Below are 56,621 nucleotides of genomic sequence, written 5' to 3'. Positions count from 1 at the left end.
TCGAGCTGCGGCCAGATCACGGGCAGCAGGGCCACGGCCAGGGAGGCGCCCAGGACGAGCAGGAAGACGGTGCGGTTGCGTAGAGGTGGTCGGGTCATGGGCGGCGCTTGAGTCCCGGCCGATTGTACGTAGGGCCCGCAGGCCCGTGTGCGGCTCAGCGGTCGGCCAGTGCGATGCGTGCGAGCATGTCGACCACCCGTTCGTCCTCGCCGATGGCCGGGCGCAGTTCGAAGTGCACCTGCGGGTGCAGGCGCCGTAGTTCGGCCACCAGCAGCGGCAGGTCTTCGCGGGCATGGCGCCCCACACCGAGGAACATGGGCACGATGGTGATGGCCTGGAGGCCCTGGGCCACCATCTCGGCGGCGCAGGCGGGCAGGTCGGGCGCCATGAGCTCCAGGTAGGCGCAGCGCACGACGGCGGCAGATTCGAGCGCCGCGGCGCGCACCGCCACGGCTTCCATGGGGGCGCGCCACTGGGGGTCGCGTGAGCCGTGTGCGAACAGGATGAGGCCGCGCGACGGCGCCGGGTTTTGCATGGGGGTTACCTTCTGAGCACCAGCCAGCCGAAGGCGGTGAGGGAGATCAGCATGTAGATCATGCCGGGGGCGGCGGCCGTGAGCCAGGGAATCCAGTGCTGCAGCTCGCCGATGTAGCCGAACACGTTGTTGAGGAAGAAGAAGCTGATGCCGGCCATCACGCCGCCGAAGACATAGAGGGAGATGCCCTCGTTGCGGAAGTGCAGGTAGGCAAAGGGCAGGGCCAGCATGACCATCACCAGGCAGCTCAGCGGGTAGAACACCTTTTTCCAGAACTCGATCTCGTAGCGCTCGGCGGTCTGGGCGTTCTCCTTGAGGTGGCGGATGTACTGGAAGAGGTCGATGGTGCTCATGCGCTCGGGCCGCAGCACGGCGGCGGAGACCATCTCGGCCGAGATGCCGGTGGGCCAGCGAAACACCGGCACGCGGGTGCGTTCGACCCGGCTGAGGGCCAGTCCGGGCGCGTTGAACTCGGTGCGCTCGGCATTTTCAAGCTGCCAGGCGTCGTCGGGCATGAAACGCGCCAGCGGCGCGTGTGTCATCGAGACCAGGGCGCTCTGGTTGTCGAATTCGAAGATGCGCACGTCGCGCATGTCGCCGTCGGAGTTCAGTGCGCCGACATTGACGGCAAACTGGGCGTAGGGCTCGCGCTCGCGCAACCAGGCACCGGTCTGGCCCACGCTGAGCTTGCCTTCGTAGCGCGCCTTGAGCAGCTGGGCCGTGCGGTCGGCCCAGGGGGCAAGGTAGTCGCCGATGACGAAGGTCAGCAGGGCAAAGGTGAAACCGGCGACGAGCAGCATGCGCAGCGCGCGCCAGGGCCCCAGCCCGCTGGTGCGCAGGATGGTGAATTCAGAGCTCTGCGCCAGGCGCGTCATGACGTAGATGGTGCCGATCAGCACGGTGATGGGCAGCAGCTCGTAGAGGTGGTTGGGCACCAGCAGGGCCACGTAACTGGCGGCCTGCGGCACCTGGTAGCCGGCGGCCAGCCCGGGGCGGCCGATGGTGGGAAGCTGGTCGACGAAGTCGAAGAAGGCGAAGAGCGCCAGGAAGCCCAGCGTGACGAAGACCACGGCCGTGAACATCTCGGCGTGGATCAGGCGGCGGATGGTCTTCATGGGGTGGCCGCCTTGCGCAGCGGCAGGCGCAAGCGCCAGCCCCAGTTGTACTGACGCTTGGCCAGCCAGAGAAGGCCGGCGGCGAGCATGCCACCGTGCAGCAGCAGGTTGTAGGCCAGGAAGCCGATCTTGCCGGAGGCGATCCAGGTCTGGCCCAGGCTGAGCAGGTTCAGGTAGACCTGGAACAGCAGCAGCGAGAACATCAGGTTGCCCGAACGCCCCACGCGCGGATTGACGCGCGTGGCGGCCAGCGCGAGCACGGACAGGTTGAGCGCGGCCAGTACGAAACCCAGGCGCATGGAGATCTCGCCCAGGTAGGGCAGGGAGTTCGGGTGGCGGATCAGCTCCAGCGTGGAGATGTTGCCCAGCGGGACATCGATCTTGCCGCCCAGCGGGTCTTGCGCCACACGCAGTTTGTAGCGCTCGAACTCGCCGATCTTCACCTCGGCCTTGCCCTGGGTGCTCTCCAGGCGCTGGCCGTTTTCCAGCACCAGGAAGCGGTCGTTGCCGATCAGTTCGGTGTAGCCACTGCGCGCCGAGGTCACCGTCTCCTTGCCGTTTTCGGTGGTGGCGACAAAGACGTTCCTGGCGCTGTACTCGTTAAGCAGGCTTTTCTCGACGAAGAAGACACGGGTGCCTCCGGCCGATTCCTGGAACTGGCCGGGCTGCACACGTTCCAGGTCGCCGCGGCTTTCGTACTGGGCGCGCATCTTCTCGACCTGCTGGTTGGACCAGGGCAGCACGAACATGGCCAGGGTGGCGATGGCCAGCAGGATGGGCCAGGCAAAACGCAGCAATGGGCGCAGCAGGTTGAACAGGCCCATGCCGCTGGAGAACCAGATGACCATCTCGCTGTCGGTGTACAGGCGCGAGAGCGTCATGACGATGGCGACGAACAGGCCCATGGTCATGATGTTGGGCAGGAAGGACAGCAGCGTGTAGCCCATGACCAGCATCACGTCCGACGGATTGAAGCTGCCGCGCGAGGCCATGCCCAGTGTGCGGATCAGCGTCATGGTCATGACGACGGTGACCAGAACGATCAGCGTGGCGCCAAAGCTGCGTGCCAGCTCCTTGCGGATGGAGGAATCGAATAACATTGCTCGTCAGGAAAACGCCATTATGAACTTCGAACTCAAGTCCCTGGACCTCGCCGGTGCATCCGCGCAGGTCTGCGATGCCCTCATCCTTCTGGTTCCCGCCGGTTTCAAGCCGGGCCGGGACACCTTGGGTGCCCTCGTGGGCCAGGCCCTCAAGGCCGGCGACCTCGACACCAAGGCTGGCAAGCTGCTGGCCCTGTACCGTCCGGCCCAGGCCAAGGCCGGCCGCGTGCTGCTGGTGGGGGCCGGCGACGGGACGCCGCGCCAGGTCAGGCTGGCCGTCCATGCCGCGCTCGGGGCCCTGCGTTCCGGCTCCCCGGCTGTGAAGAAGCTGGTGCTGGGCTTTGCGGATGCACCGCAGCCCGGTGCCGTCCGGGCGGCCGTGCAGACCGTGGCCGAGAACAGCTACGTCTACACCACGACCAAGTCCAAGGCCGAAGGTCGCAGCCTGGCGCGCGTGACGCTGGGCGTGCCCAAGCTGGCCGAGGCCAAGACCGAATTCGCCCAGGCCGCTGCCGCCGTGGCCGGCATCGAGCTGGCCAAGGAGTGGGCCAACCGCCCGGCCAACCACGCCACGCCGACCGATCTGGCCCAGGCCGCGCGGGCGCTGGCCAAGTTCCCCAAGATCAGCTGCCAGGTGCTGGGGCCGAGCGAAGTGGCCAAGCTGAAGATGGGCGCCTTCATGGCCGTGGCCCAGGGCTCGGCGCAGCCGTTGCGTTTCATCGTGCTGCAGTACAAGGGCGCTCCGGCGGCGCAGGCCCCCACCGTGCTGGTGGGCAAGGGCATTTCCTTCGATACCGGCGGCATCTCCATCAAGCCGGCGGCCGAGATGGACGAGATGAAGTTCGACATGGGGGGCGCGGCGAGTGTGCTGGGGGTGTTCCGTGCCCTGGGTGAGCTCAAGCCTGCCATCAATGTGGTCGGGCTCATCCCGAGCTGCGAGAACATGCCCGACGGCCGCGCGATCAAGCCCGGTGACGTGGTGACCAGCATGAGCGGGCAGACCATCGAGATCCTCAACACCGACGCCGAAGGGCGGCTGATCCTGTGCGATGCGCTGACGTATGCCGAGCGTTACCAGCCCCAGGCCGTGGTGGACATCGCCACCCTGACCGGGGCCTGCGTGATCGCGCTGGGCGCGGTGCGCAGCGGTCTGTTCAGCCCCAGCGACGAGCTGGCGCAAAAGCTGCTGAAGGCCGGCGAGACCGCGCAGGACCTGTGCTGGCGCATGCCGCTGGACGACGATTACGCCGAGGGGCTGAAGAGCAACTTTGCCGACGTGGGCAATGTTGCCGGCCGCGCGGGCGGCGCCATCACGGCGGCCAAGTTCCTGCAGCGTTTTACGACCAGGTTCCCCTGGGCGCACCTGGACATCGCCGGCACCGCCTGGAAGAGCGGTGCGGCCAAGGGCTCGACCGGCCGCCCCGTGGGCCTGCTGCTGGAGTTCCTGCTGGCCCAGCAGGCGCCCGTGAAATCCGCGCGCCGCAAGGCCTGAAACGCCGGGTGGGCGCAGCAGCATGACCGAAGTGGCCTTTCATTTCAACGCGCCGGACAAGCTGGCCTACGCCTGCCGCCTGTTGCGCAAGGCGGTGGCGGCCGGTTCGCGCGTGGTGGTCACGGCGCCGGCCGACGCGCTGGCCCGGCTCGACACCTTGCTTTGGACTTTTTCCCAGACCGACTTCATCGCCCATGTGCGCCAGCCGGCCGAGCCTGGCCAGCTGGCCGCCTCGCCCATCGTGCTCACGGACAGCCTGGCCCAGGAGTTGCCGCACCGCCAGGTGCTGCTCAACTTGGGCACGCAGCTGCCCGCGGGCTTTGAGCACTACGAGCGCCTGATCGAGGTCGTCAGCCTGGACGACGAGGACCGGCAACTGGCGCGCGGGCGCTGGAAACAGTACACCGAGCTCGGCTACGAGATCGTGCGGCATGACCTGAACCTGAAAGGCGCCAGCTGATGGCCGCGCTCTCCAAGAAGCTGCTGCGCACCCTGCCGACCCTCACCGAGGTCGTGGATGTGCAGGCACAGCCGATGGCCGCCTCCGGCGCTCCTGATGAGGAAGCGCTGATCGAACGTGTGCTCATGCGCCTGGAGCTGACACTCGAGGCCCAGGTGCAGAAGGTGGTGGCCGATGCCTTGCAGGAACAGATGAAGGATCTGGCCCCGCGCATCCGCCAGCGCGTGGACAACGCGGTGCGCAAGGCCGTGACCCAGGCGCTGGCCGCAGAAACCAAGCCGCCGGCCAGCCGCGCCGCTTGAGTTGTCGCCAGCGGCATGGGGATATGCCGCGGCATCGCCGAATTTGAGGTAGTCTTGCGTGCGTCAGATTTTTTCACCAGCCCGTTTCTATATTGGAGATCGTCATGCCCGTGAATCAAGTGAATCGTGTACTGCTCGTTGTTGCCGCGGCGGCCCTGCTGGTCGCCTGCGGCAAGAAGGAGGAGGCGGCTTCCGGCGCCTCTGCACTGCCCGTGGTGAAGATCGGCCATGTCGGCCCGGTCAGCGGTGCCATTGCCCACCTGGGCAGGGACAATGAATACGGCGCCCGCATGGCGATCGACGAACTCAACGCTGCTGGCGTCACCATCGACGGCAAGCAGGTCAAGCTCGAGCTCATGGCCGAGGACGACGGTGCCGATCCCAAGCAGGGCACGGCCGTGGCGCAGAAACTGGCCGATGCCAAGGTGGCCGGCGTGATCGGCCACCTGAATTCGGGCACCACCATCCCGGCCTCCAAGATCTACAGCGACGCGGGCATCCCGCAGATTTCCCCCTCCGCCACCAACCCCAAGTACACCCGCCAGGGCTTCAAGACGACCTTCCGTGTGGTGGCCGACGACGTGCACCTGGGCAGCACCCTGGGCAAGTACGCCGTGGGTACCCTCAAGGCCAAGAACGTGGCCGTGATCGACGACCGCACGGCCTACGGCCAGGGCGTCGCCGAGGAGTTCACCAAGGCCGCCGAGGCCGCTGGCGCCAAGATCGTCGCCAAGGAGTTCACCACCGACAAGGCCACCGATTTCAACGCCATCCTGACCAGCATCAAGGGCAAGAAGCCCGACGTGGTCTTCTTCGGCGGCATGGACGCCGTGGGCGGCCCCATGCTCAAGCAGATGAAGTCGCTGGGCATCACGGCCAAGTTCATGGGCGGTGACGGCATCTGTACGGGCGAGCTGATCAAGCTGGCCGGCGACGCGATCGGCGAGGAGCAGGTGTTCTGTGCCGAAGCCGGCGGTGTCGAGGGCGAGGCCAAGGCCGGCATGGACAAGTTCCGCGCCGACTTCAAGTCCAAGTTCAATGTGGAGGTCAACCTCTATTCGCCCTATGTCTACGATGCCACCAAGGTGATGGTGGCCGCCATGGTCAAGGCCGGCTCGTCCGACCCCGCCAAGTACCTGCCGGTGCTTGCGGCCACGGCCGACTACAAGGGCGTGACCGGCCCGATCACCTTCGACGAGAAGGGCGACATCAAGAACGGCGCCCTGACGCTGTTCACCTACAAGATGGGCAAACGCGAGCAGCTGGCCGTGATCCGCTGATCACACCGCTGCCCCCGGAAAAAGCGCCCAAGGGCGCTCTTTCTTTGTCCGACCCGACCCGGGCAGTCCGTGGGAAGCGCCAAGCTCGGCTACAATAGCGGGCTCCGGAGAGGTGGATGAGCGGTTTAAGTCACACGCCTGGAAAGCGTGCGTGGGGTAAAACTCACCGCGGGTTCGAATCCCGCCCTCTCCGCCAAAATGCAAAGGCCCACGCAGTGCGTGGGCCTTTTGTTTGGGCGATGAGGGCAGGTCAGACGCCGCGCCCGGGCTCGCTCTGAAACAGTCCGGGGGACCGCTTCAGGACGCGCGTGGCGCGGGGGCGCGGCCCCGGGAAATTCGTGCCAGACGAATTTCGAGCGATCCCGCCGGAGTTATTCGGCCTGCAGGCCTGCGATCTGGATGGCCTTGCGGCTGAGTTCGATGTCGCGTTCCAGGTAGCTGCGGAACTCCTGGGGCGTCGTGGCCGAGGCAACGGCGCCGTTGGCGTCAAAAGCGGTACGCAACCGGGGTTGCTGCAGCGCGGCCGCCAGCGCACGGTTCAGTTTCTCCGTGACCTGTGGCGGCAGCCCTTTGGGCGCCATGAGGCCGATCCAGCCGGAGAATTCGAATCCCGGCACGGTGGCCGCCAGGGAGGGCGTATCGCCCACCGGTTTGCCCGTCTGGCCCATGCTGTGACCCAGCAGTCGCAAGCGGCCTGCGTTCACCAGACCCATCGCAGCGGGGGCGGGCGTCAATACCCAGTCCGTCTCGCCGGAGACGACGGAGGCCACGCCCTGGCTGCCACCCTTGTAGGGCACATGGAGGGATTTGAAGCCTGCTGATGCCTGCAGCGCAACGCCCGCCAGGTGGCTGGCCGAGCCGATGCCTGCGGAGGCCATGTTGCTCGACTCGCCCTTGGACCTGGCATAGGCGATCAGGTCGGCGGTGCTGCGCACGGGCAGGTTCATGTTGCAGACCAGGACGTTGGGCAACAGGGCGATCAGCGAGACGAAATCGAAGTCTTCCAGCGGCCGGTAGGTCACGGCTTTTTGCAGCAGGGGCGCGCCCGTGATGGCGCTGCTGGACGCAACAATCAAGGTATACCCATCAGGCGCCGCGTTGCGGCCCATCTGGACGCCGATGGCGCCCGCGGCGCCGGCCTTGTTGTCGACCACCAGAGACTGGCCCAGCAGGGGCCCCATCTCATTGGCGACGAGCCGGCCGACGGTATCGAGCGAGCTGCCGGGGGCATTGGGCAGGATCAGCGTGATGGGGCGGCGCGGATAGGCCTCTGCTTGCGAGGAGGCCGGCGCCGACCAGAGCAGGGCCGAGGCCGAGCCGGTGGCGAGCAGGTGGCGCCGTGAAATCCGAAGGATGTCTTGCATGTCGTCTCCAGTGTTCAGGGTCTCGATCCTGGCACTCTGCTCAGGCCGATCCGCTGTTGTCGTCCGATGGGCATGGCCGAGGCGATCGGCGCCTGGCCATTTTTCATGGTACACGGAATGACGCGGTATCGGGTATTGCCCCCCGCTGGCTGATCCATGCCCAGCGAGCTTTACTGACGCTCCTTATACTGGTCATGAAACGGTAGGTTTCGCTAGCCGGGGAGGGCGTGATGCGCGGGGTTTTCGTTGGCCTGATGGCTTGTTTGACGGGTTTGGCGGGCGCGGCGCATGCCTCGTGCCCGGCGCCCCAGTTCCGGCCAGCGAAAGAGGTACGCCTCGAAGGCGATTCCGTCATGATCGTGACGCACCCGTCGGCAACCTTCGACGCCAGGTTTTCGGCCAAGTACGGCGTCGACGAAGCGGTCCGCTTTGCCAAGAGCAAGAAGATCCCGGTGGTCTACCTCGCTGACGACTCTCCCATCCGCTACTACTATGTGGAAGATTGCGATCCCGATCACTGGGTGGCGTCCAGGGATGGCGAGGTGGAGTTCGAAGTCGCTCCTGCACATGTCTATGTGGCCGGGGGCCATATGGAGCTGTGCCTTTCGCGTTCCCTGCACGACATCCTGTACCAATGGTCGCGCAAGCCCGCGCGGAACCTGACGGTGACGTTCCTGCTGGATGCAATCTACTCCAATGGCAAATCCGTCGAGCCGTCGGACCCGTACTACAGCGATTTCAACTGGTTCATGGGCATCATCACCTATGGCCGGCCAGGCGGGGAGACCTGGCCCAAGCTCAATCTTCTCGAGATGACCGGCATCATCAAGAAGCCCGCCAATGACCTGCTGTTCCTTGAGAAGATCCTGCCGCGCTGGGACCGCACTTTCCCGAAGGACTACCGTGTCGAACTCCAGTTCAATGAGTTTGCGCCGCGTGTTCTGCGCCCCGGCGGCGGGTTTTTCGCGCCGCGCCTGCGGTTCAACTTCGTCGACTCGGCCGACGTCTTCCTGGCGCAGTGATGGGCCGGCCCAGGCCCGCGCGTGAAGAGACCGGTGCGCCAGCCCAAGGAGGCGCGCGAGCGCGCTATTTCTGCTGGCGCACCATGGCCATGGCCGAGGTGACCAGGGCCGAGACCTCGGTCATGTTGCTCGGCACGATCAGCGTGGTCGTCGCGTCTGATGCCACCTTGCCGTAGGCCTCGACGGCCTTCTCGGCCACCTTGAGCTGCACGGCCAGTTCGCCGCCGGGCTGGCGAATGGCCGCGGCCACGCGCTCGATGGCGCCAGCGGTGGCGTCGGCCACGGCGGTAATTGACGCTGCCTCACCCTGGGCCTTGTTGATGGCGGCCTGCTTCTCGCCCTCGGAGCGCGCGATGAAGGCCTCGCGCTCGCCGGTGGCGATGTTGATCTGCTCCTGGCGGCGGCCCTCCGACGCGGCAATCAGGGCACGCTTCTCGCGTTCGGCCGTGATCTGGGCCTGCATGGCGTGCAGGATCTCCTTCGGGGGCGTCAGGTCCTTGATCTCGTAGCGCAGCACCTTGACGCCCCAGTTCAGTGCGGCTTCGTCGATAGCCTGGACCACCTGGGCGTTGATGATGTCGCGCTCCTCGAAGGTCTTGTCCAGCTCCAGCTTGCCGATCACGCTGCGCAGCGAGGTCTGGGCCAGCTGGGTCACGGCCACGATGTAGTTGGACGAGCCGTAGCTCGCGCGCATGGGGTCGGTGACCTGGAAATAGAGGATGCCGTCGACCTGGAGCTGGGTGTTGTCGCGCGTGATGCAGACCTGGCTGGGCACGTCCAGCGGCACTTCCTTGAGGCTGTGCTTGTAGGCCACCTTGTCGATGAAGGGGAAGAGGAAGTTCAGGCCTGGCGTCAGCGCGCCGTGGTACTTGCCCAGGCGCTCGACCACCCAGGCATTCTGCTGCGGGACGATCTTGACCGAGCGGCTGATGAAGATGACGGCGATGACGAAGATGAGGATGGCGATTTCCATGAGGGACTCCCTGGTTCAGCTTGCGATTTTTTCGAGGATCAACTGGCTGCCACGCATCTCGACGATGCGGTGCGCACCGGTGGCGCGGGGGCTGCCGTCGCGCGGCACCGCCAGCCACTGGGCGCCGCGGTATCTGATATGGGTGCTGCCATCGGGCAGCCAGGACTCGACCTGCACGGTCTCGCCGATGTCCAGATTGACGTCCGGGTTGCTGCCGACGGCCTGGCTGGCCCCCGAACGCGGGCGCCAGAAATGCCAGGCCAGCACGGCACCGCCACCGACGAGGGCAGCAATCACCACCTGAGGCGTGGCCGCCAGCCCGGTGTGGGCCGCCACGGCGCCGGCCGCCAGGCCCCCGGCCAGCATGAGCAGGTAGAAGGTGCCGGTGGTCAGCTCCGCTGCGACCAGGATGCCGGCCGCCAGCCACCAGAGGGTCGAATCAGCCATGACTTGCTTTGCTCCTATCGGTGCTTGTGATTCAATTGCGACATTCTGCGGCAAATCCCGTGACAGATCCGGGACAGCCGCCAATTAATCCTTACACTTCGCGCTCGTTTTTCTTTTTTCCGTGCCCGGCTGGAGTCCGTCTCAATGAAATTCCGCTTTCCCATTGTCATAATCGACGAAGACTTCCGCTCCGAGAACACCTCGGGCCTGGGCATCCGGGCCATGGCGCAGGCCATCGAGGCCGAGGGCTTCGAGGTGCTGGGCGTCACCAGCTACGGTGATCTTTCACAGTTCGCCCAGCAGCAGTCGCGCGCCAGCGCCTTCATCCTCTCGATCGACGACGAGGAGTTCACCCCTGGCCCGGACCTGGACCCGGCCGTGCTGAACCTGCGCACCTTCATCGAGGAGGTGCGCCGCAAGAACGCCGACGTGCCGATCTACGTCTACGGCGAGACCAAGACCAGCCGGCACCTGCCCAACGACATCCTGCGCGAGCTGCACGGCTTCATCCACATGTACGAGGACACCCCCGAGTTCATGGCGCGCCACATCATCCGCGAGGCCAAGAGCTACCTGGAAGGCATCCAGCCGCCCTTCTTCAAGGCCCTGCTGGACTATGCCGAGGATGGTTCCTACTCCTGGCACTGCCCGGGGCACTCGGGCGGTGTGGCCTTTCTCAAGAGCCCGGTGGGCCAGATGTACCACCAGTTCTACGGCGAGAACATGCTGCGCGCCGACGTCTGCAACGCGGTGGAAGAGCTGGGCCAGCTGCTGGACCACGACGGCGCCATCGGCGAGAGCGAGCGCAACGCCGCGCGCATCTTCAACGCCGATCACTGCTATTTCGTCACCAATGGCACCAGCACCTCGAACAAGATCGTATGGCACCACACGGTGGCGCCGGGTGACGTGGTGGTGGTGGACCGCAACTGCCACAAGTCCATCCTGCACGCCATCATCATGACGGGGGCCATTCCCGTCTTCCTCAAGCCCACGCGCAACCACTTCGGCATCATCGGGCCGATCCCGCAAAGCGAGTTCGAGCCGGCCACCATCCAGGCGAAGATCAAGGCCAACCCCCTGCTCAAGGGCGTGGACCCGAAAAAGGTCAAGCCGCGCGTGCTGACGCTCACGCAGTCCACCTACGACGGCGTGCTCTACAACACCGAGACCATCAAGAGCCTGCTCGACGGCTACGTCGACAACCTGCATTTCGACGAGGCCTGGCTGCCGCACGCGGCCTTCCACCCCTTCTATGGCCGTTACCACGCCATGGGCAAGAAGCGCGGGCGGCCGAAGAACTCCATGGTCTATGCCACCCAGTCCATCCACAAGCTGCTGGCCGGCATCAGCCAGGCCAGCCACGTGCTGGTGCAGGATGCCGAGAACACCAAGCTGGACCACCACCTCTTCAACGAGGCCTACCTGATGCACACCAGCACCAGTCCGCAGTACAGCATCATCGCCAGCTGCGACGTGGCCGCCGCCATGATGGAGCCGCCCGGCGGCACCGCATTGGTGGAGGAAAGCATTCTTGAGTCGCTCAACTTCCGCCGCGCCATGCGCAAGGTGGACGAGGAATACGGCAAGGACTGGTGGTTCAAGGTCTGGGGCCCGGAGAAGCTGACGGAAGAGGGCATCGGCAGCGCCGAGGACTGGATCATCCGCAGCGACGGCCGCAGCACCAAGAACGGCAGCAAGTGGCACGGCTTCGGCCAGCTGGCCGACGGCTTCAACATGCTGGACCCGATCAAGTCCACCATCGTCACGCCCGGCCTGAACCTGGATGGCAAGTTCGACAAGACCGGCCTGCCGGCTTCCATCGTGACCAAGTACCTGGCCGAGCACGGTGTGGTGGTGGAGAAGACCGGCCTGTACAGCTTCTTCATCATGTTCACCATCGGCATCACCAAGGGCCGCTGGAACACCCTGTTGACCGCGCTCCAGCAGTTCAAGGACGACTACGACAAGAACCAGCCCATGTGGCGTGTCATGCCGGACTTCTGCAAGAAACAGCCCAGATACGAGCGCATGGGCCTGCGCGACCTGTGCCAGTTCATCCACGAGATGTACGCCAAGTACGACATCGCGCGCCTGACCACCGAGATGTACCTGAGCGACCTGACGCCAGCCATGAACCCCAGCGACGCTTATTCCCATATTGCGCACCGCAAGACCGAGCGGGTGGAGATCGACCAGCTCGAAGGCCGCATCACCGTGGGTCTGGTGACGCCTTACCCGCCGGGCATCCCGTTGCTGATCCCGGGTGAGGTCTTCAACAAGAAGATCGTGGACTACCTCAAGTTCGCACGCGAGTTCAACGGCCAGTGCCCGGGCTTCGAGACCGACATCCACGGCCTGGTGGAAGAAACCGGCCCGGACGGCAAACAGCACTATTACGCGGATTGCGTGAAGGCCTGAGCCAGCGCAGGGATCTCACGGCCCAAAGAGAACGCCCCGCAGTGCGGGGCGCTTTTCATGGCAGAACGCGGGAGTGCGGGGCTCAGGATTCCAATACCGCCACGGCGGACTGGCTGAAACCGCCGTCCACGTAGCTGATTTCAGAGGTCATGCCGCTGGCCAGATCGCTCATCAGGAAGGCGGCCACGTTGCCGACATCCTCGATGGTCACGTTGCGCCGCAGGGGCGAGCCATTGGCTGCAATGCCGAGCAATTTGCCGAAGTCCTTGATGCCGCTGGCGGCCAGGGTCTTGATGGGGCCGGCGCTGATGCCGTTGACGCGGATGCAACGACCGTCCGGCAGGTGGCCCACGGCCTCGGCCAGGTAGCGTACCGAGGCTTCCAGGCTGGCCTTGGCCAGGCCCATGGTGTTGTAGTTCGGGATGGCGCGCAGCGCGCCCAGGTAGCTCAGCGTCAGCAGGGCCGACTTGTCCTTGAGGAAGGGCAGGGCCGCCTTGGCCATGGCCGGGAAACTGTAGGCGCTGATGTCGTGGGCGATGCGGAAGTTTTCCCGGGTCAGGCCGTCGAGGAAGTTGCCGGTGATCGCCTCGCGCGGAGCGAAGCCGATGCTGTGCACGAAACCGTCGAACTGGGGCCAGTGGGCCGACAGGTCCTTGAAGAGATGGTCGATCTGGGCGTCGTCGCCGACGTCGCAGTCGAAGATCAGCTTGGAGTCGAAGTCGGCGGCGAACTCGGTGATGCGGTCCTTGAAGCGCTCGCCCACGTAGCTGAAGGCCAGCTCGGCCCCCTGGTCATGGCAGGCCTTGGCGATGCCATACGCGATGGAGCGGTTGCTCAGTACGCCAGTGATCAGAAATTTCTTGCCGGTCAGGAAGCCCATATTTTTTCTCGGTTAACCAAGGAAGGAAAGATTTGTGTGCAGAATTGTCGCATGCGGATGCGCCATTTTCTGCTTGCCCTGATTTCGCTGATCTTCTGCCTGCCGGGCTGGGCCGCGCATGCTTATGCCCAGTTCGGTGATATCAAGTATGCGGCGGGCTTTGCGCATTTCGACTACGTGAACCCGGCGGCGCCCAAGGGTGGCGAAATCACGTTGGTGCCGCCCACGCGCCTGTCCAACTTCGACAAGTACAACCCCTTCACCCTCAAGGGCAGTGCACCGCCCGGCCTCAATGGCCTGGTGTTCGAAAGCCTGCTGACCGGCACCCTGGACGAACCGACCACGGCCTACGGCCTGCTGGCCCAGGACGTGACGGTGGCGCAGGACAAGCTCTCGGCCATCTTCACGCTGCACCCCGATGCGCGTTTTCAAAATGGGGACCCGGTACTGGCGGCCGACGTCAAGCATTCTTTCGACCGGCTGACGTCCAAGGAGGCGGCCCCCCAGTTCCGCACCATCTTCGGCGAGATACGGGGCGTCACCGTCGTGGCAGAGCGGGCGGTACGCTTCGACTTCAAGCGCGTCAACGCCGAGCTGCCGCTGATCGCCGGCAGCCTGCCCGTGTTCAGCCGCAAGTGGGGCCTGGAGAACGGCAAGCTCAAACCCCTGGACCAGATCGTCACCGATGTGCCCATTGGCAGCGGGCCCTACCGCATCGGCAAGGTCAACTTCGGCAAGGACATCAGCTACGAGCGCGATCCGGCCTACTGGGCCCGCGATCTCAACGTGCGCCGCGGCCTGTTCAACTTCGACCGCATCACCTACAAGATCTACAAGGACAACACGGCGCAGCTGGAGGCCTTCAAGGCCGGCGAGTTCGACTACATCCAGGCCTTCATTGCGCGTGAATGGGCGCGGGCCTACACCGGCAAGCAATTCGAGCGCGGCCAGCTCATCAAGAAGGAACTGCAGCACGGCAATGCCGGCGACTTCCAGGGTTTCCTCTTCAATATGCGGCGCGACAAGTTCAAGGACGTGCGCGTGCGCCAGGCCATCGCCCTGGCCATGGATTACGAGTGGATGAACCGCCAGCTCTTCTACAACGCCTACACGCGGGTCCGGGGCTATTTCGTCGGCAGCGACTTCGAGGCCCGGGGCCGGCCCACGCCCGAGGAACTGGCCGTGCTGGCGCCGCTGCGCCGCCTGCTGCCGCCCGAAGTCTTCACCGATGAGGTGCCGCTACCGCCGGTGGCGAGCTTGGACCCGGCCTCCGGCCACACCCTGCGCGACAACCTGCGCCGCGCACGCGATCTGCTGGCCGCCGCCGGTTGGACCTACCGCGACGGCGCGCTGCGCAATGCGAAAGGCGAGCCCTTCAGCATCGAGTTCCTCGACAACTCGGGTTCCATGGGGCGCGTGGTCACGCCCTATGCGCGCAACCTGGAGAAGCTGGGCATGCAGGTCAACTACAAGGTGATCGACTTCGCCATTCTGCAAAAACGCATGGACGTGTTCGATTTCGAGATCATCAGCAACCGCCTGATCGGCAGCGAGGCGCCGGGCACCGAGCTGCTGGAGCGCTACGGTTCCAAGGCCGCCGATATCGAGGGTTCGAGCAACGTCATCGGCCTCAAGGACCCGGCGGTCGATGCCTTGCTGGACCAGGTGATCTCGGCCCAGACCCGGCCGCAGCTGGTGGCACGGGTGCGCGCGCTGGACCGTGTGTTGCGGCACGGCCACTATGCCGTGCCGCACTGGTACAGCGGCGTGCACCGTGTGGCCTGGCGCGCCGGCCGTTTTGAGCAGCCGGCCGTGACGCCGCGTTATTACCAGCCCGAGGCCTGGGTCACCTCGGTCTGGTGGGCAACGCCCGCCAATCTCGCGGCCAGCCAGGCCGCGAGCGGGGGAGGGAAGTAAGCCGTGCTGGCCTACGTCCTCAAGCGCCTCTTGCTCATGATCCCGACGCTGTTCGGCATCCTGCTGCTGACCTTTGTCGTCATCCAGTTCGTGCCGGGCGGCCCGGTGGAGCAGATGGTGGCGCAGTTGCAGGGGCGCGATACAGGAGGGGAGGGGGCGGCGGCCAGCGGCGCGGGTTACCGCGGCCGCCAGGGCGTGGACGCCGCGCGCATCGCCGAGATCCGTAGCTTCTACGGCTTCGACAAGCCGGCCCACGAGCGTTTCTGGCAGATGCTGGGCCAGTACGCACGTTTCGACCTGGGCAAGAGCTTCTTCTATCCCAAGAGCGTCTGGGAACTGGTCAAGGACAAGCTGCCGGTGTCGATCAGCCTGGGGCTGTGGACTTTCTTCCTGAGCTACCTGATCTCCATCCCCCTGGGCATCGCCAAGGCCGTGCGCGCCGGCACGCGTTTTGACACGTTGACCAGCCTGGTCGTGCTCATCGGATACGCCATTCCCGGCTTCGTGCTGGGCGTCGCCCTGCTCGTGATCTTCGGCGGCCAGCTGCAGTGGTTCCCCTTGCGCGGTCTGACCTCGAGCAACTGGGAGACACTGAGCTGGGGCGCGAAGATCGTGGACTACCTCTGGCACATCACGTTGCCGGTGACGGCCAGCGTACTGGGCGCCTTTGCCGTGACCACCATGCTGACCAAGAACGCCTTCCTCGAGGAGATCCGTAAGCAATACGTGCTGACCGCCCGCGCCAAGGGCCTGGGCGAGAACCGTGTGCTGTGGACGCACGTGTTCCGCAATGCGCTGATCCCCATCGTCACCGGTTTCCCGGCGGCTTTCATCGGTGCCTTTTTTGCGGGGTCCCTGCTGATCGAGACCTTGTTCTCGCTCGACGGCCTGGGCCTGCTGTCCTATGAATCGGTGATGCGGCGCGACTATCCCGTCGTGCTGGGCACGCTTTACCTGTTCACGCTGATCGGCCTGGTGACCAAGCTGATCTCCGACCTCTGCTACGTGTGGGTCGATCCGAGAGTGAAGTTCGACTGATGGCTGGCGTTTCCCTTTCCCCCTCGCGTCGCGCCTGGCTGCGTTTCCGGCGCAATCGCCTGGGCTATTGGAGCCTGCTGATCTTCTGCACGCTTTTCGTGCTCAGCCTGGGCGCCGAACTCATCTCCAACGACAAGCCGCTCGTGGCGCGCCATCATGGGCAGTGGTACTTTCCGATTGTGAGCAACGTTCCGGAGACGGTCTTCGGAGGCGACTTCGCGACGCCGACCGACTACCTGGACCCTTTTATCCAGCAGCAGTTCGCTCAGCCCGGCAACTTCGCGCTGTACCCGCCCAACCCCTACCACCACAGCACCATCAACTACTTCGCGAAGGAGCCCAACCCTTCAGGCCCCTCCCGTGACAATTGGCTGGGCACCGACGACCGCGGGCGCGACGTCGTGGCGCGCCTGGTCTATGGTTTCCGCATCTCGGTGCTGTTCGCGCTGGCGCTGACCTTCATCGGTGTGCTGCTGGGGGTGCTCACCGGTGCCGTGCAGGGCTACTTCGGCGGCAAGATCGACCTGGGGTTCCAGCGTTTCATCGAGATCTGGGGCTCCATGCCCGAGCTCTACCTGCTGATCATCTTCTCGGCCATGTTCGACCCCAGCGTGGCGTTGCTGCTGATCCTGCTGAGCCTGTTCGGCTGGATGGGCCTGTCGGATTACGTGCGGGCCGAGTTCCTGCGCAACCGCCAGCTCGACTACGTGCGCGCGGCGCGCGCCATGGGCCTGTCCAACGGACAGATCATCTGGCGCCACATCCTGCCCAACAGCCTGACCCCGGTGGTGACCTTCCTGCCTTTCCGCATGAGCGCGGCCATCCTGGCGCTGACCTCGCTGGATTTCCTGGGTCTGGGCGTGCCGCCCGGCACCCCCTCGCTGGGCGAACTGCTGGCCCAAGGCAAGAACAATATCGACGCCTGGTGGATTTCGCTGTCCACCTTCGGCGTGCTGGTCGTGACCCTGCTGCTGCTGACCTTCATGGGCGATGCGCTGCGCGACGCGCTGGACCCCAGGAAGGCTGAAAGATGAGCGGGCTCCTGTTGGCGGTGAAGGATTTGCGCGTCGCCTTTGGTGGCAAGGACGTCGTGCGTGGCCTCGATTTCCAGATCGCCCCGGGCGAGAAAGTGGCCCTGGTGGGCGAGTCCGGCTCGGGCAAGACCGTCACGGCCCTGAGCTTGCTGCGCCTGCTGCCCGAGGCCGCCGTCAGCGGGACTGCCGGCTTCGCCGGCAGCGATGGCCAGGCCGACCTGCTGTCCCTGTCCGAGCGCGCGTTGCGCGGCATCCGCGGCCGCGACATTGCCATGATCTTCCAGGAGCCCATGACGGCCCTGAACCCGCTGTTCACCATCGGCGACCAGATTGTCGAAGTGCTGCAGCTCAAGCTGGGCCTGGCCCGCGCGCCGGCGCTGGCGCGTGCCATCCAGTTGCTGGCCGACACCGGCATTGCCCAGCCCGAAGAGCGCATCAAGGCTTTTCCGCACCAGTTGAGCGGCGGCCAGCGCCAGCGCGCCATGATCGCCATGGCCCTGGCCTGCCAGCCCAGATTGCTGCTGGCTGATGAGCCGACCACGGCGCTGGACGTGGCCCTGCGTGGCCAGATCCTGGACCTGCTGGACGGCCTGCAGAAGAAACATGGCATGGCCGTGCTGATGATCACCCACGACCTGAACCTGGTGCGGCGTTTTGCCAGCCGGGTGGTCGTGATGGAAAACGGTTGCATCGTCGAGCAGGGGCCGGTGGCCCAGGTGTTTGCGCGGCCGCAACACCCCTATACCCGCAGTCTGATCGACAGCCGACCGGTGCGCGACGTACAGGAGCTGCCCCAGCAGGCCGGCGCGCCGGCGCTGCTGCAGGCCCGGGGCCTGCGCGTGGCTTACCCCGTGCCGCTGCCCGGCCTGCGCGGCTGGTTCCGCCGCGGCGAGTTCGTGGCGGTGCAGGGCGCAGACTTCAGCATTCCGCCCGGCCACACCCTGGGGGTGATCGGCGAATCGGGTTCGGGCAAGTCCACCCTCGCGCTGGCTGCCCTCGGCCTGCTGCCCTTCACAGGGGAACTGCAGGTGGATGGCCAGGCCTGGAGCCGCGACCAGGCGCGCAACAAGGCGCTGCGCCGCGTGGTTCAGGTGGTGTTCCAGGACCCGTTTTCCTCTCTCTCGCCACGCCTGACGGTGGAAGAGATCGTGGGCGAGGGCTTGACGATCCATGCGCCTGAGCTATCAAAAGAGGAGCGCCTGGCCAGGATACAGCGGGCGCTGGAGGAGGTGGGCCTGACAGAAGCCCAGTTCCCCGGCCTGCTTCAGCGTTACCCCCATGAGTTTTCCGGTGGGCAGCGCCAGCGCCTGGCCATTGCCCGGGCGCTGATTGTCGAGCCCCGCCTCATCGTGCTGGACGAACCCACCAGCGCCCTGGACGTGACCATCCAGAAACAGGTGCTGCAGCTGCTGCAGCGCCTGCAGCGCGAGCGGGCCCTGAGCTACCTGCTCATCACCCACGACGTGGACGTGATCCGGGCCATGGCGCACGAGGTGCTGGTCATGAAAGGCGGGGAAATCGTCGAGTCCGGCCCGGTGGCAGCCCTGCTGGAGGCGCCGGCCCATCCCTACACCCGGACCCTGGTGCAGGCGGCCGCCTGAAAACCGCGGCGTTCGACAAGACCCGCGGTTTCAACAAAATCGGCCCACATGGGCTGGAATTTCCTTGAAAATCAAGGCTCTAGTCCCGATTTTCGAGTACAATTCGGCAATTCTCGACCAAACGGGCGGATTACCAACCGCCCTTTTTTTATGGTCGAACGCTTTTTGATGGCCAGGGAAGGGCAACGTTGACACTGCAGCAGATCGTCGAACAAACCGTGACCGGATTCGGTTACGACCTGGTGGAGATCGACCGCTCCGCCGGGGGCTTGCTGCGCGTGACAATCGACCTGCCCTGGGATCCGCAACTCGGTGAGCGTTTCATCAACGTCGAGGACTGCGAGAAGGTCACGCGCCAGTTGCAGTATGCGCTGGAAGTTGACGGCATCGAGTACAAGCGGCTCGAGGTGTCCTCGCCGGGCATCGATCGCCCGCTGCGACATGAAAAGGATTTCGAGCGTTTTGTGGGCCAGGTGGTCGACATCACGCTCAAGGCGCCGATGGGTGCGGCTGCGGCCGGCCAGGTCAGCGCCAACCGCAAGAAATTCCGCGGCACGCTCGAACGCGTGAGCGCTGCCGACGGCAGCACGGGCTGGCAGATCGTCTGGAGCGACGCGCCAGTGCCCAAGCCGGGACAGAAGGTGAGCAAGAAGCGTGAACCGGCGCCAATGCAGGCGCTGGGGTTCACGCTGGACGAATTGCGCGAGGCGCGTCTGGCGCCGATCGTGAGTTTCAAGGGTCGCAGCGATAAGCACGCTGGGGCCACGGGTCTTTGAGGGTATTGGAGGTTAGAGGCATGAATCGCGAACTGTTGATGCTGGTGGAAGCCATTTCCCGCGAAAAGAACGTCGAGCGCGACGTGGTCTTTGGCGCGGTGGAGTCCGCCCTGGCGCAAGCCACCAAGAAGCTGTATGAAGGCGACGTGGACATCCGCGTGGCGATCGACCGCGACAGCGGCGTCTACGAGACGTTCCGCCGCTGGCACGTGGTCCCCGACGAGGCCGGCCTGCAGCTGCCCGACCAGGAAATCCTGCTGTTCGAAGCCAAGGAACAGATCCCCGACATCGAGGTCGACGAGTACATCGAGGAATCTGTCGAGTCGGTGCCGATCGGCCGCATCGGCGCGATGGCCGCCAAGCAGGTGATCCTGCAGAAGATCCGTGACGCCGAGCGCGAGATGCTGCTCAACGACTTCATGTCGCGCGGCGAGAAGATCTTCGTGGGCACCGTCAAGCGCATGGACAAGGGCGACATCATCGTCGAGTCCGGTCGGGTCGAAGGGCGTCTGCGCCGCGGCGAGATGATCCCCAAGGAAAACCTGCGCACCGGCGACCGCGTGCGCGCCATGATCATGGATGTGGACCTGACGCTGCGTGGCGCCCCCATCATCCTGTCGCGCTCGGCCCCCGAGTTCATGATCGAGCTGTTCCGCCAGGAAGTGCCCGAGATCGAACAGGGTCTGCTGGAGATCAAGTCCTGCGCCCGTGATGCCGGCTCGCGCGCCAAGATCGCCGTGCTCTCGCACGACAAGCGCGTCGACCCCATCGGTACCTGCGTCGGCGTGCGCGGCACCCGCGTCAATGCCGTGACCAACGAACTCGCTGGCGAGCGCGTGGACATCGTGCTGTGGAGCGAGGACCCGGCCCAGTTCGTGATCGGCGCGCTGGCCCCGGCCAATGTGCAGTCCATCGTGGTGGACGAAGAGAAACACGCCATGGACGTGGTGGTCGACGAAGAAAACCTCGCCATCGCCATCGGCCGCGGCGGCCAGAACGTGCGCCTGGCATCCGACCTGACCGGCTGGAAGATCAACATCATGGACGCGGCCGAATCGGCCGAGAAGCAGGCCACCGAAACCGGTTCGCTGCGCTCTTTGTTCATGGCCAAGCTCGACGTGGACGAGGAGATCGCCGACATCCTGATCGCCGAGGGCTTCACCAGCCTGGAAGAAGTGGCCTATGTGCCGCTGCAGGAGATGCTGGAGATCGAGTCCTTCGATGAGGACACCGTCAACGAGTTGCGCGCCCGTGCCAAGGATGCCCTGCTGACGATGGAGATCGCGCGCGAGGAGAGCGTCGAGGAGGTGTCGCAGGACCTGCGCGACCTCGAAGGCCTCAAGCCCGAGCTGATCGCCAAGCTGGCCGACGGCGGCGTGCATACGCTGGATGACCTGGCCGACCTTGCGGTCGACGAGCTCACCGAGATCACCGGCCAGTCCGAGGACGAAGCCAAAGCCCTGATCATGAAGGCGCGCGAACATTGGTTTACCAATGAAGCCGCTGCTCAAGAGTCATCGTCATGAAAAAATAAGTTCAGTCAAGGCTGGCCATTGCCCTCCGGGCTGGTCATGCCCTAGCTAAAGGCCCCATCACAAATGTCCAGTACGACCGTCGCCGAGTTTGCAACCGAACTCAAGAAGTCAACCGATACCCTGCTTGAGCAGCTCAAGGCCGCAGGCGTGGCCAAGTCCTCCGCCGCCGACACCCTGACCGATGCCGACAAGCAGCGCTTGCTGGGTTTCCTGCAGGCTAGCCATGGCACCGCCACGGCTGAGCGCAAGAAGATCACCCTGACCAAGAAGTCGACCACCGAAATCAAGCAAGCCGACGCCAGTGGCAAGGCCCGCACCATCCAGGTGGAAGTCCGCAAGAAGCGCACCTTCATCCGCCGCGATGATGGCAGTGATGTGGCCGAGGGCGGCGCAGCCGAGCCGGTTGAGGAAGCGCCGGTGGTTAGTCCTGCGGCCCCTGCGGTCGACAATGCAGAACTCTTGCGCCGCGAGGAAGAGGCCCGCCGGCAGGCCGAACTGATTCGCCGCCAGGAAGAAGATCTGGCCGAGAAGCGTCGCCAGCGCGAGGAAAGCGAAAAGCGCGAGCGTGAAGCCGAGGAGCGTGCGGCCAGCTACGCAGCGACCGAGGACGAGAAAAAGGTCCAGGCATCGACCAGCAAGGCTGAAGCCACGGCCGAGGCCGCGGACGCTGCTGCAGCGCGTGCTGCGGCGCAGGCCGAGCTGCGCGAAAAGGCGGCCGCCGAATCCAAGGCCCGTGCCGACGAAGAGGCTGCGCGTGCACTGGACTTGAACGATCGCCGCCGCAAGGCCGAGGCGGAAGCTGCGGCCATCCGTTCCATGATGGCGACGCCGGCCAAGAAGGCCCCGCCGCCACCGCCGCCGCCCAAGAAGGAAGAGCCGAAGACGGCCATGAAGGGCACCCTGCACAAGCCGGCAGCCGGCAGCACGGTTGCCAAGCCGGCCAAACCGGCGGGTTCCGGTGCCGCTGCGCCCGCTGGCGCCGGCAAGGAAGTCAAGTCGGCCAAGCTATCGAGCAGCTGGGCCGGCGATCCGGCCAAGAAGAAGGCCATCCCCACCCGTGGCGATACCAGTGGCGGCGTCGGCCGCAGCAGCTGGCGTGGCGGCCCGCGCGGCAAGCGTGGTCACGACCGTGATGACCAGCATACCCAGGCCGCACCGGTCGAGGCCCGCGTCATCGAGGTGCACGTGCCCGAGACCATCACGGTGGCCGAACTGGCGCACAAGATGGCCGTGAAGGCCTCCGAGGTGATCAAGCACCTGATGAAGCTGGGCCAGATGGTCACCATCAACCAGCCGCTGGACCAGGACACGGCCATGATCGTGGTCGAGGAAATGGGACACAAGGCCATCGTGGCCGCCCTGGACGACCCGGAAGCCTTCACCGACGAGGAAGTGTCGGAGCAGCACGGCGAATCGCTGCCGCGCGCCCCGGTCGTGACCGTCATGGGCCACGTCGACCACGGCAAGACCTCGCTGCTGGACTACATCCGCCGCGCCAAGGTGGCCGCGGGCGAAGCAGGCGGCATCACGCAGCACATCGGCGCCTACCACGTGGAAACGCCGCGCGGCATGATCTCCTTCCTGGACACCCCGGGTCACGAGGCCTTCACGGCCATGCGTGCCCGTGGCGCCCAGGCGACCGACATCGTGATCCTCGTGGTGGCTGCCGACGACGGTGTCATGCCGCAGACCAAGGAAGCCATCAAGCACGCCAAGGCGGCAGGGGTTCCCATCGTCGTGGCCATCAACAAGATCGACAAGCCCGATGCCAACCCGGACCGCGTGAAGCAGGAACTGGTGGTGGAAGAGGTGGTGCCTGAAGAATTCGGTGGCGACTCGCCCTTTGTGCCGGTGTCGGCCAAGACCGGCCAGGGCATCGATGCGCTGCTGGAGCAGGTGCTCTTGCAGGCCGAGGTGCTGGAACTCAAGGCCCCGATCGACGCCATGGCCAAGGGCCTGGTCATCGAAGCCAAGCTGGACAAGGGCCGCGGCCCGGTGGCGACCGTGCTGGTGCAGACCGGCACGCTCAAGACCGGCGACGTGGTGCTGGCCGGCCAGACCTATGGCCGCGTGCGCGCCATGCTGGACGAAAACGGCAAGCCGATCAAGTCGGCCGGGCCGTCCATTCCGGTGGAAATCCAGGGCCTGACCGAAGTACCGCAAGCGGGCGACGAGTTCATGGTGCTGTCCGACGAGCGCCGTGCGCGCGAGATCGCGACCTACCGTGCCGGCAAGTTCCGCAACACCAAGCTGGCCAAGCAGCAGGCCGCCAAGCTGGAGAACATGTTCACCGACATCTCCGCCGGCGAAGTCAAGATGCTGCCCATCATCGTCAAGGCCGACGTGCAGGGTTCGCAGGAAGCGCTGGCCGCCTCGCTGCTCAAGCTCTCGACCGAAGAGGTCAAGGTGCAGCTGGTCTACGCCGCCGTGGGCGGGATCAGCGAGTCCGACGTCAACCTCGCGATTGCCTCCAAGGCCATCATCATCGGCTTCAACACGCGGGCCGATGCCGGCGCGCGCAAGCTGGCCGAAGGCAACGACGTGGAGATCCGCTACTACAACATCATCTACGACGCCGTCGATGAGTTGAAGGCGGCCATGTCGGGCATGCTGGCGCCGGAGAAGCGCGAAGAAGTCATCGGCATGGCCGAGATCCGTACCGTGTTCGTGGCCTCCAAGATCGGCACGGTCGCTGGCTGCATGGTTACCGCCGGCTTCGTCACACGCAGCGCGCATTTCCGCCTGCTGCGCGACAACGTGGTCATCTACACCGGCGAGCTGGACTCCCTCAAGCGCATGAAGGACGATGTGCGCGAGGTCAAGGAAGGCTTCGAGTGCGGTATCAAGCTCAAGAACTACAACGACATCAAGGAAGGTGATCAGCTCGAATTCTTCGAGGTCAAAGAGATCGCCCGTACGCTGTAAACCATGCCGGCCAAGAAGTCATCCACTCCGAACCGCGGCTTCAAGGTCGCCGATCAGATCCAGCGCGATCTGACGGAGTTGATCGCGCGCGAGTTGAAAGACCCGCGCGTGGGCATGGTGACGCTGCAAAGCGTGGAGGTCACGCCCGACTACGCGCACGCCAAGGTGTATTTCAGCGTGCTGGTAGGTGACCCGCAGGAAACGCAGGACGCGCTGAACCAGGCCGCAGGTTTCCTGCGCAACGGCCTGTTCAAGCGCCTGCACATCCACACCGTGCCGACCCTGCATTTCCTCTTCGACCGAACCACCGAGCGGGCTGCCGACATGAATGCGCTGATCGCGCAGGCTGTCGCATCGCGTTCCAAAGACGAGGGATAAGCATGCAAGCGCCACGCACCAGGGTGCAACGGCGCCCTGTGCATGGGGTGCTCTTGCTGGACAAACCGCTCGGAATTTCGAGCAACAATGCTTTGCAGAAAGCCAAATGGCTTCTGCGCGCGGAAAAAGCCGGCCACACCGGCACGCTCGATCCGCTGGCCACCGGGGTGCTGCCCATCTGCTTTGGCGCCGCCACCAAGTTCAGCCAGCTGCACCTGGATGCCGACAAGACCTACGAGACCACGGTGCGACTGGGCGTGCGCACCAGCACGGCCGATGCCGAGGGGGAGGTCATCGAGACCCGTCCGGTCAACTGTACCCTGGGCCGGGTGGTCGAGGTGCTTGACCAGTTCATGGGCCCGATCCGTCAGATACCGCCCATGCACAGCGCCCTCAAGAAGGACGGCAAGGCCCTGTACGAATATGCCCGCGAGGGCGAGACCGTGGAGCGCGAACCGCGTGACGTGCTGATCCACGAACTGGAACTGCTGGACGTCCAGTTGCAGGGCGACGAGCCATTCCTTCGCCTGCGCGTGAAGTGCAGCAAGGGCACCTATATCCGCACACTGGGTGAAGACATCGGCGAGGCCCTGGGCTGCGGCGGCCACCTGGTGGCGCTGCGTCGCATCGCGACCGGTTCTTTTGACCAGACCCAGTGCGTGACCCTGGAAGGACTGGAGCGCATGGACGAGGCCGAACGTCCCGTCCAGCTCAAGCCGGTTGATGCGCTGCTGGACGGTCATGCCGCCGTCACGCTCGACAAAGAAAATGCCGGTCGTTTCCTCAGCGGCCTGCGCCGTCGCGGTAGCTGGCCGGATAACGACCAGATCGCCGTCTATGGCGATCAACCTCATGCCTTGCTGGGCACCGCCCACGTCAAGGCGGGGGAACTCATACCCGGGCGCCTGTTGAGCCCGATCGAAATCCAACAAATCCTGGAAAGCCAACCATGAGCCATAAACAGATCCGCAACATCGCCATCATCGCCCACGTCGACCACGGCAAGACCACCATGGTGGACCAGCTGTTGCGCCAGTCCGGCACCTTCGCCGAACACGAGAAGGTGGTCGACACCGTGATGGACAACAACGCCATCGAAAAAGAACGCGGCATCACCATCCTGGCCAAGAACTGCGCCGTGACCTGGGAAGGCACGCACATCAACATCGTCGACACCCCCGGCCACGCCGACTTTGGCGGTGAAGTGGAACGCGCCCTGTCCATGGTAGACGGCGTGGTGCTGCTGATCGACGCGCAGGAAGGCCCGATGCCGCAGACGCGCTTCGTGACCAAGAAGGCGCTGGCCCTGGGTCTCAAGCCCATCGTGGTCGTGAACAAGGTCGACAAGCCCGGCGCCAATCCGGACAAGGTCGTCAACGCGGCCTTCGACCTGTTCGACAAGCTGGGTGCCAACGACGAGCAGCTCGACTTCCCCGTGGTCTACGCCTCCGGCATCAATGGCTGGTCCTCGCTGGAAGAGGGCGCACCGGGCGAGCAGTGGGGGCCCGACATGTCGGCCCTGTTCAATACCATCCTGAAACATGTGCCGTCCCAGAAGGGTGACCCGGCCGCGCCGCTGCAGCTGCAGATTTCCGCGCTGGACTTCTCGACCTTCGTGGGCCGCATCGGCGTGGGCCGCATCAGCCAGGGCACGATCAAGCCTGCCATGGACGTGGTGGTGATGGAAGGGCCGGACGGCAAGGCCGTCAAGGGCCGCATCAACCAGGTGCTCACCTTCCAGGGCCTGGAGCGCGTTCAGGCCACGGAAGCCGGCCCGGGCGAGATCGTGCTGATCAACGGCATCGATGAAATCGGCATCGGCGTGACCATCACCGATCCGGCCAATCCTGCACCGCTGCCTATGCTCAAGGTCGATGAGCCGACCCTGACCATGAACTTCTGCGTCAACACCAGCCCGCTGGCCGGCCGTGAAGGCAAGTTCGTGACCAGCCGCCAGATCTGGGACCGCCTGCAGAAGGAACTGCAGCACAACGTGGCCCTGCGCGTGAAGGAAACCGACGAAGAGGGCATCTTTGAAGTGATGGGGCGCGGCGAACTGCACCTGACCATCCTGCTCGAAAACATGCGCCGCGAAGGGTACGAGCTGGCCGTGTCCAAGCCGCGTGTGATGTTCAAGGACATCAACGGCGAGAAGTGCGAGCCGATCGAGCTGGTGACGGCCGACATCGAAGAGCAGCACCAGGGTGGTGTGATGCAGGCCCTGGGCGAGCGCAAGGGCGAGCTGGTGAACATGGAGCCGGACGGCCGCGGTCGCGTGCGTCTGGAATACCGCATTCCGGCCCGTGGCCTGATCGGTTTCTCCAATGAGTTCCTGAACCTGACCCGCGGTTCCGGCCTGATCTCCAACATCTTCGACGGCTACGAGCCGCACAAGGGTGATATCGGCGGGCGCAAGAACGGCGTGCTGATCTCCATGGACGCCGGTGAAATCTTCACCTATGCCCTGGGCAAGCTGGATGACCGCGGCCGCATGTTCGTCAAGGCCAACGACCCGGTGTACGAGGGCATGATCGTCGGCATCCACAACCGCGACAACGACCTGGTGGTGAACGCCACCCGTACCAAGCAGCTGACCAACTTCCGCGTCAGCGGCAAGGAAGACGCGATCAAGATCACGCCCCCGATCGATTGCACGCTGGAATACGGAGTGGAGTTCATCGAGGACGACGAGCTGGTCGAGATCACGCCCAAGTCGATCCGACTGCGCAAGCGTCACCTGACCGAGAACGAACGCAAGCGCGCCGGGAAGTCGAGTTAAGCCTCTGGGTCGACCTGCGGTCGCCTTCTCCCAGGGGGACAACGCCAGCGGCCCGGCAAAGCCGGTTCCGCGGCGTTCCCCGACGGTGGGGTGAGCGCGCCGTAGATCCTTTCGCTCCGGTAGACGAAAGACATGAAGCTGACGCACCAGCGTGCCGTGTGGGTGATGGTGGCGGTGACCCTCATGTGGTCCATCGCCGGCGTCGTCACGCGGCAGCTGGAGGCCGCGCGCAGCTTTGAAGTCACCTTCTGGCGCAGTTTCTTCACGGCACTCTCGCTGCTCGTGATCCTGCCGATGTGGCGCGGTCCGCACGCTGTCTGGCGTCAGCTGCGCAGCGCGCCGGCGGCACTCTGGTGGTCCGGCCTGTGCTGGAGCGCCATGTTCACCTCCTTCATGCTGGCACTGACCATGACCAGCGTGGCCGGGGTGTTGGTCATCTCCTCGCTCAACCCCCTGTTCACCGCGCTGCTGGCCTGGCTCTTCCTGCGCCAGCGCATCGCCTGGTTCACCTGGGCGGCCATCACGCTGGCTGGCGCCGGCATGGCCTGGATGTTTGGCGGGCAGCTGGGCAGCGACAGTGGCCTGGGCCTGTTCGTCGCGCTGTTTGTGCCGTTGAGCGCAGCCATCAACTGGATCGTTGTGCAGCACGCCCATGCCAAAGGCGAGAATGTGGACCTGGTGCCATCGGTGCTGGTCGGCGGCATCCTGTCGGCTCTGGTCACCTTGCCGCTGGCGCTGCCCCTGCAAGCCACCGCGCACGACATCGGCCTGCTGGCCGTCCTGGGCCTGGTCCAGTTGGCCATCCCGTGCACGCTGCTGGTGATCTGCGCGCGTGTGCTCAAGGCGCCCGAAATTTCCCTGCTGGCGCAGCTGGAAATCATTTTTGGCATCCTGCTGGTCTGGCTCGGAGCCGGTGAGCGGCCAGCTGCCACCGTGCTGCAGGGCGGGGCCTTGGTGCTGTTCGCCCTGGTCGCCAATGAGTTGATGGCCTGGAAGAAAAAACAATGACATACCCCATTGCCTACACCTGCCCCGAGGTGCAAACCGAAGTTCGCGGCCATCTCGGCTGCATCACCTTGAACCGCCCACGCGCGCTCAACGCCTTGTCCCTGCCCATGATCCGGGCCCTGGCCGCGGTGCTGCTGGCCTGGCGCGACGAGCCGCAAGTGCAGGCGGTGGCGATACGCGGCATGGGCAAGGAGGGCGCTTTTGGTGCTTTCTGCGCCGGTGGCGACATCCGCTTCTTCCACCAGGCCGTGCTGCGTGGTGACGCTGAGCTGGAAGACTTTTTCACCGAGGAATACGCGCTCAACCACCTGATCCACCACTATCCCAAGCCCTACATCGCCTTCATGGACGGTGTGGTCATGGGCGGCGGCATGGGAATTTCGCAGGGGGCGAAGCTACGCATCGTCACGCCCAGGACCAAGATGGCCATGCCCGAGACCAATATCGGCCTGTTCCCCGATGTCGGCGGTGGCTGGTTCCTGGCACGTTGCCCGCGCCATGGTGGTGAGTGGCTGGCCCTGACCAGTGAGGTCATTGGTGCTGGCGACGCGCTGGCGCTGCAACTGGCCGATGCCTGCTTCGATGCGGGGCGCCTCGGCGCGGCCTGGGATGCGCTGGCCGGTTTGGCGAGTTTCGACGCGGCCAGCCTGCAGGCCTGGCAACAAGGCTATGGCGCCGCAGCGCCGGCCGCTGAGCTGCCGTTGGACACCATCACCCGCTGCTTCGGGCAACCCGACGTACGGCATATCGTGCAGGCGCTGGAAAAGGAAAGCGGCGAGTGGGCAGCCGGCACGGTCAAGGCCCTGCGCACGCATTCACCGCTGATGCTGGAGGTCACCCTGCAGCAGATCCGCCGCGGGGCCGACATGAACCTGGCCGACGAGTTGCGCATGGAACGCGACATGGTGCGCCACTGCTTCAACTCGCGCCATCTGGATCGCTACATGACAGCGACCGACACCATGGAAGGCATCCGTGCCCTGGTGATCGACAAGGACCGTGCGCCGAAATGGAGCCCGTCGCGCCTGGAGGAAGTCACGCCCGCCATGGTGGACGGCTTCTTCGCCTCGCCCTGGCCGGCGCACGCGCACCCCCTGCGCGAACTGGCCTGATTCAGAGCCTGTTCACGGTCTCGCAGGGGTCGCGTTGGGGTGCAATCGGGATGAGTTGGCCGCCAAGATCACGCCGCATGGGCTCATGCCCATGCAAGGGATTTGGTGGACAAATCGCTCGATTTCACCCCAACCCGCAGGGCAAACGCCTCGCCGGGCATGGAGCCCGGCTTCGTTTTGCGCCTTGCATCCCATCCCGGCAAGGTGCTTGCGCGGCCCCTGCGAGACCGTGAACAGGCTCTCAGAGCTGGTGGTAGACCGCCTGCGCCAACTGCAGCAATTGCGGGCGCGTCAGCGTTCCCGAGAGCGCGTAGGAAAAACCTTCATCCACCCAGTAGAAACCGGGCACGGGTCCTTCGGCGCTGTAGCGGAATTCCGTGCTGGCACCGGGGGCACCCACGCTGGCGGGCGTGCTGCCCAGATAAAGCGTCACGCGCTCGCCGCGCGCGTTCTGGTACATGAACTGGGCGCGGGCGCCTTCGTCGCCTGGCAACAGGCGGCCGCCGACCAGCTCGTATCCCTGCTCGTTCAGCCGGGGCAGCTTGAGCGGACGGCCCAGGCGTTTGGACAACCACTGCACCAGGTGTTCTTCCTGCGCTGAACTCACCTCGACCGGATGGCGGACTTCAGGCACATAGACCGCATGCGCCAGCGCCGCCTGATGCACGAACTCGCGTGCCGGCTGCTGGCGGGCCAGCAACCCGGCCGCTGAACCCTGCTGCTGCCCGTGCGTGAACCAGCCCAGGCCAAACGCCAGGGCCACGCTGGCAGCCAGCCCCCCCCAGCGCCACCACTGCTGCACCTGCTGGCGGGCGTACTGCGCCTGGCCAGCGGCGGCCAGCAAGGACGCGGGGACCGGCTCGGCCAGCACGTCCTCATGCAGGCAACGCAAGGCGTCGCGCTGGCGCTGCCAGGCTTGCAGCGTGGCGCTGGCCTGCGGATCCAGCGCCAAGCGGCGTTGAATGTCGGCCCGCTCGTCGGCATCAAGCCGGCCGTCGAGCAGGGCGTGCAGTTCGGCTTCGGGGACGGGGTGGGCGGGACGCTTATCCATGGCGGTATTCAGTTTTCATTTCAGGCGCCGCAGGGGTGGCGCCTCGGATTCGGTGGCCGCTAGGCCGCGGGCCGGTGGGGTTGCCGATGCGTCCATCAGTTCCTGCAGCCGGCTGCGCGCCCGCGACAGGCGCGACATCACGGTGCCCACCGGCACACCCGTGATCTTCGCGACTTCGGCATAGGACAGGTCTTCCAGGGTGACCAGCAGCAACACCACGCGCTGTTCGTCGGGCAGGCGCAGCAGGCAGCGTTGCAGGTCGATGGCGCTGTCCGTGGAGGACGCGGGCGCCGCGGGTTCCTGGTCCAGCTCAGCGAGATCCAGCGGATGGGCCAGGTCACCCTGGCGCACGCGGTGACGGACCTGGCTCACATACAGGTTGTGCATGATCGTGAACAGCCAGGCTCGCAGATCCGAGCCGACCAGCCACAGCCGCCACTTGGTACAGGCGCGCTCCAGCGTGTCCTGCACCAGGTCGTCACAGGCCCAGGCATCCCCGGTCAGCGCGCGGGCGTAGCGGCGCAAGGCGGGGATGTGCGTGATCAGGGGTTGACGGTTCATCGATGAACGAACTTTATACCGCGCACCGCCCGATCGGGCTCAGGGGCGGGCCAGTTGCCAGACCTTGTTGAAGCCGTCGCCGGTACGGTCACCCGGTTTCATGTCCTTGGCCCAGAAGTACAGGGGCTTGCCCTTGAAGGCCCACTGCTTCTTGCCGTCGTCGCGGGTGATGACGCTGTAGTGACCGCTGGCCTGGTCCATGTCGCCAGCCATCAGGGGCGGCCAGTTGGTGGCGCAGGGGCCGTTGCAGACGGACTTGCCGCTGCCGGCGGTATCACGGTCGAAGGTGTAGAGCGTCATGCCGTTGGGGCCCGTCAGCACGCCATCGGCCACCTTGGCCGGGCCGGCGGCCATCGAAGCACAGCCGGCCAGCAGGGCCGAACTCAGGGTGAGAGAAAGAAAGGCGCGCTTGGCGCGGGATGCGGTCAAAGTCATGGTCATCTCCGTCGGGTTGCGGCACAAAAGCGTGCACAACGGGATGAACGCCTGCGCCCCCCGGTTTATTCCATGCGCCTGAAAATAAATCAGCGACTGCGGCTTTTCATGGCCCGCTCCACCTCGCGCTTGCCTTCGCGGTCCTTGATGGTGTCGCGCTTGTCGTGTTCTGCTTTGCCCTTGGCCAGGCCGATCTCGCACTTGATCTTGTTGTTTTTCCAGTGCAGGTTCAGCGGTACCAGGGTGTAGCCTTTCTGCTCGACCTTGCCGATCAGGCGACGGATCTCATCCTTCTTGAGCAGCAGCTTCTTGGTGCGAACGGCATCCGGTCGTACGTGGGTGGAGGCGGTCTTGAGCGCATTGATCTGGCAGCCGATGATGTACATCTCGCCATCGCGGATCACCACGTAACCGTCGGTCAGCTGCACCTTGCCTTCACGCACGGCCTTGACCTCCCAGCCCTCCAGCACCATGCCGGCCTCAAAGCGTTCCTCGATGAAATAATTGAAGACGGCCTTCTTGTTGTCGGCAATGCGGGCGGGCGTTTCGGGTTTTTTGGCCATGGGGTCTCAAATGGGGGCGGGCAGCAAACTTACAATTCAGTTTGGGCCTGCGGGTCCAGCATTCTATGAAAACCGTCCACAAGTCCGTTCTGATCTGGTACAGCCCACAGGAAATGTACGCGCTGGTCGTCGGCGTGGCCGACTATCCGGAGTTCCTGCCCTGGTGCGATCACGCTCGCATCATCGAGGCCCATGAGGGCGGCGCGACGGCCGAGGTCGGCATTGCATTCAGCGGCATCCATCAGAGCTTCACCACGCGCAATACCCATGTGCCGGGCAGCGAAGTGCGGATGGAACTCGTCAAGGGACCTTTTTCGCAGCTTGAAGGCCGGTGGAATTTCCTGCCGGTGGGGGAGGGCGATCAGCGCGCCTGCAAGGTCGAGCTGACCTTGAACTACGGGTTTTCCAATGCACTGCTGGGCAGGCTGGTTGGCCCGGTGTTCGACAAGATTGCCGCCAGTCTGGTCGATGCCTTCGTCAAGCGCGCCGAGAAGGTCTATGGTGTCTGAGATGGACATCGAGATCGTAGTCGCCTATGCGCCGCTTGCGCGCCAGGTGTGCGAGATCGCGTTGCGCCTGCCGGCGGGTGCGACCGTGGCTCAGGCGCTGGAGGCCAGCGGACTGGGGGTGCTTTACCCGGAACTCGATCTGGCGCAAGTGGCGGTGGGTGTCTGGGGACGCAAGGCGGCTCGCAGCCAGGTCTTGCGCAGCCAGGACCGGGTGGAGCTCTACCGCGCCCTGAGGGTCGACCCGAAAGTAGCTCGGCGCGAACGTTTCACCACCCAGGGCAAGGGCCGCACCGGTCTCTTCGCCAAGAAGCGCGCCGGCGCCAAGTCCGGCTACTGATTACTTGCAGTTCTCGTTGATGATGCCCTGCAGGCGTTCGCCTTCAGCGGCGCGGGCGGCTTCGTCCATGAACTCGCGTTCGCCTTTTTCGTTCGTGCGCGCCATGCGTGCGCCGGAATCCAGCCCGGATTTGGCTTGCTGGGCCCGGCTGCAGGTGTCGGCCATGGCTCGGTTGTTGCGCTCTTCATCGGCCTTGCGCTTGGCGGCTTCGGCATCCTCGGCCTGTTTCTTCTTTTCCTGCAGGGATTTGTCCACGCCAGCAGCGGGGGCCGCCGCTGCTGGCGTCGCAGGGGCCGCCACGGACGCAGTGGCGCCGCGGCTACCTGGGCGCTTGAGGATGTTTTTCTCCGGAATATCGGACGGTGGCGCCCGGTCGCTGAAGACCTTGCGGCCGTCCTTGTCCATCCATTGCCATTGGGCGCTGGCCGTGAGCGCATAGAGGCACAGGGCCAAGCAGATCAGGGGGCGGATCGGTTTCATGACAGCAGTGTAGCGCCGTCGGGCTGCTTTTTTTGATCCCAGGGGCGTGCGCTGTGGCGCCCACGCAGCGGGCTGCGGGGGAAACCGGCCGCAAGGCGGGTACAATTCTTTTTTTGGAGCTTAGACATGCGCCTTCTAGGTAAAGCGCTCACCTTCGACGATGTGTTGTTGGTGCCGGCGTATTCCCAGGTCCTGCCCAAGGACACCTCTCTCGCGACCCGTTTCTCCCGCAATATTTCCCTGAACCTGCCCCTGGTCTCTGCGGCCATGGACACGGTGACCGAAGCCCGGCTGGCGATTGCCATCGCCCAGGAAGGCGGCATCGGCATCGTCCACAAGAACCTCAGCGTGGCTGAACAGGCTGCCCAGGTGGCCAAGGTCAAGCGTTACGAGTCCGGCGTGCTGCGTGACCCGGTCGTCATCAACCCCGAGACCACGGTGCGCGAGGTGATGAAGCTTTCCGACGAACTGGGGGTGTCCGGCTTCCCGGTGGTCGTCGCCGGCAAGGTGGTCGGCATCGTGACGGGGCGCGACCTGCGCTTCGAGACCCGCTACGAGCTGCCGGTGCGCGAGATCATGACCCCGCGCGAGCGCCTGGTCACTGTGCCCGACGGCACCACCCCGGCTGAGGCCAAGGCCCTGCTGAACAAGCACAAGCTGGAACGCCTGCTGGTCGTCAACGACGCCTTCGAGCTCAAGGGCCTGATCACCGTCAAGGACATCACCAAGCAGCTCAACTTTCCGAACGCCGCGCGTGATGCCGCCGGCCGCCTGCGTGTAGGTGCGGCGGTGGGTGTGGGCGAGGGCACCGAAGCCCGCGTCGAGGCGCTGGTGAAGGCCGGCGTCGACGCCATCGTGGTGGACACGGCCCACGGCCACAGCAAGGGCGTGATCGACCGCGTGCGCTGGGTCAAGCAGACCTATCCTCAGGTAGACGTGATCGGCGGCAACATTGCCACCGGCGCGGCTGCGCTGGCCCTGGTGGAAGCCGGTGCCGACGCCGTGAAGGTGGGCATCGGCCCGGGCTCCATCTGCACCACCCGCATCGTGGCGGGTGTGGGCGTGCCCCAGATCATGGCCATCGACAACGTGGCCACAGCGCTCAAGGGCACCGGCGTGCCGCTGATCGCCGACGGCGGCATCCGCTACAGCGGTGACATCGCCAAGGCCATCGCGGCCGGCGCCGGCACCGTCATGATGGGCGGCATGTTCGCCGGCACCGAAGAGGCGCCGGGTGAGATCGTGCTGTTCCAGGGCCGCAGCTACAAGAGTTACCGTGGCATGGGCTCCATCGGCGCCATGCAGCAGGGCAGCGCCGACCGCTATTTCCAGGAATCGACCGCCGGCAACCCGCAGGCCGACAAGCTGGTGCCCGAGGGCATCGAAGGCCGCGTGCCCTACAAGGGCTCGGTGGTCGCCATCATCTTCCAGATGGCCGGCGGCCTGCGCGCCAGTATGGGGTATTGCGGTTGCGCCACCGTCGAAGACATGCGCAACAAGGCCGAGTTCGTGGAAATCACCTCGGCCGGTATCCGCGAGAGCCACGTGCACGACGTTCAGATCACCAAAGAAGCGCCCAACTACCGCGCTGACTGAGAAAACCGCAGCCCAGGCCCGAACCCCATCCACGGCGTTCGGGCCTTTGCCTTTCACATGGACCGCACCGTTTCTGTACAGCCATGCAACACCAGAAGATCCTCATCCTCGATTTCGGCTCCCAGGTCACGCAGCTGATCGCGCGCCGCGTGCGCGAAGCTCATGTGTACTGCGAGGTCCATCCCTGTGATGTCACGGATGACTGGGTTCGGCAGTTCGCCGCCGATGGCCAGCTCAAGGGGGTGATCCTCTCGGGCAGCCACGCCAGCGTCTACGAGGAAACGACCGACAAGGCGCCCCAGGCCGTGTTCGAACTGGGTGTGCCGGTGCTGGGGATCTGCTACGGCATGCAGACCATGGCTCAGCAGCTTGGCGGCAAGGTGGAAAGCGGCCACCAGCGCGAGTTCGGCTACGCCGAGGTGCGCGCGCATGGCCACACCGCCTTGCTCAAGGACATCGCCGACTTCACGACGCCCGAAGGTCACGGCATGCTCAAGGTCTGGATGAGCCACGGCGACAAGGTCACGGCCTTCCCGCCCGGCTTCAAGCTCATGGCGTCCACGCCCAGCTGCCCCATCGCCGGCATGGCCGACGAGCAGCGCCGCTTCTACGCCGTGCAGTTCCACCCGGAAGTCACGCACACCGTGCAGGGCCGCGCCATGCTGGAGCGCTTCGTGCTGGAGATCTGCGCCACCCGCGCCGACTGGGTCATGCGTGACCACGTCAAGGAGGCGGTGGAGGCCATCCGCCAGCAGGTCGGTGACGAGGAGGTCATCCTGGGCCTGTCCGGTGGCGTCGACTCCTCCGTGGCAGCGGCGTTGATACACCGTGCCATCGGCGACCAGCTGACCTGCGTGTTTGTCGACCACGGCCTGTTGCGTCTGAACGAGGGTGACATGGTCATGGACATGTTCGCCGGCAAGCTGCACGCCAAAGTGATCCGGGTGGACGCCAGCGTGTTGTTCCTGGGCAAGCTGGCTGGCGTGAGCGAACCCGAGCAAAAGCGCAAGATCATCGGCGGCCTCTTCGTGGACGTTTTCAAGGCGGAGGCGGCGAAGCTCAAGGGCGAGGGCGCCAAGGGTGCCAAGTGGCTGGCCCAGGGCACCATCTATCCCGACGTCATCGAGTCGGGTGGCGCCAAGAGCAAGAAGGCCGTCACCATCAAGAGCCACCATAACGTAGGCGGTCTGCCCGAGCAGCTCGGCCTGAAGCTGCTGGAGCCGCTGCGCGACCTGTTCAAGGACGAGGTGCGCGAACTTGGCGTGGCCCTGGGCCTGCCGCACGACATGGTCTACCGCCACCCCTTCCCGGGCCCGGGCCTGGGGGTGCGCATCCTGGGGGAGGTGAAAAAGGATTACGCCGACCTGCTGCGCCGGGCTGATGCCATCTTCATCGAGGAGTTGCGCTCCACCATCGACCCCCATTCCGGCAAGACCTGGTACGAGCTGACCAGCCAGGCTTTCACGGTCTTCCTGCCGGTCAAGAGCGTGGGCGTGATGGGCGACGGCCGTACCTACGACTACGTGGTCGCCCTGCGTGCCGTACAGACCAGCGACTTCATGACGGCCGACTGGGCCGAACTGCCCTACGCCCTGCTCAAGAAGGTCTCGAGCCGCATCATCAACGAGGTGCGTGGCATCAACCGCGTCACCTACGACGTCAGCTCCAAGCCGCCGGCCACCATCGAGTGGGAGTGATCTCCCGCGGACCTGCGCAGTGAACCGGCCCTAGCCAGTCCAGTACTCCGGTTGCGGCACGAGCAGCGAGGGCGACAGTGAGCCGCTCGAAGGCTGCCGTTCGCGAACCCTGGCGAATTCCACGCGCTCGCGTGCCTGCGCCGCCTGCGAATAGGCCTGTGTCAGCTGGCCCGCCGCATCCAGCAGCGCCGGGTCTTGTATCGCCGTGTTGGCCTTGCCGCGGATCTGTACCATGTGCCAGGCGCCGTCATGGCCGCGCTGCAGTTCGATGGTTGCGGCGCGCCGGCCGTTGTGGCGCAAGGAGAAAACCCGGGTGGCGCCGCTGGCGCAGGCGTTGGCATAGGTGCCGATGCAGTGGCGCTGCTCCAGGCCTTCCTCAGCCAGCAAAAAACCTGAATCGAGTTCCACGGCAAGGAATGGGCCCGTGGCATACAGCGGAAGCAGGGCTGGCCAGCGTACATCCTTGTCGGGATCGACCGTGATCAACAGCGCCCGGTGCCACTCGTCCGAGCGGCGGCACAGCGAGCGCCAGGTCACCCCCTTGAGCACCGCCGTGTGGGCGTAGACGAAATCGGACACGTCCTGTGCTTCATGGGCCAGATTGGCTTCTTCTTCCATGGACAGCCGGGCCCGCATGATGGCGCGCAGGAAGATACGCGCATTGTCTTCGCGCAGCGGGCCAGGACGCCCGCGCGTACGATCGAGTATGCGTTCAACGCCCCGCAAGGCCGGTTGGCAGCGCTCGATCCGCAGCGGTTCGCTTTGCAGGGCGCTCGCCAACAGGTTGATGAAATGGGTGAAAGATCCCAGGATGCGGGCCGAAGGCGGGAAGAACTGCAGCACGAAGCGCAGCACGGCGTTGTCCTGCTTGATCAGGAAACGCCAACCTTGCGTGCTCATGCCGGCGGCCAGAAAGCGCGAGCGCACCGTGTCGAAAAAGCCTGGCCCCAAGGCCAGTTTCAGCCCGGAGGCCGCGCTCAGACCCAGGTCGAGCAGGGGAAGGCCGCCGTCATCCGGCGCGTAGGGCAAGGCCGGCAGATGCGCCGCCACGTGGGCAACCTGCCCGAGATTCGCGTCTGGCCCGTAAATGGCCTGCGCCATCGCCAGCACGGGCGGGGCCAGCGCTTCGCGCAACAGCGCTCCGCAGTGGGGATCGTCCAGCCGCAGCTCGCCGACCTGTCTGAGCTTGGCCCTGAGGGGGCCGCGCTCCAGCAACAGCCGGGCACGGCCGTGGGCCAGCTTGAGCCTGGACTGCCACGGCCCCGGCCCGGGAAAAGGCGCTGACACGGCATCGTGCAGCGGCAGGACCGGATCGATGCCATCCGAATAGGAGTGCTGGTGCAGCAAGCCATGCAGGGCCGAGAGATCGTGCGAGGTCAGCTGGCGTGCATGGGCCAGGGGCAGGGTGCAGTAGGCGGGTTGGGTGTCGGCCATGTCGCTCCATTGGAAGCGCGCGTGGCGGTTGACAAAGATCTGCAGCGTGCCGGTGTCGAGGTCGATCAGAAAACCCCAGGAGACGTCACCGCAACTCTGGATGGCTGCCGCCGGCATGAAAGGAAAACCGGCATGCCAGCCCTCCAGTTCGGGCAAGGCATCAAAGGTCTCCGCCCAGGTGTGAAACGGGCAGCTTTCTCCGAAATGGTCCTCGAAGAACGCCTGTATCACGGCCTGGTCGGTTTCCCCCGGAAAGGGGCCGTGTTCCGGCCCGACCAGCTTCAGCGTACGCGCGTAGGTGTCCAGACGGGCGTCGCTGACGCGATGCAGGTAGGCCAGCAATTCGGTGAGCACGCTTTCACAGCTGCGCTCGCCGTGCAGTCGGTGCAGCTTTTTCTCGCCGCCTATCCTGAATCCCACCAGCGCGCCGCTCATGCCTGTGCCTGTCGTACCTTGAACCTGTCTCCGTGCGTTCGACGGTAGCAGAAATCCGGTCGCTTGGGCCGGGCGGGCCATGCCGAGGCATGGCCCGGCACGCGGGTGCTCTTTGTCGGCATGCTGCCTCACGTCATCCGCCGCGTTGCCTTCGTTTATGCCTCGGCGCACCCATGATGTCGGGGAGCTGGGATCCGGGCTTCTTGCTATTAATTGACAATAATGATAAATTCGAAAATATCAAATAAACCGCCGCAGAGACGGCTCCAGTCTCAAGAGATTTCAAGAGATTCCCATGGAAAAAATCGTAGAAGAGCGTAGAAAACTGCTGGCCGCGCTGGGCTTGTCCTGTCTGGTTCCTGCATGGAGTCACGCCACTGAAGCCCAGGGGGCGGTGACGCTCGGGCTGACAGCGGAGTTTGGTGTGCAGGGCAGCCACACGGCGCAGTCCATCGAAAAGGGCATCCTGCTGGCCATTGACGAGATCAATGCCCGCGGCGGCGTGCTCGGCGGTCGTCCCTTGGCACTGGAGACCCGCGATGACCGCGGCGTGCCGGCGCGCGGTGTCGACAATTTCAAGGATTTCGCTACACGCCCCGAGGTGGTCGCTGTCTTTTGCGGCCGCTTTTCTCCGGTGGCACTGGAGATCGCGCCCCTGGCCCGCCAGTTGCGCCTGCCGCTGCTGGACCCCTGGGCAGCGGCGGATGACATCACCAAGTTCGAAGGCCAGGAGCCCAATTACGCCTTTCGCCTGTCGTTGACCGACAGCTGGGCGATCGAGACCATGCTGGAGCATGCGCAGGGCCGAGGCTACAGGCATGTTGCGCTGTTCCTGCCCAACACCGCCTGGGGGCGCAGCAGCGAGGCGGCCTTGCTGGACCATGCCAGGCGCAAACCCGGGATGCGCCATGAAGTCTTTTGGTACAACTGGGGCGACACTGATTTCAGTGATCGTCTGATGCAGGCGCGGGCCAAGGGGGCCCAGGCTCTATTGACCGTCACCAACGAATTCGAAGGTCTGCCCATCCTCAAGCAGATGGCGGCCTTGCCCGCCGCACAGCGCATGCCCATCATCTCGCACTGGGGGCTGCTGGGCGGGGACTTTGCCAACACGGCCAGCGCCTATCTGGACCAGGTCGACTTCTCCGTGGTCCACACCTTCAGCTTCAGCGACAAGCAGGGTGCCAGGGCGCAATCTGTCGCCGCCAGTTTGCGCCGCCGCTTCGGCCTGGCGCCCCATGAGTTGAGGGCCCAGGTCGGCTTTGCGCATGCCTATGACCTCACGCATCTGCTGGCCAAGGCCATCCAGCGCGCCGGCAGCACCGACCGCCCTGCGATTCGCCATGCCCTGGAGCGGCTGGACGCGCACGACGGGCTGGTCACGCGTTACAGCCGGCCCTTCACGCCCAGCCGCCATGAAGCCCTGGAGCGGCGGCTGGTTCGCATTGCCCGCTACGACAAGGATGGCAACCTGAGATCGATCACCGGCAAGCCTTGAGCATGGACCGCCTCCAGTCGTTGCAGCGGATGCTGCTGGCCCGGTTCCTGCAGCTTGATCTGCGTGGGAAGATCACCCTGGCGCTGCTGTCCGGCGCACTGGCCCTGGGCGCATTGACCACCCTCACGTCCTACCTGATGTTTCGTGAGCAGCTCAGCAGCCATACAGAAGCCTTGCTGGATTCCTACGCGCGGCAGGAGCAGCGCGAGGTCGAGCTGCGACTGGGGGGCTTGCTGACCCAGGCCGAATCGCTGGCCACCAACGCCGTCACGGCCAACGCCCTGGCCGACTCGCGTGGGCGCGAGACCTATCTCGATCCGCTGCTGCGCAGCCAGAAACTCGGGGTCGTGATGGCAGACATCACAGTGGTCGACTATCGCGGCCGGCCGGTCGCCAGCACCCAGGCCACTGGTGTACCCGATGTCAGCCAGGACGAGAGCTTTCTCGCCATGATGTCGCGGGGGGAGAACATCCTGCGCGTGGACGCACCCGGCGAGCCGACGGCGCGCCTGCTGCTGGCCATGCCCATACGTTACCGGCTCACCAACAACGTCGAGGGCGGGGTGATCCTGCGCCTCCCGCTGGCTTCGCTGCTGAGTGGGCAATCGACAAATGTGCTGCGCATCGATGATGTCGACGGCCGGCGCCTGGTCGGCGAAGCCGCGCCGGCCGGTGCGTTCGAGCGTGCCCGGTCGCTGCAACTGCCCGCGCCGATGGAAAAAATGACCTGGCAGGTGGTGCTGGCTAGGGACCGGGGCGCCGTGTTCCGGGCACTGGACACGCTTTTGCTGGTCTTTCTCGGCCTCGGGGTCTTCGTGGTCCTGGTGGTTGTGCTGTTTGCGCATGCGGGCGCACGGTTCATCGCCCGGCCGCTGGGCGAGTTGGCCGCCGCGGCCGAGGGCATTGCCGCTTCCGGGCGACCGGTGGCCTGGCTGCCGGTACGCAGCAGCGACGAATTCGGACGTCTTTCCGCCGCCTTCAACACCATGGTGGACAGGCTGCGAGGTTCCTACGCCGAGCTGGAGCTGCGTGTGGAGGAGCGTACGCGGGAGCTGGAGCAAAGCCGGCGCGAGGCGGAGAGGGCGGGGCAGCTGCTGCGCGAAGCCGTCCACAGCATCGCCGTGGGTTTCACGATCTACGATCCCGACGATCGCCTGGTCATGTGCAACGAGGCCTACCTGAACATCTACTCGGCCAGCCGGGCCTGCATCGTGCCCGGCGCGAGCTTCGAGGAGATCGTGCGCCACGGGGCCGGCTGCGGACTTTTTGTCGACGCCACCGGGCGCATTGATGACTGGGTGGCCGAACGGATGACGCAGCATCGGCAGGCCCAGGGGGTCGCCATTGAGCAGCGGCTGGATGACGGGCGCTGGCTCCTGCTGATAGAGCACCGCACGCCGAGCGGTTTTGTCGTAGGCAATGTCATCGACATCACCGAGCAGCATGCCGCAGAGGCCCGCATCCGTGACCGCACCGAGCAACTCAATGCCATCTTCGCCCTCAGCCCGGACGCCTTCGTCTCCTTCGATGCGCAGCGCCGGGTGAAATACGTCAGCCCGGCCTTCAGGCGCATGACTGGCCTGGACGAAAACGGTGTGGTTGGCCTGGACGAGGAGGCCTTTTCCGGGCGACTGGCGGCCGAGTGCAGCACGCAGGCGCCCTTTGCCGGAGTTGCTGCCCTGCGCACGGCCCAGGCCCAGCCGGTCAAGCCCGGGATGGGCAGCCGCCCCCGGCAGCTGATCGAAGTCATGGCAGCAGGACGGCGCATGCTGGAAGTCGGCGTGCGCCTGTCCGACGCCGAGACGGTGTCCCAGATCCTGTACCTGCGGGACGTGACCCACGAGACCGAAGTCGACCGCATGAAGAGCGAATTCCTGTCGACCGCCGCGCACGAGCTGCGCACGCCCATGGCCAGCATCTTCGGCTTCTCCGAGCTGCTGATGTCCGGCCGCCTGGCCGAGGTCAAGAAACAGGAAAGCGTCAGCGCCATCTACCGGCAGTCCAAGCTGATGATTTCCATCGTCAACGAACTGCTGGATCTGGCCCGCATCGACGCGCGCGGCGGCAAGGATTTCGACTTCCAGCCGCTGGACCTGGACGAACTGCTGGCCGAGACCCTCTCCAACTTCAAGGCGCCCGAAGGACGCGCGGGGCCGCTCCTGCGGCCGGGACGGGATATCCCGAAGGTCAAGGCTGATCGCCTCAAGCTCATGCAGGCTGTCGGCAATGTCCTCTCCAATGCCTACAAGTATTCGCCTGATGGGGGGGAGGTGTCCATGACGGTGGTCAACGCGCCCGCCTCCGATGGTTTGGCTCCGCGCGTAGGCATTCGGGTACAGGATCAGGGCATCGGCATGCTGCCCGAGCAGCTGGCCCGCGTGAGCGAGCGTTTCTACCGGGCAGACGCCTCAGGCAGGATTCCCGGCACCGGCCTGGGCATGAGCATCGTCAAGGAGATCATCGAGCTGCACGAAGGCGAGATGGCCTTGAGCAGCGAGCCGGGCCGGGGCACCACCGTCACCCTGTGGCTGAACGCTGCCTAGGCTACCGCCAGTGGACGGGAGGTAAGCGCTGGGAGGGCGGCTAAACTTGCCGAACCATGTACCTCCCGCCCCAGTTCAAGACGGAAGACAGCGAACATGCGCTGGCGCTCATGCGGGCACATCCTTTCGCCAGCCTCATCAGCCCCGATGAAGCGGGCCTGCCTTATGTGACCCACCTGCCGCTGCACGTGCAGGAGGAGGGCGCCGAGCTCGTGCTGCTGGGCCATGTGGCCAGACCGAACCCGCACTGGCGCCATTTGCAGGCCCGGCCGCAGGCCGTGGTGACGTTCCTGGGCCCTCACGCCTATATGTCTCCCAGTGTCTACCCGGATCTTGCGCGGGTGCCGACCTGGAATTACCTGGCCGTGCATTGCGCCGTACAGGCCACCCTCGTCGAGAGTGTCGAGGCCAAGGACGCGCTGCTAAAGAAGCTCATCGGTGACCATGAACCGGCCTACGCTGCGCAGTGGCGCAGCCTGGGGCAGGACTATGCGCACAAGATGCTGGCCGGCATCGTGGCCTTCGAGCTGCGGGTGACGACGCTGCAGTGCAAACTCAAACTCAACCAGCACCGTCCCGAAGCGCACGCCGCGATGAAAACCGCCTACGCCAAGGGCAACGCAAACGAACGCGAACTGGCGGCCTGGATGGAGCGCCTGGGGCTGCATGGCAACTGAAGCCGACTTCATGGGCCAGGCCCTGGCGCTGGCGCGCCAGGCCGCCGACGCCGGCGAGGTGCCGGTGGGCGCCGTGCTCGTGCACCGGGGCGTCGTGATCGCGACCGGTCACAACGCGCCCATCGGCAACCACGACCCCACGGCGCATGCCGAGATCCGGGCCTTGCGCGATGCCGCATCCCGGCTTGGCAACTACCGGCTGGAGGACTGCGAGCTCTACGTCACGCTGGAGCCTTGCCCCATGTGTGCCGGGGCCCTGCTGCACGCGCGGCTCAAACGCGTGGTGTTCGGCGCACCCGATCCCAAGACCGGCGCGGCCGGCTCGGTACTCGACCTGTTCGCCAACAAGCAGCTCAACCACCACACGCAGGTGCGGGGCGGGGTGCTGGCCACCGAATGCGGCTTGCTCTTGCAGGCTTTCTTCCAGCGTAAGCGCCAGGACCATCGGCGCGTCAGCCAACCGGTGCGCGAAGATGCGTTGCGCACCCCGGAGGAGCGATTTGCCGACCTGCCCGGCTATCCCTGGCCGGCGCATTACCTCAGCGATTTGCCGGCCCTGGCCGGGCTGCGCCTGCATTACCTCGATGAAGGTCCACGTGATGCCCCGCTCACCTGGCTGTGCCTGCATGGCAATCCGAGCTGGAGCTATCTCTACCGCAAGATGCTTCCTGTTTTTCTGGCCGCCGGCCATCGGGTGGTGGCACCGGACCTGATCGGCTTCGGTCGCAGCGACAAGCCCAAGAAGGAGTCTGCCCACAGCTTCAGCTGGCACCGCCAGGTGCTGCTGGAGTTCGTTGAACAACTCGATCTGAAGAACATCGTGCTCGTGGTGCAGGACTGGGGCGGGCTGCTGGGCCTGACCCTGCCTATGGCCGCGCCACAGCGCTATGACGGCCTGCTGGTCATGAACACCATGCTGGCCACCGGAGACCAGCCCCTGTCAGCGGGCTTCCTGGCCTGGCGCGAGATGTGCGCCAAAAAGCCGGACTACGACGTCGGTCGTCTGTTGGCGCGCGGTAACCCACAACTCAGTGATGCGGAGTATGCAGCCTACAACGCGCCCTTTCCCGACCGTGGGCACCGTGCGGCCCTGCGCGCGTTTCCGCCCATGGTGCCCGAAACCGAAGACGCCGACGGCGCAGCGATTTCACGCCAGGCCCGCGCCTTCTGGCAGAACGACTGGCAAGGCCGCAGCCTGATGGCCGTCGGCATGCAGGACCCGGTGCTGGGCTGGCCGGTCATGCAGAAACTGCAGCAGGCGATACGCGGCTGCCCCGAGCCGATACGCGTGGAGCGGGGCGGGCATTTCGTCCAGGAGCAAGGCGAGGCCATCGCACAGGCTGCGCTGCCTCATTTCCCGCCCCGATAATCAGCGCTTCATGAAGAAACACATCTATATCTTTTCCCCCTCCGGCGCAGTGCGAGACAAAGCCGCTTTCCGGCGCGGCATCAAACGCCTGCAGGCTCTGGGTCACGAGGTAGAAATCGACGTAGCCGCCCTCGCCAGCCACCAGCGCTTTGCCGGTGATGACGCCACACGGCTGGCTGCCATCGAGCGAGCAGCCGCCAGCGGTGCGAACGTGGCGATGATTTCGCGTGGAGGCTACGGCCTGACCCGCATCCTTCCAGGAATTCACTACAAGCGCGTAGCCAAGGCGATTGAAAACGGCACGCAGTTCGTCGGCCTGAGCGACTTCACGGCCTTCCAGCTGGCCGTCCTGGCCCGCTCAGGTTCGGTGACGTGGGCCGGTCCCTCGCTGTGCGAAGGCTTCGGGGTGAGTGACCGGGCGGACGTGGCCGACGGGCATGGTGTCGGTGGGCAAGGCGGGCCGGACGACATCATGGAGGCCTGTTTCGACGACATGATCCAGGGGCAGGGGGAGGGCGCCGGCTGGCGTCAGGCCAAGGAGCGTGAATCCGATCTGGCCCAGGTCAGTGCTTTTCACGCCCGGCGTCTGGGTGACGCGGCCAACTTCAAGGTGGATGACGGTGTGCTGTGGGGCGGCAATCTGGCCGTGCTGTGCTCCTTGCTGGGAACCCCTTTTTTTCCGGCCGTGAAGGACGGCATCCTGTTTCTGGAAGACGTGGCCGAGCACCCCTACCGTATCGAGCGCATGCTGACCCAGCTCCTGCATGCGGGTGTCCTGGCGCAGCAGAAAGCCATCGTCCTGGGGCAGTTCACCGGCTACAAGCTGGTTCCACACGACAAGGGGTTCAAGCTGCAGTCCGTGGTCAACTGGCTGCGCAGTCAGCTCAAGGTGCCGGTCTTGAGCAACCTGCCCTTTGGGCACGTGCCGACCAAGGTGTTGTTACCCGTTGGCCAGGCCTGCGATCTGGTGGTGCAGGGACGCGACGTACTGCTGCTGTGGGGCCATGCCCACGCAGATTGAGCCCGATTGACCGGGCTTTCGGTTCAGCGGCCCAGTGCGCCTGGACGCGAAATCATGCCCCGGGGCAGCAAGCCCTCGAACATGCCGGTGATCAGGCGGATTTTCTGGCTGGCCACGCCTTCACCCTGCAGGGAGGAAATGGCCACCATGATGTCGGCCCTGAGGTACCACAGGCCGTGCAGATCCGGCGCGAAAAGCACGCGCCGTTCAATATGGGGGTAGCTGCTGCAACCCTCGTCACCCAGAGAGTCGAGCATCGCCTGGCGGATGTCCTCGATGCGGACCGTGGCGTGAGCATCCTCCGCCAGGGGGCGACCCAGCAGTCCTTGCATGCTGCTGATGAATTGGCTGGCCAGTTTGTTCATATGCTCTTGTATGTATTTGTCGACAGACTCAACGACTTCCGCAGGGTAATTTCACCGCAGATTTCCCACAATCGATTTATGCGCTGAATGTCATCGTAAAACAACATACAAATCAATAATTTACCCAAGATACATCAAGCAACACCGCAGGACTGTATGCTTGTCCAGCCACTTGGACTGAGGGTTGAGCCGCGGTATCCAAGCGTTCGGGGATGCCCTAAACTGTCTACAGAAGAAATCAATCAAGTTCGCGCATGGGTGTCAACACCACCGTCGTTTTCACTGATCTGACCGGCAGCACCTCCGTTTTCGAGTCACTAGGCAATATCAGGGCCACCCGAGCAGTCACGCAGTTGACGCGCTGGATTTGTGAAATGCTGCAGTCGCAGGGCGGGCAGGTCATCAAGACACTGGGCGACGGCGTTCTGACCGTGTTCCAGGACGCCACCGTGGCGGTCAATGCCGTCGTGGATCTTCAGCGCCAGCACCAGATGAACCTCCTGCAGCAGCCCCTGGCCGAGCACCTGCCGATACGCGTAGGGGTGGCCACCGGCGAGGTCGAAATCGTGAACGGCGATTGCTACGGTGATGCCGTGAACATCGCCTCCAGGCTCAGCGACCTGGCAGGCCCCCATGAAATCTGGGTGGAAAGCCCCGATCTGGACTATTCCAGCCGGGCCAACGGCATACGCTACCGGCCACTGGGTCCCATCAGCGTGCGTGGCCGTGTCGAGCCCTGCAATGTCTACCAGGTGGAGTGGCACGAGGACCAGTCCACCGACTTCATCACCATGCAGGGGGACATCGACCCCATGAGCAAGGCCGCCAAGGCCGACGCCCTGGGGCAGGAAGTCCATCTCAGCTGGGGCGACCAGAAGCGCGTCTTTCGGGCCTTTGAGTTGCCCGCGCACATCGGGCGCATCCGCCATTGCGAATTTGTCGTCGCCGACCCGCGTGTGTCACGCACGCACGCGCGGCTTGAATGGCGCCACGGTCGCATCATGCTCATCGACATGAGCAGCTACGGCACCTGGATACGGTTTGTGGGAGCTCGATCAGAACTGCTGTTGCGCAGGGAAGAGTGCGTCTTGCACGGACGAGGCCAGATTGCTCTGGGGGCGTCGTTCACAGATGCCAGTGCACCCATGCTGAACTTTGAGGTGACCTGAAGCTGGTTTCTTGTCTGTGTTTATTTATTAACATAATATACATCGTATAAAGTATAAAAAACCACCTCAAACAGGAATCAGATAAATAATCTAATTTAAATTCAATGATATTTTTAATCTTTCTAAAGTGAATTATGAGATGTGGTTTGCATCGAAACTTCCCTGCGAATGGACGGGACCTTGCCCAAACGATCGACTGCCATGACGAAACCGGACGGGACCGCGCGGACACAGATATCGAGATCCCTGGGTTCGAAGTCACCGGCCGGCACCGCCAGAAATTTCGCGGCCGGCCTGGAGCGTCTGATGCGTTCCACCACATCCGCCGCCCGTAGCTGGTCCAGACCAAGGATCTGGTCCCGGATGTATTCGGCACAGGCCAGATCGTCGTCATCCTGGGCATGCGACGCGATCACATTGACGGTCCGCAGGCCATTCCTGACCAAGAGTTGGCGTATGTGCCTGGCCGTATTCACGGCATTGGAATAGCCGGTGACGAAGACATGGCGGGCTTCTAGAGCCGCCAAGGTGGCCTTGACCCCGTTGGTGGTCTTCTGGACCAGACGGCGGCCCTCCAACTCGGCCTGGGCCACGCAGTACGGCGAGTTGTCGAGGTCGAAGCCGGGGATGCCGAGCCCCCTGATTTCTCCCGCCAGCAGCAAGTCGGGATCGCGCGCCTTCAGGGCCATGGCCTCCTCGACGGTATTGACCAGCAGGATCTCCCGAACTCCGCGCAGGAAGGCGACATGCGCCACCGTGAACGCGCGAATGACATCAATGACGATATTGATGTCGGCGTCGGGATAGGGCTGATCACTCCCTTGCAGGATCCGGATCTCAGGTACCGGGCCGCTCATGCCACCACGCTCGGTGCATCGGTCCTTCGCGTCAAGACACTACCCGTTATTACTTGAGCCGCACCATACCGGGGATCAAAGTGGCCGGCTGAGGCCATGTGTTCTTCCCTGCGGCTTCGAGTTTGCGGCGCCGCTCCACGCCCGTGCTGAACCGGCTCTGTCTGGCCTCGGGCTCGACAAAGCGCCCGTCCGGACCGTCGTAAAGGGAAAAGGTGTCAGACCGGATGCCCAGACGCAAGGTCTCCAGGCCGATCACGTCGCCAAAAGCGATATTGCCCACATTGACATTCGGGCCGAGCGCAGCGATCAGTTTGGTCTGCAAGGCCTTGGTCGGCGCCTCCCAGATGGCATCGGAAGAACTGAACTGGGCATTGGTGATGCTCTCCACCAGGTCGGAGCGCAGGCGGCCCTGGGCATCGCAGATGCCGCTCTTGCCCGATTCCCGTGCTTCCAGGATGACCCTTTTCGCTCCGGCAGCCAGATCGGCATGGATTTCGGCGATCCATTGGGAGATCGGCATGTTGTCGGCCTCGTCGATGTCCTTCTTTCCAACCTCGCTCAGGACGTAGAAGGGGTCGTGCCGGGATACGGGTCAAAATGATACTTAAGCCAGAAACGACTTAAGAACTCACTTCTTATGCGATTTGTTCGCATCTACAGCGCTGTCAGTCCCGCGCCGCCAGTTCCTCAAGCGGCTCAATGCGCTGAATCCAAGTTTCGAGCCGCGCAATCGCTTCGCGCATTTGTCCAGTGATCTCCGATGCCAGTTCCGGCAAGGTCTCATCCGCCGCCCCAGCAAAACCAGCGTCGTTGATAACGGTGTGCGCCATGCCATGTAGACGCAGCATCCGGTCACGCCACCCTTCCTCGCCGATCACATCGCCCAACAGTTCGGCGAGCTCATCGACCACTCGCAGCAAGGTCGTCGTGTCGTAGCTGTCGCGCAACTTCTCCAAGGCTACCCGATCCAGGCAACCATAGACGGTATTGATGAATGGCTGTGAGTCACTCATTTTTTGCCTCGTTTTCCTTTTGTGGGCGTGGTGTTGTCCTTCATCTTATCGCTGGCGGCGCGCGCCTGTTTGGCGGCCTGTCTGAACTGCGACTCGCGCAGCCACGGCTCGGGCGGCTTCTTCAAGTCCAGATGGAAGCTACCAAAGCGCTTGGTGGTGCTTGTTCCGTAGGGACTCAGGAAGACCTCGTCAGCTTCGTCCACCTCCACGCCCTCGGCGCGCAGATCCTCGATCACCCGCATCATGTCGACAGTGTTCTGCAGGATCACCGCCGAGGCCACCAGGTCGATGTAGCGCAGGCGCTTTTGCTGCTCGACCGGATCGTTCTCGGTGATCACGTCGCCGCCGAAGTTCAGCCACTTGGTGAACGCATGATATGACTCGATCTTGTTGGTCTCGCCCGTCACCTCCTGACGCATCTCCTTGCTGTTGATCCAGCGCAGCAGGTACACGGTGCGCAACACCCGGCCCAACTCACGCGCCGCCGCGAACAACCGGTTGTGACGGCTCTCATTGCTCAGCTTGCGCAGCAGCATGGGCGAGGCAATCCGTCCGGCCTGGATCGAGATCGCAATCTGCATCAGGTCCTTCCAGTGATCGAGGATCAACCGCCAGTTCACCACGTCGGTGAAGATTCGGTCGATGTGCTTGTAGTGTGAGCCCTTGTCCGGCCGGTAGAACTTGAGGTCCTTCCAGTTGCGAATGCGCGGCATCAACTGAATGCCCAACAGATGCGTGAACGCGAACACCGTCTCGGACTGCCCATGCGTGTCGGAATACACCGTGTCGGCCTCGACGGACAGCCCGGCTTTGTGCAGGCCCTCGATCACGTAGATCGCCTCCAGCACACCGGGCGGGATGAAGTGATGGAACACCGCGATATAGTTGTCGGCCACATGCCGGTAGGCCACCGCTCCCATTTTCTTGTAACGAAAATGCATGCCCACCAGCAGGTTCTGGTCGTAGAAATCGTACTGCGTGCCGTCCGCCGCGACCTTGGTGCCATCACCCCACTTCTTGGGCAACTGCAGCCGCAGGTACAGCTCCGTCATGTCCCGGTGCGCGGCGTCCAACTGCTCCAGGCCCATGTGGTGCCGGTTGGCATACGACAGCTGGTGAGGCGACACCTGGTTGGCCAGATGCCGCGCCGCCTGGTTGACGCCCAGGCCTGTACCCAGGGAGAAGGTGGTGAGCAGGTAACGCGCACGCGCGTTGCGCAGCCGTGCGTCGTCGCCCGACAGCGGCCCGAAATGTCGCGTGAAATCGGTCCAGTGGTTGATGTTGAGCAGGATGTCCAGCAGGTTGCGCGGCGCGACTCGGTTGCCGATCGTGGTGTGCAGCGCAACGGCCGACGCCGGGATTTCCTTGGCCGTCGTGCGCTTGACGGTTGGTTCGCCGCCGGGGCTGATGGTCACGTCAGCCGCGTGATGCGGAAATTCTCGATCAACCTCCGCCGCGGTGTCGGTTAACAGGCGCTTCAGCGAGTCGCAGAATCCTTGTGCCGTGGCAGCAATACCGGCGCGCTCGCAGTACACGGAGAGCCGCTTCTGGCATTCATCCCATGGCAGCAACTGCTTGCGGTCATCGGCGAAGGCTTCAGAGCCATCGATGCTGACGTCCCCGCTGCGCAGATCACTGCTCAGGTGGCTGAAAACACAGACTTCCAGGTGGCGCCGGTTGGTCGGATGGCCATGACCGTGAGAGCGGCGCACCTGCTTGTGCCACCGCTGCGATGCGAATGACAGATTGACTTCGTCGGCCACCCACTCCGCCTTGCGGTTCTCGTTGGCCAGTACGATCTCAAGAGCGTCGATCAGGTGGCGGTCCTGCGTGGTGGCCTCGAAGCGCAAGGCGCGCGCCATTCGGAACATCGCTGCACGCCAACTGCTGAACGGTTTCCACAGCAGCGGCAGATGATTCTTGCCGCTCCACACGCGGATCGCCTCGCAGTCAGCACGCAGTTGTTCCAGACTGCCGTGAGGGGCAAGCAGTTCGCGCACGCGCCGGCCGGTCTCGGCGTCGTCCAGGTCCTGCGCCAGCAACTCGAGCACATCGTCGAGTTTGGCGACCAGTTCCTCGCTGAGTTCGCGTTGGCGCGCCTGGATGGCCTGAAGTTCGTCGCGCGCGCTGTTGTGGCAGGCGCCGATGCGGCGAATGAACATTTCGGCGATGTCATCGCGGGCGCGCACGCGCATCTGCCGCATCAGAGCCAGCGTCAGCGTGTGGCGCTTGGGCGGCGACAGATCCTTCATTTCGCCGGCGTCCATCACGGCCGCCATTTCGGAGAGGTGCTTCAGGCGGGTGGCCGGAACGCCTTCCAACAGCGCATCACTGTCAGGAAGCGAGTCCAGCCAGCGCAGTTGCTCCAGCAGTTGATCGAGATGCTGGCGTGACGCCTTCTTGGCCGAGCGCTTCAGATCGTTGTACCGGGTTTGTCGCTCGGGCAGTTTGCTGGCCAGCAGTTCGTCGAGCCAGCGGCGCTGGACGACCGTCAGGCGCTGCCAAACCCCGGTGTAAAGCGCCTGCTCGGCGGCTTCGTGCTCTTTCTCGGCAATCTTGACGAGGGCGCCGAACATCGGTAATTCGTAGTCCAGCCGTACTAATTCGGCAATCAGGATGTTGATGATGTCGATGCGCGTGTTGACGATCTGGCTAACCTCGCGCGCGATCCGCACCGCGTCGTTTCGCGCACGGGGACCGGTGAAGGGCTGCACGCCCAGCAGCTTGCGCACGGCCTCGTGATGGCGATACAGCGAACGGTGGGCCGACGGATAGGTGATTTCCTGCTGCGGTGGCAACCCCATGCAGGCCGAGATGTGTTCGATCACCTCGGGAGGGATCTGGTCAATGGAGCAGAAGTAGTGCAGATACTGGAAGCACTTGAGCTGCACCATCAAGGCCAGACGCCGGTCGGCCTGGCGGGCGAAGCCGTTGACCCAGTTCAGCTCCTCCGGGGCAGGGCTGAACAGGCGTTGCAGATCCTGAGCCGTCAGCAGTCTCTGAAAGCGTGGGTAGGCGGTACGCTCGATGCTGGCCATTCACGCCTTGGCCCGAGCCGCCTTGCAAGCTAACTGAGCCTGCAGCGACTCCAGGAAGTCATCTTTGTTGGTGAATGTAAAAATCTGCACCTCACCACCCGGACGTTCCGTCCGCACCTTCACCGCCGGCAGCGACAGCATGGAGCCGGAACTGCGGCGGCACCCGCTTCTTCAAAGATCTCCAGCCGGACGACACCGTGGCCTGTGTCGATGTGCCGAACCTAGCCATGGTGATCATGGGAGTGTTGAAGTACCTCATGGGCTACACCCTGACGGTCAAGCGATACGCGTTGGCCAACTACTGTCCGCACAATTTGAGCGAGTTCTACATGACTGCACGCAACAAACTCAGAAACGCTCAAAACCGTCCTTCTATCATTATTGCTGGATGCAGGCCACGCTGTGTTGATGTCATGGATTATGGAAAACTCAACAGTATCCGGGTGTCGGGGCCGCACTGCGCAACTGTGCGCAGTGCGGCCCCGACACCGTTTTCTATGCTCCGTCAGTCGAGACGGACTTTAGCGACGTCGGCTACATGCTTCCACTTGACGAGTTCCGCTCGCAGGAAAGTGTTGAAGGCCTCCGGCGTACCGCCGACAATCTCAGCGCCTTGCGCCCTCAGCTTCACTTTAACATCGGGCATCTGCAGGGCTTTGTTGGTTTCCGCATTGATTTTGGCAATGACCTCCGCAGGGGTGCCGGTGGGTACCATCAGCCCGCCCCAGGACACAGCTTCATAGCCGCTGATGCCGAGTGCCTCGTTCACCGTCGGGACGTCAGGCAACGATGCGATCCGCTTTGGGCTAGTGACGGCCAGCGCCCGGAGTTTCCCGCTCTTGATATGCGGCACGCCGGCGAGCGCCGTGGGCAGCGCAATTGTGAGCTGGCCTCCCATCACGTCGATGATCGCTGGTGCGTCGCCCTTGTACGGCACGTGCAGCATCTTGGCCCCGGTCGTCATGGCGAGCAGTTCACCGGCAAGATGGCTGCCCGCCCCGTTGCCGGCGGAGCCGAAGGTAATTTGCCCGGGCTTTTCCTTGGCCAGGGCAATCAGCTGCGCCAGACTTTTCACCGGCGAATCAGCCGCGGTCACGATCACCAGCGGAACGATCGTGGTGAGAATGACGGGTGCGAAATCCTTCACCGTGTCGTAGGGCAGCTTGGCGTAAACCGCCGGGTTGATGGCATTCGGCCCGAGATTGGCCATCAGGATGGTGTAGCCATCGGCCGGGGATTTGGCCGCGGCTTCGTTGGCAATGATGCCGTTGGCTCCCGGCCGATTCTCAATGACGACCGTCGTGCCCCAAGCCTGGCTCATCTTCATGCCAAGGAGCCTGGCGGTGACGTCCGAAGCACCACCAGGCGGATAGGGAAGAACTATACGCACGGGCTGCGTGGGCCAGTCTTTGGCCATGGCGGCTTGACTGCCGAACAGGGCGCCGAAGAACATGAGCGCCGTGGCAATCCGGCAAAGGTATCGGGTCATGGTCATTGAGAGTCTCCTAGTGATAATTCGTAACTATGGTTGGCAACCTCGATCTTGTTTCGTTTCAAATCACTCCTTTCCTCTTCGAGTGGGAAATTCTTTCTGCGGACCAACCCAGTTCTTTGGCCAGTATTTCGTCGGTGTGCTCGCCCAGCGCTGGGGGGGCACGTCGATAGTGGATGCTGGATCTAGAAAACTTGATGGGATTGGCTATTTGCGGGGCCGTGACGCCGCTTGAATGAGGCAGCGAAAAAACCATGCCGCGGGCCAGCACGTGCTCGTCCGCCAGCGCTTCGGGAATGGACTGGATCGGACCGCACGGCACCCCCGCGCGTTCGAGTTGATCCAGCCAGTGCCTCTTGCATGCACGGGCGAACAATTCGGACAAGGCGGGAATAAGCGTTGCGCGGTTCTGCAGCCGCTGGGCATTGGTGGCGTACCGTTCGTCATCGGCCAGGCCTTCAGCGCCGAGCGTGCGGCACAGCGCGCCAAATTGGCGGTCATTCCCGACAGCAACGATCAGTTCTCCATCGCTGGCGGCAAAGGACTGGTAGGGGGCGAGATTGGGATGCGCGTTGCCCCACCGCTTCGGTGGCTTTCCCGATACGAGGTAGTTGGACGCCTGGTTGGCGAGCCAGGCGACCTGGGTGTCGAGCAGGCTCATGTCGATGTACTGGCCCTTGCCGCTGCGGGTTCGCTCGAACAACGCACTGACGATGGCGACCGATGCGTACATGCCGGTCATCAGATCGGAGATCGGCACGCCGCATTTCTGGGCACCGCCGCCGGGCTGGTCGTCACTCTGTCCGGTGATGCTCATCAGCCCGCCCATGGCCTGGATCACGAAATCGTAGCCCGCTCGGCTGCTGTAGGGCCCGGTTTGGCCGAAACCGGTGATCGAGCAGTAAACCAGGCCCGGATTGATCTCGCAGAGAGCGGCGTAATCCAGGCCATAGCGCCTCATGTCGCCGAGCTTATAGTTCTCCACGAACACATCGACTGTCTTTACCAATTCGCGCAGAATGCCCTGGCCTTCCGGCGTACTGATATCCACGGTCATCGATCGCTTGCCCCGATTGGCAGAGAGAAAATAGGCGGATTCGGCCGTTGCCGAACCATCCTCGCGTGCCAGAAAGGGAGGCCCCCACCCTCTGGTATCGTCTCCGCCTACAGGTCGCTCGACTTTGATCACATCGGCTCCCAAATCGGAAAGTAGCTGCGTGCTCCACGGGCCCGCGAGGATTCGGCTGAGATCAAGTACCTTGATGCCGGATAAGGGTCCTGCCATGATGTGCCTTCTTTGTGTAGCCAATCAGCTCGGATCGAACAGGACGCCCGGGTTCAGGATCTGCTTCGGATCGAAGACTGTCTTGGCAGCCTTCATCGCGGCGCAGAACAGTTCTGGCCGCTCCTTGTCATACCAGGGTCGATGGTCCCGTCCGAGCGCGTGGTGGTGGGTGACTGTGCCACCCGCATCGACCATGGCCTGCTCGCCGATGCGCTTGATCGCCATGTATTGCTCGGGAATGCGTGACTTGTCGCCATAAGCAAACCAAGTGAAGTACGGCGCCGGGCCGTCCGGATACAGGTGGGTGAAGCGGCAGGTGACCGACCCCTTGCGCCCCGTCACTTCTCGGATGGCGCGATGGGTTTCGGCCTTGACATGGTCGCGCAATGCGGCAAATTTGTCCCACGTGACGGCGGTCTCCATCGTTTCGCGCATCACACCACGTGCGATTGCGTATTCACGCAGAAAGGGTCCACGCAGGAATTTGTTGCGCCAGTTGGCCGTGTCGGAGTCCGATCCCGCCGCCTTGTCGTTCAGCGTTTGGGCGTCCCACTCGCCGGAGCATTCGGCGCAGATTTCTAATGCGCGGTTCATCCAGACGTCGACCGGGTGGTCAGCCGATTCAAAGCCGAGCACCAGAATGTCGTAGCTTCCGTCGCTGGATCCGGTGTAGGCCGCCTCTTCCCGTTCAATCAGGCGGGCATTGGAGGGATTCAATCCCGACTGCGAGAGCAAGCGGGTCGCTTCGACCGCATTTTCATAAACGCTGAAGCGCACTGTCGTCATCTTGCGGAAGACCGGCCGGCGATGGAGCCTGACCCAGGCTTCGGTGATGATGCCCAAGGCTCCCTCGGAGCCGAGAAACAGTCGATCGGGATTGGGGCCGGAGCCTGACACCGGGAAACGGCGCGATTCGATGTTGCCCGAGGGCGTGACCACCTTGAGGCTTTGCACATGGTCGTCGATCTGCGTATAGGCCGTCGCGAAGTGGCCTGCGGCGCGGGTGGCAATCCACCCGCCGAGTGATGAGAACTCCCACGCCTGCAAGAAGAAGCGCATGGTCAGTCCAGTGGGCTTGAGCTGCTTTTCCAGGCTAGGGCCGAGAACACCGGCCTGAATTCGCGCTGACTGCGACTTGGCATCCACTTCCAGTACCTTGTCGAAATGCTTCAGGTCGATGGTGACGACGCCTCGGTATCGGTCGTACTCAGGTGGATTGACGCCGCCGACAACGCTTGTTCCGCCGCCGTAGGGGATGGCAGCTAAGTTGTGCCGGCAGCACCAGTCGTACAGGTCAACGATGTCTTCTTCGGTCCTGGGGTAGGCGATGACGTCGGGCGGGTTGCGAAACTCCTTGCGCAATGCCCGCGCCACGTCGACGGTGCCCGCCCCATAGGTGTGGTACAGGCGATCGTATTTGTCGGTCGTGCAGATTGTCGCGAGGGACGCCGGTGGCTGGATGCGCGGCGCGCGAAGGTCGATGTCTTCCTCCTTCGGGAATGGCACTGCCTCGAAGTGGTCAATGCCAAGCAACTGGCTCCATGCGGATTCGAACTCGGCGGTTTCCGCCGGCGAAACCGTGTCTCCTTCGTAACCCCAACCATAGAATTTTCGGCGGCGCTCTTGCATTGTGAGTCTCCTGGTTTTGTAGCGAATTACATTGCAACGTCTGCAGATGTAGGCGTATTTGACGGCGAAT

50 protein-coding genes, 1 tRNA gene and 2 pseudogenes (1 of these 53 running past the window's edge) are annotated in these 56,621 nt (G+C 64.3%); 30 read left to right on the top strand and 23 right to left on the bottom strand.

Annotated elements, in window-relative coordinates:
- The 4 genes in view from AC1RRP_RS14975 to lptF are tightly spaced (at most 56 nt apart) and all read right to left on the bottom strand, a layout consistent with a single transcriptional unit that may run on beyond the window.
- Positions 1-98 carry the beginning of a phosphatase PAP2 family protein gene (locus AC1RRP_RS14975; RefSeq protein WP_493037521.1) on the bottom strand. The gene continues 595 nt to the left of window position 1, outside the view, so the window shows 98 of its 693 coding nt (coding positions 1-98); its start codon is at positions 96-98; its stop codon lies off the left edge, out of view.
- Positions 99-154: 56 nt separating this feature from the next.
- Entirely contained in the window at positions 155-535 is a 381-nt protein-coding gene (locus AC1RRP_RS14970) for a sirohydrochlorin chelatase (RefSeq protein WP_493037519.1), read from the bottom strand.
- Positions 536-540: 5 nt separating this feature from the next.
- A complete protein-coding gene (gene lptG / locus AC1RRP_RS14965) occupies positions 541-1,650 on the bottom strand; it encodes an LPS export ABC transporter permease LptG (RefSeq protein WP_493037517.1) in 1,110 nt (369 codons plus the stop codon).
- Positions 1,647-2,750: an LPS export ABC transporter permease LptF gene (lptF, locus tag AC1RRP_RS14960; RefSeq protein WP_493037515.1), complete on the bottom strand. Its 1,104-nt coding sequence runs from the start codon at positions 2,748-2,750 to the stop codon at positions 1,647-1,649. Before lptF ends, lptG begins: the two co-directional genes overlap by 4 nt.
- 22 nt (positions 2,751-2,772) lie before the next feature.
- On the opposite strand from lptF, the gene AC1RRP_RS14955 reads away from it, so the two are divergent.
- From AC1RRP_RS14955 to AC1RRP_RS14935, 5 genes are all read left to right on the top strand, one after another.
- On the top strand, positions 2,773-4,245 hold the full coding sequence (locus AC1RRP_RS14955; RefSeq protein WP_493037513.1) for a leucyl aminopeptidase: 1,473 nt from the start codon (positions 2,773-2,775) through the stop codon (positions 4,243-4,245).
- Between the two features lie 22 nt (positions 4,246-4,267).
- A complete protein-coding gene (locus AC1RRP_RS14950; protein ID WP_493037511.1) occupies positions 4,268-4,705 on the top strand; it encodes a DNA polymerase III subunit chi in 438 nt (145 codons plus the stop codon).
- On the top strand, positions 4,705-5,007 hold the full coding sequence (locus AC1RRP_RS14945) for a hypothetical protein (protein ID WP_493037509.1): 303 nt from the start codon (positions 4,705-4,707) through the stop codon (positions 5,005-5,007). The genes AC1RRP_RS14950 and AC1RRP_RS14945 overlap by 1 nt, the downstream gene beginning before the upstream one ends.
- Positions 5,008-5,111: 104 nt before the next feature.
- Positions 5,112-6,287, top strand: a complete 1,176-nt coding sequence (locus AC1RRP_RS14940) for a branched-chain amino acid ABC transporter substrate-binding protein (protein WP_493037507.1) — start codon at positions 5,112-5,114, stop codon at positions 6,285-6,287.
- Between the two features lie 106 nt (positions 6,288-6,393).
- Positions 6,394-6,483: transfer RNA gene (locus AC1RRP_RS14935), tRNA-Ser, on the top strand.
- A gap of 175 nt (positions 6,484-6,658) precedes the next feature.
- On the opposite strand, the gene AC1RRP_RS14930 is transcribed toward AC1RRP_RS14935, so the two are convergent.
- Positions 6,659-7,651 (bottom strand): Bug family tripartite tricarboxylate transporter substrate binding protein, encoded by a 993-nt coding sequence (locus tag AC1RRP_RS14930; protein WP_493037505.1) that lies wholly within the window; start codon positions 7,649-7,651, stop codon positions 6,659-6,661.
- Between the two features lie 353 nt (positions 7,652-8,004).
- Between AC1RRP_RS14930 and AC1RRP_RS14925 the strand changes: the two genes are divergently transcribed.
- A complete protein-coding gene (locus tag AC1RRP_RS14925) occupies positions 8,005-8,673 on the top strand; it encodes a hypothetical protein (RefSeq protein ID WP_493037503.1) in 669 nt (222 codons plus the stop codon).
- A gap of 64 nt (positions 8,674-8,737) precedes the next feature.
- On the opposite strand, the gene AC1RRP_RS14920 is transcribed toward AC1RRP_RS14925, so the two are convergent.
- Complete coding sequence (locus AC1RRP_RS14920) at positions 8,738-9,646, bottom strand: SPFH domain-containing protein (protein WP_493037501.1); 909 nt, start codon at positions 9,644-9,646, stop codon at positions 8,738-8,740.
- 15 nt (positions 9,647-9,661) lie between these two features.
- The gene (locus tag AC1RRP_RS14915; RefSeq protein ID WP_493037499.1) at positions 9,662-10,093 is read right to left on the bottom strand and encodes an NfeD family protein; all 432 of its coding nucleotides are present in this window, start codon (positions 10,091-10,093) and stop codon (positions 9,662-9,664) included.
- Between the two features lie 144 nt (positions 10,094-10,237).
- On the opposite strand from AC1RRP_RS14915, the gene AC1RRP_RS14910 reads away from it, so the two are divergent.
- Positions 10,238-12,514: an Orn/Lys/Arg family decarboxylase gene (locus tag AC1RRP_RS14910; protein ID WP_493037497.1), complete on the top strand. Its 2,277-nt coding sequence runs from the start codon at positions 10,238-10,240 to the stop codon at positions 12,512-12,514.
- A gap of 82 nt (positions 12,515-12,596) precedes the next feature.
- Here AC1RRP_RS14910 and fabI read toward each other — a convergent pair whose 3' ends face one another.
- Positions 12,597-13,394, bottom strand: a complete 798-nt coding sequence (gene fabI / locus AC1RRP_RS14905; protein WP_493037495.1) for an enoyl-ACP reductase FabI — start codon at positions 13,392-13,394, stop codon at positions 12,597-12,599.
- Positions 13,395-13,451: 57 nt separating this feature from the next.
- On the opposite strand from fabI, the gene AC1RRP_RS14900 reads away from it, so the two are divergent.
- From AC1RRP_RS14900 to AC1RRP_RS14840, 13 genes and pseudogenes are all read left to right on the top strand, one after another.
- Entirely contained in the window at positions 13,452-15,311 is a 1,860-nt protein-coding gene (locus AC1RRP_RS14900; protein WP_493037699.1) for an extracellular solute-binding protein, read from the top strand.
- A gap of 3 nt (positions 15,312-15,314) precedes the next feature.
- Positions 15,315-16,349, top strand: coding sequence for a microcin C ABC transporter permease YejB (locus AC1RRP_RS14895; RefSeq protein WP_493037494.1), 1,035 nt, complete (start codon positions 15,315-15,317; stop codon positions 16,347-16,349).
- Complete coding sequence (locus tag AC1RRP_RS14890; protein ID WP_493037492.1) at positions 16,349-17,383, top strand: ABC transporter permease; 1,035 nt, start codon at positions 16,349-16,351, stop codon at positions 17,381-17,383. Before AC1RRP_RS14895 ends, AC1RRP_RS14890 begins: the two co-directional genes overlap by 1 nt.
- Entirely contained in the window at positions 17,380-18,984 is a 1,605-nt protein-coding gene (locus AC1RRP_RS14885) for an ABC transporter ATP-binding protein (protein WP_493037490.1), read from the top strand. Before AC1RRP_RS14890 ends, AC1RRP_RS14885 begins: the two co-directional genes overlap by 4 nt.
- Positions 18,985-19,172: 188 nt before the next feature.
- Complete coding sequence (gene rimP, locus AC1RRP_RS14880; RefSeq protein ID WP_493037488.1) at positions 19,173-19,760, top strand: ribosome maturation factor RimP; 588 nt, start codon at positions 19,173-19,175, stop codon at positions 19,758-19,760.
- Positions 19,761-19,780: 20 nt separating this feature from the next.
- Complete coding sequence (gene nusA / locus AC1RRP_RS14875) at positions 19,781-21,286, top strand: transcription termination factor NusA (RefSeq protein ID WP_493037486.1); 1,506 nt, start codon at positions 19,781-19,783, stop codon at positions 21,284-21,286.
- Positions 21,287-21,358: 72 nt separating this feature from the next.
- A pseudogene (locus tag AC1RRP_RS14870) lies at positions 21,359-21,880 on the top strand (translation initiation factor IF-2 associated domain-containing protein); the annotation flags it as partial.
- 84 nt (positions 21,881-21,964) lie between these two features.
- Positions 21,965-24,220, top strand: a pseudogene (gene infB / locus AC1RRP_RS14865) (translation initiation factor IF-2); the annotation flags it as partial.
- A 3-nt stretch (positions 24,221-24,223) separates the two neighbouring features.
- The gene (gene rbfA, locus AC1RRP_RS14860) at positions 24,224-24,598 is read left to right on the top strand and encodes a 30S ribosome-binding factor RbfA (protein WP_493037484.1); all 375 of its coding nucleotides are present in this window, start codon (positions 24,224-24,226) and stop codon (positions 24,596-24,598) included.
- 2 nt (positions 24,599-24,600) lie between these two features.
- Positions 24,601-25,551 (top strand): tRNA pseudouridine(55) synthase TruB, encoded by a 951-nt coding sequence (truB, locus tag AC1RRP_RS14855; protein WP_493037482.1) that lies wholly within the window; start codon positions 24,601-24,603, stop codon positions 25,549-25,551.
- On the top strand, positions 25,548-27,377 hold the full coding sequence (typA, locus tag AC1RRP_RS14850; protein WP_493037480.1) for a translational GTPase TypA: 1,830 nt from the start codon (positions 25,548-25,550) through the stop codon (positions 27,375-27,377). Before truB ends, typA begins: the two co-directional genes overlap by 4 nt.
- 132 nt (positions 27,378-27,509) lie before the next feature.
- Positions 27,510-28,385, top strand: a complete 876-nt coding sequence (locus AC1RRP_RS14845; RefSeq protein ID WP_493037478.1) for a DMT family transporter — start codon at positions 27,510-27,512, stop codon at positions 28,383-28,385.
- Positions 28,382-29,497, top strand: a complete 1,116-nt coding sequence (locus tag AC1RRP_RS14840; RefSeq protein WP_493037476.1) for an enoyl-CoA hydratase/isomerase family protein — start codon at positions 28,382-28,384, stop codon at positions 29,495-29,497. Before AC1RRP_RS14845 ends, AC1RRP_RS14840 begins: the two co-directional genes overlap by 4 nt.
- Positions 29,498-29,738: 241 nt before the next feature.
- Here AC1RRP_RS14840 and AC1RRP_RS14835 read toward each other — a convergent pair whose 3' ends face one another.
- The 4 genes from AC1RRP_RS14835 to smpB form a co-directional block, all read right to left on the bottom strand.
- Positions 29,739-30,548: an anti-sigma factor family protein gene (locus AC1RRP_RS14835; protein WP_493037474.1), complete on the bottom strand. Its 810-nt coding sequence runs from the start codon at positions 30,546-30,548 to the stop codon at positions 29,739-29,741.
- A gap of 15 nt (positions 30,549-30,563) precedes the next feature.
- The gene (locus AC1RRP_RS14830; protein WP_493037472.1) at positions 30,564-31,109 is read right to left on the bottom strand and encodes an RNA polymerase sigma factor; all 546 of its coding nucleotides are present in this window, start codon (positions 31,107-31,109) and stop codon (positions 30,564-30,566) included.
- Positions 31,110-31,148: 39 nt separating this feature from the next.
- Entirely contained in the window at positions 31,149-31,544 is a 396-nt protein-coding gene (locus AC1RRP_RS14825) for a COG4315 family predicted lipoprotein (RefSeq protein WP_493037470.1), read from the bottom strand.
- 89 nt (positions 31,545-31,633) lie between these two features.
- Positions 31,634-32,107 (bottom strand): SsrA-binding protein SmpB, encoded by a 474-nt coding sequence (gene smpB, locus AC1RRP_RS14820; RefSeq protein WP_493037468.1) that lies wholly within the window; start codon positions 32,105-32,107, stop codon positions 31,634-31,636.
- Positions 32,108-32,172: 65 nt separating this feature from the next.
- Here smpB and AC1RRP_RS14815 point away from each other — a divergent pair, with 65 nt between their 5' ends.
- Together AC1RRP_RS14815 and AC1RRP_RS14810 are read left to right on the top strand one after the other, a co-directional pair.
- Positions 32,173-32,616 (top strand): type II toxin-antitoxin system RatA family toxin, encoded by a 444-nt coding sequence (locus AC1RRP_RS14815; protein WP_493037466.1) that lies wholly within the window; start codon positions 32,173-32,175, stop codon positions 32,614-32,616.
- Position 32,617: 1 nt separating this feature from the next.
- The gene (locus AC1RRP_RS14810) at positions 32,618-32,953 is read left to right on the top strand and encodes an RnfH family protein (RefSeq protein WP_493037464.1); all 336 of its coding nucleotides are present in this window, start codon (positions 32,618-32,620) and stop codon (positions 32,951-32,953) included.
- Here the strand turns inward: AC1RRP_RS14810 and AC1RRP_RS14805 are convergent, their stop codons facing one another.
- Entirely contained in the window at positions 32,954-33,433 is a 480-nt protein-coding gene (locus AC1RRP_RS14805; RefSeq protein ID WP_493037462.1) for a DUF4124 domain-containing protein, read from the bottom strand.
- A 126-nt stretch (positions 33,434-33,559) separates the two neighbouring features.
- On the opposite strand from AC1RRP_RS14805, the gene guaB reads away from it, so the two are divergent.
- Together guaB and guaA are read left to right on the top strand one after the other, a co-directional pair.
- Positions 33,560-35,029 carry an IMP dehydrogenase gene (gene guaB / locus AC1RRP_RS14800; protein ID WP_493037461.1) on the top strand — a complete coding sequence of 490 codons (1,470 nt, stop codon included), beginning with the start codon at positions 33,560-33,562 and terminating at the stop codon, positions 35,027-35,029.
- 83 nt (positions 35,030-35,112) lie between these two features.
- Positions 35,113-36,726 (top strand): glutamine-hydrolyzing GMP synthase, encoded by a 1,614-nt coding sequence (guaA, locus tag AC1RRP_RS14795; protein ID WP_493037459.1) that lies wholly within the window; start codon positions 35,113-35,115, stop codon positions 36,724-36,726.
- Positions 36,727-36,756: 30 nt separating this feature from the next.
- On the opposite strand, the gene AC1RRP_RS14790 is transcribed toward guaA, so the two are convergent.
- A complete protein-coding gene (locus tag AC1RRP_RS14790) occupies positions 36,757-38,595 on the bottom strand; it encodes a PcfJ domain-containing protein (protein WP_493037457.1) in 1,839 nt (612 codons plus the stop codon).
- Positions 38,596-38,890: 295 nt separating this feature from the next.
- On the opposite strand from AC1RRP_RS14790, the gene AC1RRP_RS14785 reads away from it, so the two are divergent.
- From AC1RRP_RS14785 to AC1RRP_RS14765, 5 genes are read left to right on the top strand one after another with little or no spacing between them, the layout of a single operon-like run.
- Positions 38,891-40,093: an ABC transporter substrate-binding protein gene (locus tag AC1RRP_RS14785; RefSeq protein WP_493037455.1), complete on the top strand. Its 1,203-nt coding sequence runs from the start codon at positions 38,891-38,893 to the stop codon at positions 40,091-40,093.
- 2 nt (positions 40,094-40,095) lie between these two features.
- Entirely contained in the window at positions 40,096-42,636 is a 2,541-nt protein-coding gene (locus AC1RRP_RS14780; RefSeq protein ID WP_493037453.1) for an ATP-binding protein, read from the top strand.
- 56 nt (positions 42,637-42,692) lie between these two features.
- Positions 42,693-43,313, top strand: a complete 621-nt coding sequence (locus AC1RRP_RS14775) for an FMN-binding negative transcriptional regulator (RefSeq protein WP_493037451.1) — start codon at positions 42,693-42,695, stop codon at positions 43,311-43,313.
- The gene (tadA, locus tag AC1RRP_RS14770) at positions 43,303-44,682 is read left to right on the top strand and encodes a tRNA adenosine(34) deaminase TadA (protein ID WP_493037449.1); all 1,380 of its coding nucleotides are present in this window, start codon (positions 43,303-43,305) and stop codon (positions 44,680-44,682) included. The genes AC1RRP_RS14775 and tadA overlap by 11 nt, the downstream gene beginning before the upstream one ends.
- 10 nt (positions 44,683-44,692) lie before the next feature.
- On the top strand, positions 44,693-45,703 hold the full coding sequence (locus AC1RRP_RS14765) for an LD-carboxypeptidase (RefSeq protein WP_493037447.1): 1,011 nt from the start codon (positions 44,693-44,695) through the stop codon (positions 45,701-45,703).
- Between the two features lie 23 nt (positions 45,704-45,726).
- On the opposite strand, the gene AC1RRP_RS14760 is transcribed toward AC1RRP_RS14765, so the two are convergent.
- Entirely contained in the window at positions 45,727-46,068 is a 342-nt protein-coding gene (locus tag AC1RRP_RS14760) for a hypothetical protein (protein WP_493037445.1), read from the bottom strand.
- A 254-nt stretch (positions 46,069-46,322) separates the two neighbouring features.
- On the opposite strand from AC1RRP_RS14760, the gene AC1RRP_RS14755 reads away from it, so the two are divergent.
- Positions 46,323-47,237 (top strand): adenylate/guanylate cyclase domain-containing protein, encoded by a 915-nt coding sequence (locus AC1RRP_RS14755; protein ID WP_493037443.1) that lies wholly within the window; start codon positions 46,323-46,325, stop codon positions 47,235-47,237.
- A 122-nt stretch (positions 47,238-47,359) separates the two neighbouring features.
- Here AC1RRP_RS14755 and AC1RRP_RS14750 read toward each other — a convergent pair whose 3' ends face one another.
- The 8 genes from AC1RRP_RS14750 to AC1RRP_RS14715 form a co-directional block, all read right to left on the bottom strand.
- Positions 47,360-48,094 carry a 2-phosphosulfolactate phosphatase gene (locus AC1RRP_RS14750; RefSeq protein ID WP_493037441.1) on the bottom strand — a complete coding sequence of 245 codons (735 nt, stop codon included), beginning with the start codon at positions 48,092-48,094 and terminating at the stop codon, positions 47,360-47,362.
- 49 nt (positions 48,095-48,143) lie between these two features.
- Complete coding sequence (locus tag AC1RRP_RS14745; RefSeq protein WP_493037697.1) at positions 48,144-48,656, bottom strand: phosphosulfolactate synthase; 513 nt, start codon at positions 48,654-48,656, stop codon at positions 48,144-48,146.
- A 103-nt stretch (positions 48,657-48,759) separates the two neighbouring features.
- On the bottom strand, positions 48,760-49,107 hold the full coding sequence (tnpC, locus tag AC1RRP_RS14740; protein WP_011483402.1) for a Tn3 family transposase post-transcriptional regulator TnpC: 348 nt from the start codon (positions 49,105-49,107) through the stop codon (positions 48,760-48,762).
- Positions 49,104-52,145, bottom strand: coding sequence for a Tn3 family transposase (locus AC1RRP_RS14735; RefSeq protein ID WP_493037438.1), 3,042 nt, complete (start codon positions 52,143-52,145; stop codon positions 49,104-49,106). The genes tnpC and AC1RRP_RS14735 overlap by 4 nt, the downstream gene beginning before the upstream one ends.
- Entirely contained in the window at positions 52,146-52,286 is a 141-nt protein-coding gene (locus AC1RRP_RS14730) for a hypothetical protein (protein WP_198140929.1), read from the bottom strand.
- Positions 52,287-52,650: 364 nt separating this feature from the next.
- Positions 52,651-53,640 (bottom strand): Bug family tripartite tricarboxylate transporter substrate binding protein, encoded by a 990-nt coding sequence (locus AC1RRP_RS14725; protein ID WP_493037436.1) that lies wholly within the window; start codon positions 53,638-53,640, stop codon positions 52,651-52,653.
- A gap of 58 nt (positions 53,641-53,698) precedes the next feature.
- Complete coding sequence (locus AC1RRP_RS14720; RefSeq protein ID WP_493037434.1) at positions 53,699-54,922, bottom strand: CaiB/BaiF CoA transferase family protein; 1,224 nt, start codon at positions 54,920-54,922, stop codon at positions 53,699-53,701.
- A 24-nt stretch (positions 54,923-54,946) separates the two neighbouring features.
- Positions 54,947-56,621: FAD-binding oxidoreductase (locus AC1RRP_RS14715; RefSeq protein WP_493037432.1), on the bottom strand; the 1,675-nt coding region annotated here is incomplete at its 5' end.

The organism is Hylemonella sp. GW821-FHT12C09, assembly GCF_058807395.1.
The sequence above is the reverse complement of the archived record's forward strand: the minus strand, read 5'-3'. Positions and strand labels throughout refer to the sequence as shown.

Excerpts from the sequence above, each read along its gene's own strand:
- AC1RRP_RS14970 (WP_493037519.1), bottom strand. The coding sequence starts at position 535 with ATGCAAAACCCGGCGCCGTCGCGCGGCCTCATCCTGTTCGCACACGGC.
- lptG (WP_493037517.1), bottom strand. The coding sequence starts at position 1,650 with ATGAAGACCATCCGCCGCCTGATCCACGCCGAGATGTTCACGGCCGTG.
- lptF (WP_493037515.1), bottom strand. The coding sequence starts at position 2,750 with ATGTTATTCGATTCCTCCATCCGCAAGGAGCTGGCACGCAGCTTTGGC.
- AC1RRP_RS14955 (WP_493037513.1), top strand. The coding sequence starts at position 2,773 with ATGAACTTCGAACTCAAGTCCCTGGACCTCGCCGGTGCATCCGCGCAG.
- AC1RRP_RS14950 (WP_493037511.1), top strand. The coding sequence starts at position 4,268 with ATGACCGAAGTGGCCTTTCATTTCAACGCGCCGGACAAGCTGGCCTAC.
- AC1RRP_RS14945 (WP_493037509.1), top strand. The coding sequence starts at position 4,705 with ATGGCCGCGCTCTCCAAGAAGCTGCTGCGCACCCTGCCGACCCTCACC.
- AC1RRP_RS14940 (WP_493037507.1), top strand. The coding sequence starts at position 5,112 with ATGCCCGTGAATCAAGTGAATCGTGTACTGCTCGTTGTTGCCGCGGCG.
- AC1RRP_RS14930 (WP_493037505.1), bottom strand. The coding sequence starts at position 7,651 with ATGCAAGACATCCTTCGGATTTCACGGCGCCACCTGCTCGCCACCGGC.
- AC1RRP_RS14925 (WP_493037503.1), top strand. The coding sequence starts at position 8,005 with ATGATCGTGACGCACCCGTCGGCAACCTTCGACGCCAGGTTTTCGGCC.
- AC1RRP_RS14920 (WP_493037501.1), bottom strand. The coding sequence starts at position 9,646 with ATGGAAATCGCCATCCTCATCTTCGTCATCGCCGTCATCTTCATCAGC.
- AC1RRP_RS14915 (WP_493037499.1), bottom strand. The coding sequence starts at position 10,093 with ATGGCTGATTCGACCCTCTGGTGGCTGGCGGCCGGCATCCTGGTCGCA.
- AC1RRP_RS14910 (WP_493037497.1), top strand. The coding sequence starts at position 10,238 with ATGAAATTCCGCTTTCCCATTGTCATAATCGACGAAGACTTCCGCTCC.
- fabI (WP_493037495.1), bottom strand. The coding sequence starts at position 13,394 with ATGGGCTTCCTGACCGGCAAGAAATTTCTGATCACTGGCGTACTGAGC.
- AC1RRP_RS14900 (WP_493037699.1), top strand. The coding sequence starts at position 13,452 with ATGCGCCATTTTCTGCTTGCCCTGATTTCGCTGATCTTCTGCCTGCCG.
- AC1RRP_RS14890 (WP_493037492.1), top strand. The coding sequence starts at position 16,349 with ATGGCTGGCGTTTCCCTTTCCCCCTCGCGTCGCGCCTGGCTGCGTTTC.
- AC1RRP_RS14885 (WP_493037490.1), top strand. The coding sequence starts at position 17,380 with ATGAGCGGGCTCCTGTTGGCGGTGAAGGATTTGCGCGTCGCCTTTGGT.
- nusA (WP_493037486.1), top strand. The coding sequence starts at position 19,781 with ATGAATCGCGAACTGTTGATGCTGGTGGAAGCCATTTCCCGCGAAAAG.
- rbfA (WP_493037484.1), top strand. The coding sequence starts at position 24,224 with ATGCCGGCCAAGAAGTCATCCACTCCGAACCGCGGCTTCAAGGTCGCC.
- truB (WP_493037482.1), top strand. The coding sequence starts at position 24,601 with ATGCAAGCGCCACGCACCAGGGTGCAACGGCGCCCTGTGCATGGGGTG.
- typA (WP_493037480.1), top strand. The coding sequence starts at position 25,548 with ATGAGCCATAAACAGATCCGCAACATCGCCATCATCGCCCACGTCGAC.
- AC1RRP_RS14845 (WP_493037478.1), top strand. The coding sequence starts at position 27,510 with ATGAAGCTGACGCACCAGCGTGCCGTGTGGGTGATGGTGGCGGTGACC.
- AC1RRP_RS14840 (WP_493037476.1), top strand. The coding sequence starts at position 28,382 with ATGACATACCCCATTGCCTACACCTGCCCCGAGGTGCAAACCGAAGTT.
- AC1RRP_RS14835 (WP_493037474.1), bottom strand. The coding sequence starts at position 30,548 with ATGGATAAGCGTCCCGCCCACCCCGTCCCCGAAGCCGAACTGCACGCC.
- AC1RRP_RS14830 (WP_493037472.1), bottom strand. The coding sequence starts at position 31,109 with ATGAACCGTCAACCCCTGATCACGCACATCCCCGCCTTGCGCCGCTAC.
- AC1RRP_RS14825 (WP_493037470.1), bottom strand. The coding sequence starts at position 31,544 with ATGACTTTGACCGCATCCCGCGCCAAGCGCGCCTTTCTTTCTCTCACC.
- smpB (WP_493037468.1), bottom strand. The coding sequence starts at position 32,107 with ATGGCCAAAAAACCCGAAACGCCCGCCCGCATTGCCGACAACAAGAAG.
- AC1RRP_RS14815 (WP_493037466.1), top strand. The coding sequence starts at position 32,173 with ATGAAAACCGTCCACAAGTCCGTTCTGATCTGGTACAGCCCACAGGAA.
- AC1RRP_RS14810 (WP_493037464.1), top strand. The coding sequence starts at position 32,618 with ATGGACATCGAGATCGTAGTCGCCTATGCGCCGCTTGCGCGCCAGGTG.
- AC1RRP_RS14805 (WP_493037462.1), bottom strand. The coding sequence starts at position 33,433 with ATGAAACCGATCCGCCCCCTGATCTGCTTGGCCCTGTGCCTCTATGCG.
- guaB (WP_493037461.1), top strand. The coding sequence starts at position 33,560 with ATGCGCCTTCTAGGTAAAGCGCTCACCTTCGACGATGTGTTGTTGGTG.
- guaA (WP_493037459.1), top strand. The coding sequence starts at position 35,113 with ATGCAACACCAGAAGATCCTCATCCTCGATTTCGGCTCCCAGGTCACG.
- AC1RRP_RS14790 (WP_493037457.1), bottom strand. The coding sequence starts at position 38,595 with ATGAGCGGCGCGCTGGTGGGATTCAGGATAGGCGGCGAGAAAAAGCTG.
- AC1RRP_RS14785 (WP_493037455.1), top strand. The coding sequence starts at position 38,891 with ATGGAAAAAATCGTAGAAGAGCGTAGAAAACTGCTGGCCGCGCTGGGC.
- AC1RRP_RS14780 (WP_493037453.1), top strand. The coding sequence starts at position 40,096 with ATGGACCGCCTCCAGTCGTTGCAGCGGATGCTGCTGGCCCGGTTCCTG.
- AC1RRP_RS14775 (WP_493037451.1), top strand. The coding sequence starts at position 42,693 with ATGTACCTCCCGCCCCAGTTCAAGACGGAAGACAGCGAACATGCGCTG.
- tadA (WP_493037449.1), top strand. The coding sequence starts at position 43,303 with ATGGCAACTGAAGCCGACTTCATGGGCCAGGCCCTGGCGCTGGCGCGC.
- AC1RRP_RS14765 (WP_493037447.1), top strand. The coding sequence starts at position 44,693 with ATGAAGAAACACATCTATATCTTTTCCCCCTCCGGCGCAGTGCGAGAC.
- AC1RRP_RS14760 (WP_493037445.1), bottom strand. The coding sequence starts at position 46,068 with ATGAACAAACTGGCCAGCCAATTCATCAGCAGCATGCAAGGACTGCTG.
- AC1RRP_RS14755 (WP_493037443.1), top strand. The coding sequence starts at position 46,323 with ATGGGTGTCAACACCACCGTCGTTTTCACTGATCTGACCGGCAGCACC.
- AC1RRP_RS14750 (WP_493037441.1), bottom strand. The coding sequence starts at position 48,094 with ATGAGCGGCCCGGTACCTGAGATCCGGATCCTGCAAGGGAGTGATCAG.
- tnpC (WP_011483402.1), bottom strand. The coding sequence starts at position 49,107 with ATGAGTGACTCACAGCCATTCATCAATACCGTCTATGGTTGCCTGGAT.
- AC1RRP_RS14735 (WP_493037438.1), bottom strand. The coding sequence starts at position 52,145 with ATGGCCAGCATCGAGCGTACCGCCTACCCACGCTTTCAGAGACTGCTG.
- AC1RRP_RS14730 (WP_198140929.1), bottom strand. The coding sequence starts at position 52,286 with ATGCTGTCGCTGCCGGCGGTGAAGGTGCGGACGGAACGTCCGGGTGGT.
- AC1RRP_RS14725 (WP_493037436.1), bottom strand. The coding sequence starts at position 53,640 with ATGACCATGACCCGATACCTTTGCCGGATTGCCACGGCGCTCATGTTC.
- AC1RRP_RS14720 (WP_493037434.1), bottom strand. The coding sequence starts at position 54,922 with ATGGCAGGACCCTTATCCGGCATCAAGGTACTTGATCTCAGCCGAATC.